Genomic DNA, 48205 nt, shown 5'->3' with positions numbered 1-48205 from the left:
TCATGATGAACCCTGTTCCATGGCTCCAGATGACAAACATGATCTCATATCAGGGACTTGTTCGCACCTTCCCTAACTGGCAACAAAAACAACATATGTTGGGAGGTGTCATGCTGCTCAGTCAGCACTCCTCCCTGCACCGGCGTTATTCCGTCGCCGAGTGGCAGCAACGTATATTGCCAGCATTTGAATTGAACCAGTTCTGCTATTATGAAGACTCATGCGGACGCCCGGTTGCATTTTGCAACTGGGCGTTTGTCTCTTTATCCATTCGTGACACCTTGCTGGCCGCCGAGCGGGAGCTGATCCGTGAGGATTGGCAATCCGGCGACCACATTTTTATTCCGGAGATGATAGCGCCATACGGACACGCCCGCGCCGTGGTGAGCGATCTGCGTCGCCGGATATTCTTGCCATGGAAAGGGCAGCGGGTCTGCACAGTGCGCGGTCATGTTCATGCTGAACTTGGCCATTGTGTGCGCAGGGTGCAGTGGTTTTCCATTTAATCATAATGAGTTAATACATGGGAAAGAGTGTATGGAGAAGTATTGAGTACTTCTTTACCGGTAATTACACGGCAGATGACGGAAACAATGAGATCGATGCCTATGGCTTTGGCGGTGTCATCCGCGCCTATGGTGGTGACGACACCATCAGGGTCGGTTCCATCGGTGCCACCGTCTATACCGGTACGGGCAACGACAGCGTCTATGGCGGTGCCGCCTACCTCAAGGTGGTTGACGACTCCGGCAACCTGACCGTCAAGGGAGCGGCGGGCTATGCCGACATCAGCAAGTCCCAGTCCGGCAACGTCCACTTTGCCGGCGCCAGCGGTGCGACCAACATCGATCATCAGGGGCGTGACGGTGACATCCGCTATCAGGGAGCGGCGCTGGCCAACTTCCTGACCCGCAAGGGGATCAGCGGCAACGTCAGCTTCGAAGGGGCCGGTGGCTACAACAAGCTCTGGCACCAGACCGACCGCGGCGATCTGAGCTACAGCGGCGCCGGGGCGGCCAACAAGCTGGACCGCACTTGGCACAGCCAGTATCAGGGCTCGCAGGGCAACATCCACTTCTCGGGGGCCGGTGCGGCCAACATCATCAGCTCCCAGGTGGAGTCCGGCAACGTCACCCTGAACGGCGCCGGTGCCTACAACAAGGTGTTTCGCAAGGGGCGCGAGGGGGATATCAGCTTCAACGGGGCCGGCGGCTGGAACGAGCTCTCCCGTTTGCGCAACGAGCAGGATGAGTACCTGCAGACCCGTGGCGACATCCGCTTCAACGGGGCTGGCGGCTACAACCGGCTGTTGTCGGACGTGGCCGAGGGCAACATCCACTTCAAGGGGGCGGGGGGTTACAACCATCTCTCCCGCAAGGGCTCGGACAGCGACAGCTCCCCCTTCGCCGGCGCCCGTGCCGACGAGATCGCATTGACCACCGCCACCATGGGCGGCAGCTGGATCAACCAGTCCCAGGCCGTCACGGCCATCAAGTCCAGCCTGCAGCCCAATACCTACCTGTTTGCCTTCTTTGACGGCATGTACACCAAGGTCAACCGGGTTGAGCTCTCCAATGATGGCGTGAACGGTGCCCTGCGCTATCACGCTACCTCCTGGTACAAGGAGGGCAACCACCTCGATGGCTTGGCCGGTCGTCAAATTGATGCGGGCAACGGCTTCGTCTCGACGCAAACCGACGGCGCCTATCGGCTGAGCGATCTGGTGTTCGAGCGGCGTCAGCGCATCAAGCTGGAGGCGGTGGAAGCGGATCTGACCGAAAACAGCTGGATCAACTACGGTGGCGGGGTGAACGTGGCGGCTGCCGACGTGACGCTCTCCAGCGCCAAGATGAGCGGCTACGCCATTTTTGAGGATGGCACCAAGGTCGACGTGAACGCGGTGAAATCCCGGGCGCAGGCCAACACCTATGTGTTTGCCAAACAGCTTGGTCCCTACACCAAGATAGTGGTGGTGGAGCTGGCCAATGATCGGGAGACCGGGGCGCTCAAGTACCTCGCCAAGGCGTGGTACAAGGAGGGCAACCACCTGGCGGGGCTGGCCGATAAGGTCATTTCGGAGCATACAGGCTTCACCGCCATGGGGACGGGGGGCTACTCCCTGAGCGAGGTGCGCTACCAGCTCGATACCGTCACGGCCGTGTCGGATCGACTGCCGGCCACCCGCGAGTTCTCCAGCCAGCCGTTGCTGCCCCGCCAGCAAAGTGGCGGCAAGAGCAAGGGTGACATCTTCTTTGACGGCGCCGGTGGCGGCAACGTCATCGAGTCCGATGTGACCGAAGGCAACATCCATTTCAACGGTGCCGGTGCGGCCAACGTGCTGATCAAGCGCGGCCAGCGCGGCGACCTGGTGTTCCGCGGGGCGGGCCTGGCCAACGTGCTGGTTCATCAGGGCGCCCAGGGTCGGATGGATGTCTATGCGGCCGGTGCGGCCAACGTGCTGGTGCGCAGCGGTGACGGCGAGTACTTGGCCCGTCTGCTGGCCTATGGCAACATCTCGGTGCAGCAGGGCCGTGGCGACAGCCAGGTGGTCATGCTGGGCGGTTACAACAGCCATACCCAGCTGGGCGACGGCCGCGGTCTGTGGCTGGCGGGGGGCGGCTTCAACCTGCTGACCCAGGTCGGCAACGGCCGGCTCGACGTCCTGTCGGTGGGCGGTGCCAACGTGTTGACCAAGTTCGGTGCGGGCCAACTGACGGCCGGTCTGCTGGGCGGCGCCAACGTGCTGACTCACGTCACCCAGGGTGATGAGGCTGCCGATACCCGCGCCGTGTTGCTGGGCGGTGCCAACGTGCTGACCAGGAAGGGCAACGGCAAGGTGCAGGCCATTCTGGGGGGCGGCGCCAACGTGTTGACCCAGATTGGTCAGGGGGATACCCAGGCGCTGCTGCTGGGAGCTGCCAACGTGCTGACCCGGGTCGGTGATGGCGATCTCTCTGCGGTGATGCTGGGGGGCGCCAACGTGCTGACCCATGTCGGCAACGGCGACACCCTGGGTGTGATGGGGGCTGCCGGCAACCTGTTTACCAAGGTGGGCGACGGCACGGCGATTGCCGCCATGATCGGCGCCGGCAACCTGTTTACCCAGATAGGCCAAGGCGATGCCTGGGCCCTGATGGGCGGGGTGGCCAACGTCTTCACCAAGGTCGGCGATGGCAATGCACTGGCGCTAATGGTGGCCAAGGCCAACGTCTTCACCCATATCGGTGACGGCCTGACCGTGGCGCTGATGCTGGCCCAGGGCAACCTGGCGACCAAGGTGGGCAATGGCATGACGCAGGCCGCCATGGTGGGCAATGCCAACGTCTTCACCCACGTCGGTGCTGGCGAGACCTTCGCCGCCATGCTGGGGCAGGCCAACCTGTTCACCAAGGTGGGGGATGGTCTGACAGCCGCGCTGATGATCGGCAAGGCCAACGTCTACAGCCACATCGGCAACGGCACCAGCCTGGGGTTGTTTGCCGGCGAGCTGAACGTGATGACCAAGGTGGGCAGCGGCACCACGCTGGCAGCCCTGTTCGGCAAGGCCAACATAGTGACCCATGTCGGCAGCGGTCTGACCGGCGTACTGGCGCTGGGCAAGGCCAACATCATCACCAAGGTGGGGGATGACTTCCTCGGCGCCATCGCCAAGGCCGATGCCAACGTGTTGACCCACGTGGGCAATGGCACCACCGCCGGCGTGCTGTGGGGCAAGGGCAACCTGCTGACCAAGATAGGTGACGGCACCACGGTGGGTCTGCTCATTTCCGAGGTGGGCAACGTGATGACCCACGTCGGGGCCGGCAGCACCATAGGTCTGGCCAAGGGGCGCGCCAACCTCATCACCAAGGTGGGTGACGGGCTGGTGGTGCAGGGCGCCTGGGGCGACGTCAATCTGCTGACCCAGGTCGGCAACGGCGATCGTTACAGCTTCGCCAAGGGCCGCGCCAACGTGCTGACCAAGGTGGGGGATGGGCGTGAAGTGGCCGTGCTGCAAGGGGAGGCCAACCTGGTCACCCAGGTCGGCAACGGCGACGGCTACACCGGCGCCTGGGGCAAGGCCAACGTCATCACCAAGGTAGGGGATGGCCGTCAGGTCGTGCTGGCCAAGGGCGATGCGAACATAGTGACCCAGGTCGGGGAGGGCGAAGGCTATCAGGCGCTGCTTGGCAAGGCCAATATCGTCACCCGGGTGGGGGACGGCATCCAGGTCACCCTCGCCAAGGGGGAGGTCAACCAGACCACTACGGTAGGGGACGGTCTGAGCGTGACGGCCGCCTACGGCAAGTTCAACAACAACGTCAAGGTGGGTGATGGCACCACCGTCAACCTGGTGTGGGGTGATTACAACCTCAACACCAAGGTGGGGAACGGCCTCAACGTTGCTGTCATGAAGGGCAAGGGCAATGCCAACGTCCAGATCGGTGACGGACTGGACATCACGGCGGCCTATGCCCGCCACAACGTGGCCATCAAGATCGGCAACGGCGATTTCTACAGCCTGGCCATCGCTAGCAGCAATACCAGCAGCAACAAGCTCGGCACCCTGTTTGACAACATCAAGCAGACCCTGCTCGGCAGCGCCGGCAACCAGGCCATCAACTATCTGGTGCAGGGGGACGAAGAGGGCCCGCTCAAGGCGCCGCAAGCGGCCAGCCTGGGCGAGGTGCAGGGGCTCAGCGGCTTTGGGCTGGACGAGATCAGCGAGGTGAAATCCTCCCTGGCCGGCAGTCTGACCGGCAAGGTGAGCCAGGCCGGCGAGCGCGACGAGCAGGCCATGGACAAGGCGCTGCAGCTCGATGAGCAAGGCCTGGCAAGGGGCGGTGAAAACCTCATCGTCAACGGCGATTTCGAGCGGGGCGCCCACGGCTGGCAGCATGCCGGTGACGGGATCGAGGCAGATTTTTCTGCTGCCACCTACGGGCTGGCTGCTGACGGGCACGGTGCCCGGGTCAGCGAACTGTCGACTGACCGCAATACCCAGATTTCCCAGGATCTTGCCGGCCTCAAGGCGGGCGAGACCGTCAACCTGACATTTGATTTTGCCCGCCGGGCCAATATTTCCCTGCAACACGGCATCGAGGTGTTGTGGAATGGCGAGCGGGTGTTTGCCAGCGAAGGGGATGCCAGCAGCTGGCAGAGCAAGGCGCTGACGCTGACGGCCCGCGAGGGTCGCAACACCCTGGCGTTCCGCGGTATCGGTGAGAGCAACGGCCTTGGCTACCTGCTCGACAACGTGGAGGCCACCGCCTCTGGCAAGGCCGAGATAGGCCAGGTCAGCGCCCAGCTGGTGCAAGACGACAACGCTGCCCGGGCGAGAGGCGATCAGGCGAGTGCCGATGCCGACAAACAGCGGCTCGAGCAGGAGAAGGCGCAGCAGCTGGCCGCCATCGCCGGGAGCCAGTCCCAGCTGGAGGCTACCGACCAGCAGAAGCTGGCGGAGAATGGCCAGCAGCAGCGTGCCGCCATCGAGGCGGAAGCCGGCGACATGACGGCGCAGCTCGATACGCTGGCGCGCCGCTTCGAGCAGGTCAGAGCGTCCGACGCGGCGAGCGAGCCATCCGGCCAGCATTGGCGCACCGGCTTTGCCGATCGTCTGCTGAGCACGGTCCAGGAAGATCTGGACGATGCCGGCAACACTGCTGGCACGGCGATCGAAGAGGCCAGATCTCGCCATGAGGCGCAGCATCAGCAGGTCGATAGCGCGCAGGCCAAGTCCAAGACGGGTCAGCAGCGCAGTGAACAGCTGCAAGGTGACGCCGAGGCGGCTGGCCAGCAGCGGGCCGCCCAGGCCGAACAGCGCCGTCTCGACGCGCTGGCTCGCCAGGGGGAGGCAGCATCGCGGCAGCAGCAGGGCGAAGCGAATGCCAGCCAGGCGCAGCTCGCCGGCGAGCAGGCGGCCAGCCAGGCCGGTTTGCAGGCCAACCAGGCCAAACAGAATGCGGCGAGCCTCAAGCAAAGCGGCGACAAGCCGAACCGCCAGGGTGCCCAGCCCGGCCAGCCCTCGGCCACCGCACAGCCCCTGCCGCAGGCCGGCGAGCTGGATGTGCCAGCCGTCGGCACCGTATCTGCTCCTGATGAGGTCCAACCCTCGGCCATCGACACTGCCACCGGGCTGAGCGAGCAGGAACAGTCCGCCCTCGACGGGGCGCTGGCGGCGGTCAACCGGCTGCAGATCAATGCCGGGATCCGTCAACCGGCGACACCACCGGTGGCCCCGACCCCAACGCCGAGCCAGGTGCAGCAGGAGGTGCAGGCGACAGCCACGGCGACCAAACCGGTGCAGCAGCATGAGGTACTGGCCACGGCGGCCGTGGATCTCACCGGTCTGCATGGCCCCCGCACGGGCAGCAAGGCCGTGCCTGAGTTCAGCAGTCACTTCGACGGCTCTTCCATCGGCATCGAGAACGAGCTGACTGGGTTGGTGGTGGCGCTGCCGAAGAACTCGGCACAGAAGTTTGGCTACGTGCACGATGCGGCAGGCAACCCGCTGTTCATGCTGACCAAGGACATGAACCAGGGGGGGTACACCAATCCCGCCGGGATCAGCGATGTCAAAGGGATCAACCAGTGGCAGACCCATACCATCGAGCTGGTGACCTATCCAAGCGAGATGCAGGATCAGCAGGCGGTGGAAGCTCGCAAGGAGGCCATGCTCTGGCTTGCCAGAGAGTTCACCCAGCACATCGGCCAGACCAATCACACCAGACTGTCCGATCTCGTGAGCGAGGATGGCCGTTTCACCCTGGTCATCTCCAATGCCAACCACGTGATCGCGGCCGGTAATGGCGCCGCCCGTGACGGTCAGGGGCAGACCATCGGCATGACGCCGAGCGGCCAGCAGGCGACCGTGGCGGTCAGCGCCAAGGCGTTTGGTAGCGGCTCTTCCCAGGAGATCCGGCTGCTGGAGTCCGCTCCCTGGTATCACCCCGAGCTGAAGGAGCTGTTGCTGTCCAACACGGCCAATGTGCAGTGGGAAGATGCGGCCACCGCACAGAATGTGTTTGCCTACCTCACTTCCATTTATGGCAAGACGGCCGATCTGGCCCGGGAATACGGCATTCACATCAATGACTGGGATCCGCTGGCCGAGGGGATCACGCCCAACGCCCAGGGGTTGACCGATCCCAAGGTCAAGAATGCCTGGGAAATCTTGCCAAGAACCAAGCCGGTGGCCATGTTGGCCCTGCTCAGTGCCCATGACCGCAAGCTGGTGTCCGAGCAGATCCTGGCGACCCTCAAGTCGGCCTATTCACCGGCGCTGGCACAGAACATCTATGACTACTTCAAATTTGGTGGCGAGGTAGCCGGGCATGGCATCAACAATGCGACCACGGGGGACAGCAAGCACCCCGAGCCGGCCATCCTGTTCGAGTTCCGCCAGGTACCGAACGAGCTGAGCCAGTTTGTGCCGAAGTCGGAATCGACCGCCAGGGTGGAGGTGAAGACCCTCGACCAGTTCGACCCGGTCAGTCGTCGTACCATAGTGGCGGCGGTCAACCATCTGGTCGAGCAGAGCGCGGACTTCGACAGCTGGTATCAGGCCTATCGGGAGCGCCAGGGGCTGCCACCGGTCAAGAATGCCAAGAAGGTGGCCTCTGCCAACCACAAGGCCGAGTGGGTGATGGCCAACCATGCCGAGGCATGGAGCCAGCTCACCGCCGAGCATCAAGCAGAGGTGACGAGCGGACTGCAGGCCCTAGGCGGCCACAAACCGGGAGACCAGAGCCCGGGCGTGGCGAATGCTGATACGGCCCCGCTGGACCACCCTGTGCGGGGACCGGCCGTCGCCGTTCCCGAGACCGCCGGTTTTGCCTTCCAGCTGCTCAAGAGCGGAGACAACGGCTTCATTGACTCCACCCGTCGCCAGCTGGGCAAGCTCTCCATCGATCTGCCAAGCGAGCGCCTCAAGGCGGTGCGTGAGGCCGTGGTGCGGGTGCAACAGCAACCATCGGAGGCGAATCTGGGGTTGCTGGAACAGAGCCTGACCCAGTGGCAGGCGCGTGACCCCAAAGAGTTTGCCCGGCGCGGCGAGCAAGTGAAGGCGCTGCGTTTCGAAGCGGCATCCTTGCTGAGCCATACGTTTGCCTCCCGAGCCAAGAGCGCTGGCGTGTATGGGCTGGCCTTGCCGCCGGAGCAGGCTGCCCGCTTTGAAGAGCAACTGGTATTCGATGGCATCGGCCGGATTATCGGTGCCGTGGGCGAGCTCAGTGCCACCGACATCGCCAAGGTGAGCGAGCTTGGTATCCGGTCACTGACCGAGACCAACTCCCGCGCCGAGCGACAGGCGCCGCGCACCGAGCATGACAGTCTGATCGCATTTGCGCACCAGCTGAACCAGTTCGACACGCCGCAAACCCGCCAGCTGGCCGCAGAGATCAAGTCCCTCTGGCTGTCTGGCGACGTGCGGGGGCCGCGTACCATCGCCCTGTTTGAAACCGCCAGCAAGACGCTGGGGGATTATCCGCAGTTGCAGGTGCTGGCCCAATCGCTGCTGGCAGATGCCCAGCGCAGCAAGGCGACCGGCCAGTACATCGACAACCTGTTTGGCCGTCGCTTCGATTCGGAGATCGCTCATGGGCTGGTGACGGCACCATCGCAGGCCGCGCTCGATACCTCGGCACAGCTGGGATCCAAGCTGGTGAAGGAGTTTGATGACTGGATCCAGACACTGCAACTGGATGAGGCCACCCGCACCCAGCGCATCGACAAGAAAATGGCGGCATTCGCCGAGGCCATCAAGAAAGACACCCGTCCCTGGTTCAGCCGGGTGCCCAGTCTGACCGAGTTCCTGGCCGAGCCTACCTTTGCCAACTTCAAGCAGATGATGACCCGGGTCGACAACGGTTTCGATGTCATCAAGGTCCCCTTCCTGGCGGTGAAGATGGCCACCCACCCCGAGCTTGGGATGGACACGGCCAACTGGAAGAGAGAGGGCGATCGCTTCTACGGCAGCGTCATCACCAAGGCGCGCTCGACCAGTACCGAGGTTGCTTCGGCCAAGGATGGTCTGCTGCAGGTCGACCTGCCTGGCCGTACCACCAGCGACTATGGCACCGGTCTGCACTACCAGCCCGGTGGTGACAAGTACGAGGATTTCCTGAACGGGCGCAGCGTGGCGGATGGCCGCATCCTGACACCGGGCAAGGAGACCACCTTTGAGCGCAATGCGCTGGACAAGGGGCTGTCCGTGGTGACAGGTGCTTCCGGCTCGACCAACATCATGGTCCACCTGAACAACTATCTGGCGGCCAAAGATCCTGCTTACTCCCCAAGCCAGGCTTACCTCAACACCCTTGCCTTCCTGGTATTCGATGGTGGTCACTCGGTGAACGAGAGTCTGACGGTCTATCGAGCGCTGCAGGAGAGCGGGGATGCGCGCAAGCAGGTGCTGGAGAGCTATACCGCCAACTACCGGGATCTGATCGATCTGGCTGGCGAAGACAGCAAGGTGTCAGTACAGGCTGCCCTCGATGGTGCCTTCGGCCGTACTCTCGAGTTCTATCAGCAGCATGCCTATACGGCGCAGCTCGATGAGCTGGTCGCCCTTGGCACGCCACGCAAGGGCGATACGCTTGCCGATGGTGAGCTGTCAGCAGGCTCCGGCAAACCCGTCTCCGTGGCGAACGATGGTTCGGCCCCGCTGGACAAACAGCCACTCAATCCGCTGACCCGCTTCCTCAACGACAACCTCTACGGCACCCGCGATGAGCGGCGCCAGGTGGGCGACATCACCCGCCAACTGCTCGACCATGCGGTGAGCAAGGGCGAGGCCGAGCCGGTGACCCTGCAAGGGGATGCCGGCCGTCTGTCCGGTTACCTGCACAAGGGGGCCGAGCGGCCAGGGACGCCGCAGGATGGCAAGCCCGAGGTGGTGCTGTTCCTGCATGGTTCGGGTTCTTCCGCCGAGGAGCAGGCCGATGCGGTTCGCAGCCACTATCAGAAGCAGGGCGTCGACATGCTGGCGGTCAACCTGCGTGGCTATGGGGCCAGCGATGGCGGACCCAGCGAGCAGGGGGTCTACCAGGATGCCCGCACCATGTTCCGCTATCTGGTGGAAGAGCGCGGGGTGGCGCCTGGCAAGATCCTGATCCATGGCTACTCCATGGGCGGGCCCATCGCCGCCGACCTGGTCCGTTATGCCGCCGAGCAGGGCAAGCCGGTGGGCGGGCTGCTGCTCGATCGCCCCATGCCCAGCATGAGCAAGGCGATCACGGCCCACGAGCTGCCCAACCCGGGCGGTCTGGTGGGGGCGCTTGCCAAGGCGGTCAACGGTCGTTTCTCGGTGGAGAAAAACCTCGACGGCCTGCCCAAGAGCACCCCCATCATGCTGCTGACCGACAACGAAGGGCTCGGCAGCGAAGGGGAAAAACTGCGGGCCAAGCTGGCCGTGGCCGGTTATCAGGTCAGCGGCGAGCAGACCTTCTATGGCCATCTGGCCAGCAACCGCCTGATGAGTCAGTACGCCGAGCAGATTGTTGGCGGCTTGTTGAGCCGCACGCCGGCGGCGCTGGATGGCGCGGATCAGCCGGTTCGCAACCAGCGGGTCGAGCAGTGGCAGCGACCTGAGGTGGTGCCGGGCAGTGAAGGGGGCGAGACCCGCTTCACCAGCCAGATCATCATTCAGACCGAAGATGATCCGGTGGCCGCCAAGGCCGCGGCCAGCCTGGCTGGCAAGCACCCAGACCGCAGTCTGGTGGTACAGCTGGATGCGGATGGCAACTATCGGGTGGTGTATGGCGACCCTGCGCAACTGGCGGGCAATATCCGCTGGCAGGTGGTGGGGCATGGCCGCGATGCGGACGGGCAGAACAACAGTCGTCTCAGCGGCTACAGCGCCGACGAGCTGGCCGGTCATCTGCGCCGCCTGGGCGATCGCCTGCAGCAAGAGGCTGGCGTGACCACCAAGCCGAGCCACATCAGTCTGGTGGGTTGCTCCCTGGTGAGCGAGGACCTGCAGACCGGCTTTGCCCGCCGCTTTATTCAGGCGCTGGATGGCGAGGGGATCCGTACCCAGGTATCGGCCCGCAGCAGTGAAGTGGCGGTCGATCAGGGCGGGCGCAAGCATACCCGCGATGAGGCGGATGTCTGGGCTCGCAAGGTGGCAGCCAACAAGGTGGTATTGACCCTGGATGACGCCGGCGAACCTGTGGCGCACAACGAGCGGGTGCGCGGCGGTGTGGCTGAAGGGGATATCGTGCTGGCCAAGGTGGGCGAGGGCGAAAGCCGTGCCCGGGGCGCCATTGCCGACAACGACGAGACCTTCGTCGCACCCGACAAACAGCGCCAGCCGGAAACGGCCTCGAGCCAGGCCGACAATGCGGTCAGCTACTCGGGCAACATCCAGGTCAACGTGGGGGATGGCGAGTTCACCGCCCTCAACTGGGGGACCACCAACCTGGGTGTCAAGGTGGGCACGGGCGGCATGAAGTCGCTGGCCTTCGGCGACAACAACGTCATGGTGCACATCGGGGATGGCGACAGCAAACACAGCGTCGACATCGCCGGCTACCGGGCGCTGGAAGGGGCCCAGCTGTTCGTGGGGCAACGCAATGTCAGCTTCAACCAGGGGCGCAGCAACGATCTCATCGTGATGCTGGAAAAATCCATCCCCACTCCGCCGCTGGTCAACCCGTTTGGCGGGGCGGCCCGTATTGCCGGTGCCCTCCAGCAGATCGCCGGTGACGGTGCCAAGCCGGATTGGGTGGCCAGCCAGTGGGATCAGTGGACCCTGGCCGGTGCCAACAAGTTCGTGGCCGACATGGCCGGGCTGGATCAGACCAGCAGCATCGAATACGGCTCGCTCACGCGTCTGGACAGCGACCATGAGCGCAGCAGCCGCGGGCTCAAGAGCGATCTGGAGGCAACCCTCAACAAGGAGTTCAACAAGCGGATCTCGGGCGGCGGCCAGGGGGAACAGGGACCGTTGAGCCGGGCGGACAAGCTGCGCCAGGCCAACGATAAGCTGGTCTTCAACTTCGCCGTGGCCGGTCAGGGGGCCGACATCCAGGTCACCACGGGCAACTGGAACTTCGTGTTCGGTGACAACATCCAGGCGATCTTGGACACCAACCTGGGCTCCTTGTTCGGGCTGATGACCCAGGAGTTCACTGCCAGCGGGCAGGCGAAAACCACCTTTACCTTCACCCCGACCGATCTGCCGCGCCAGCTGCAGAACCGGTTGCTGGGACGCCTGGCCGGGGTGGGGGCCGATACCACGCTGGCGGACATCTTCGGCGTGGATTACAACGCCCGTGGCCAGCTGGTGGCCCGCGATGGGGCGGCCATCGATGCGCCGGCCCTGTTGCAGGAGATGCTGGGCGTCATCGCCGAGTTTGGCGGCGATCAGCTCAAGAGCCTGACCGATCCGGCCAAGTGGCTCGATCAGCTCAAAGCCGGGCTGGATCTGGGGGAAGATGCCCTCAGCAGCTTTGCCCGCAGCCACGGTCTGCAGGATGAGGCACCCGAGGAGGTCAAGTCCGGTACCGTGACGGTGCAGCAGGGGAGCGACGCCAAGCCGGCGGCGCTGCCAGCCGCCACCGAGGAGCGTGCCTTCGGCTTCAATGCGCTGAGTCTGCCCAACCTGTTTGCCACCCTGTTCAACCGGGACAAGCAGGCGGAGGTGGTGGCGCTGGCCAGCAACCTCAAGCAGAACCTGACGGCCGATCTGCTCAACATGAAGGAGCAGACCTTCGACTTCCTGCGCAACAGTGGTCACCTGCAGGGGGATGGCGACATGCATGTCTCCCTTGGCAACTACAACTTCAACTGGGGAGGAGACGGCAAGGATCTGGGGGCCTACCTCGGCGACAACAACAACTTCTGGGGTGGCCGCGGGGACGATGTCTTCTACGCCACCGGGACCTCCAACATCTTCACCGGCGGTGCCGGTCAGGACACCGGGATCATGATGGGTCGGGAGAACATGATGTTCGGCGGGCAGGGTGACGATGTCGCCGTGCTGGCCGGCCGTGTCAACCGCGCCTTCATGGGGGAGGGCAACGATCAGGCCTTCATCTTCGGGGAAGAGGGCATAGTGGAAGGGGGGGCCGGCCAGGATTATCTGGTGACCTCCGGCAACTACAACCAGATAGACGCCGGCGCGGATCAGGACTTCACGGTGACCATCGGCCATCACAACCAGATCCGGCTCGGAGAGGGCGACGACTTTGCCATGGTGTTTGGCAATCACAACCGTCTGCTGGCCGAACATGGCAACAACCAGGTCAAGCTGATGGGCTATCACGCCACCATTCGGGGCGGTGACGGCCAGGATCGGTTGATCGCCGATCAGGTCGCCAAGTTCAGCCAGCTCGATGGCGGCGTCGGCGATGACCTGCTGGTGCTGGGGGGTTATCAGAACCAGTTCAGCGGTGGCACCGGCGTCGACAGCTTCGTGTTCAGTGGCGCCGTGATAGAGAATCTGGTGCAGGACATCGGCAAGGAGGACTTCATCGTCTTCAACGACGTCAGCTGGCGGGATCTCTGGTTCAAGCGCAGCGGCTACGATCTGCAACTGCTGGTCAACCGTCATACCGACGGTACCAGCGAGCAGGGCAAGTTCGAGCAGCTGGGCAGTGCCACCTTCAGCAACTACTTCGCCGACAACCGGGCCCAGCTGGTGATCGGGCTTGGCGAGCAGCAGGCTGACGGCGAGCGCAGCTACAGCGCGCTCTCCCATCAGGCGGTGGACAAGCTGATCCAGGCCATGAGCAGCTTCGCCCCAGAAGCGGGCGACATGGGCCTGCTCAACCGGCTCGACAGCCAGGCCAACAGCCTGGTGCAGTCGGCCTGGGGTGATGTGATCCAGGGCAAGGGCCGGGTCGCCTGAGCGATCTGACTCCCATCCCGTTAGGTAAAAACCTGCTCTTCGGAGCAGGTTTTTTTATGGGAAAACGGTGGGCGTGAGCGTCCTTGGCGGTGCGTGACGACGGGAAGGCGCGCCTGGGCTACCGGCTCCTTAGCGCAGCCTGCTCGCCGCTCATCACAGGCTCTGCCAATGGCTGAGGCCGCACTTGCCTTTTCAGGCATGGCCAGCTTCCGCTCCCCGGCTGGTTATGATATCCATTCGGTAACCTGGTCTGGGGCAGACGAGTCCTGGAGACTCGCTGCCGCCGAGGCTGACGTCCGCTGGCGCGACTCTGGGTTTCGCCTCGCCCTGTTCATCCCTCCCCTGCTGGTCAGGGGTCATAGACAAAAGAGGATTTTATGGAGTTGGTGTTACTGGCGGATGCGCCATCTGCCGCAGGCGTGGTTGCCTCATGGTATTTTGACGAATGGTGCCGCGACACTGGTCGCTGCACGCAAGACCAGGTACTGGCCAAGGTCACGGCGGCCACCCAGGTTGATCGAGCTCCGCTGATGGTACTGGCCCGCCAGGCCGGTGAATGGGTAGGGGCTGCCGAGCTGAAGATCCGCGAAATGGCGATGTTTCCCGAGTACGAGCATTGGTTGGGTGGGGTCTATGTGGTTGAACAAGCGCGCGGGCAGGGGGTCGCCTCCTTGCTGGTAACAGAGATCCTCAGCCGTGCCCGCAGGGCGGGGATCAGCAAGCTGTACTTGCAAACCGAGAACCTGACCGGTGGCGTTTATTGCCGTCATGGTTTCAAGGCTCTTGAGGAGGTCCATTATAAAGGCCTTCATGTGCTGGTGATGGTGGCGGATACCGGCGTCCCGTCCTCGTCAGAAAAGGTGGTCCAGTGATGCTTGATACTGCTGCTCTGCCTGTATAGCCAGTTCGCGCAATCAATAAAAAAGCCAGTCAGGGTCACTGACTGGCTTTTTTGTTGGCGCTTGTCGGGGATCAGTCGATGAGACTGGCCCACAGGTCGTACTCGTCCGCTTCATCGATGCGGACCTTGACCATGTCGCCGGGCTTGAGGCCGGTTTCACCGTTCAGGTAGACCAGGCCGTCGATCTCGGGGGCATCGGCGGCGGAGCGGCCGGTGGCACCCTCTTCGTCCACCTCGTCGATCAGCACCAGCATCTCCTTGCCGACCTTGCGGGCGAGCTTGCGGATGGAGACCTGCTGCTGCAGCTCCATGAAGCGCTGGAAGCGCTCTTCCTGCACCTCTTCCGGCACCGGATCCGGCAGCTCGTTGGCCTTGGCGCCTTCGACCGGGCTGTATTTGAAGCAGCCGACCCGATCCAGCTCCGCCTTGTCGATGAAGTCCAGCAGCATCTGGAACTCTTCTTCGGTCTCGCCGGGGAAGCCGACGATGAAGGTGGAACGCAGAGTGATCTCGGGGCAGATCTCGCGCCACTTCTGGATCCGCTCCAGGGTGCGCTCGACGGTGCCCGGGCGCTTCATCAGCTTGAGGATGCGCGGGCTGGCGTGTTGCAGCGGGATGTCGAGGTAGGGCAGTACCTTGCCGTCGCGCATCAGCGGGATGACGTCATCCACGTGGGGGTACGGGTAGACGTAGTGCAGGCGCACCCACATGCCGAGCTTGGCCAGCTCTTCGCACAGGGCCACCATGCTGGTCTTGACCGGCATGCCGTCGTAGAAACCGGTGCGGTGCTTGACGTCCACGCCGTAGGCGGAGGTGTCCTGGGAGATCACCAGGATCTCTTTTACGCCGGCCTCTTTCAGACGCTTGGCCTCGGCCAGCACTTCGCCGATGGGGCGGCTCACCAGATCCCCGCGCATGGAGGGGATGATGCAGAAGGTGCAGCGGTGGTTGCAGCCTTCGGAAATCTTCAGATAGGCATAGTGACGGGGGGTCAGCTTGACGCCCTGAGCCGGCACCAGGCTGGTGAAGGGGTTGTGGGTCGGCTTCTCGACGTACTTGTGCACGTGGCCCAGCACCTCTTCATAGGCGTGGGGACCGGTGATCTCGAGCACCTTGGGGTGGATCTCGCGGATCTGGTTCTCTTTGGCACCGAGGCAGCCGGTGACGATCACCTTGCCGTTCTCGGCCAGGGCCTCGCCGATGGCTTCCAGGGACTCCTGTACCGCGCTGTCGATGAAGCCGCAGGTGTTGACCACCACCACTTCCGCATCGTCATAGCTGGGCACCACGTCGTACCCTTCGGTACGCAGCTGGGTCAGGATGCGCTCGGAATCGACCAGATTTTTGGGGCAACCCAAGGAGACGAATCCTACTTTGGGGGCCTGTTTTGTGTTGGACATCGCTCAATCACTCTTAGGTGGCTCTAGTTTTAGGGCGCGGATTTTACCGGAATGGCTAACCAAAAACTATACAGCCGGCACGGCGGAATCGAACAATATCTCCGGCGAGGCAGGATTGTGCCAAGGCAGGCCCGTTTTGAGCCGATACGGGCCGATGGCGGCACCCTTGCCTCGTCAGCTCGCTGGCTGTTGAGTTTCAACTCAATTTTGCGAGAGCGGGAAGACGGGTGTCACTATACTCCCTGCAGGCAGACTGGAAGGAAGGACGGGATGGACAGCTCATTTGGCGAGAGAATGCAGAACGTGCACGCCACGCTCAGGCAGCGGTTTGACAAGTTGAGCCGGGTGGCCATCGCGATTTATGACCAGCACACGGACAGGCTCAAGACCTTCGCCCACAGCACCGAGGGAAGTTCCCCGCTGGTGCAGTACGAGGTCAAGCTGAGCGAGGTCCCCTCCCTGCGCTATCTGGCCGAGCATAAACAGCCCCGCGTGCTCGACACGCTGGACTCGCTGCTTGGCTCCCCCTCCGAGCACAGCCGCAAGCTGCTGGCGGCCGGTTACGAGTCCAGCTACACCGAGCCGCTGTTGTTCAACAGCAAGCTGTTCGGTTTTCTGTTTTGCGATGCCAGGGAGCCTGGTTACTTCGACCCCGCCATCCGTGGTGAACTGGCGGCATACGCCCAGATCCTGGCGGCCATCATAGCAGTGGAGTTTTTCTCGATTCAGACCCTGAGCGGCGCGCTTACCACGGCGCGGGAGTTCAGCCGCTACCGGGATGAAGAGACCGCCAATCACCTGCACCGGATGTCGGCCTATTCACGGCTCATCGCCCGCGCCGTGGTCACCCGTTATCCCTTGAGCGACGAGGAAGTGGAGTTCATCTATCTCTTCTCCGAGCTGCACGACATCGGCAAGATTGCGGTGCCCGACGCCATCTTGCTCAAACCCGGCAAGCTGACGCCAGAGGAGTATGGGGAGATGAAGATTCACCCGCTCAAGGGGCGGGAGATGATCGCCCTGATGATCAGCGAGTTTGGTCTCGACGGCATCCATCACACCGACATGCTCAAGAACATCATCGCCTATCACCACGAGCGCTTCGACGGGCGGGGTTACCCGGAAGGGCTGGCGGGGGAGGCGATCCCGCTGGAGGCCCGCATCGTCGCGGTAGCCGACGTGTTCGATGCACTCACCAGCGAGCGGCCCTACAAGCAGGCCTGGACGTTCGAAGCGGCCTTTGCCTACCTCGAAACCCACGCCGGCAGCCAGTTCGACCCCGCCTGCGTCGCGGCGGCGCTGTGCAACAAGGAGGCGTTTCGCGCCATCCATCAGCAATACCGAGAGCCCGCCGCCAGCTAGGCGGTGGGCCGTGTCATTACTTTCGCACTCCCGCTCTGCCCTGTTGCGGCGCTGCATGATATAGCGTGAGAGCGGCGGCGGGCTTTGCCCCGTCGAGGTCGCCAATCGGATAGAGCCCATCATGACGAGCGTCACTGATTGACCCGCCTCTTGTCCTTAGGCTTATCCGGCTTAGGCCATATCTGCTACTGTGACCATCAACTCATCACAAAGGGTGGAGTACAGCATGAAGATTCGATTCCTGGTGATAGCAACGGCCATGGTGCTGGCATCGGCCCCCAGCCTGGCTGACTGGGCCAAGGTGAAGGCGGCCGCGAGCGAGCTCGGCAGCGCGGTGAGCGACACCAGCAAGGAGGCGTGGCAGAGCGTCACCGATTTCTCCAAGGCGACCTGGGCATCGGTTTCCCAGTGGGGTTCGGAGGCGTTCAACACCGCCGGCGCCTGGACCGACAAGAGCGTGGCCACCGGCAAGGAGTGGCTGACGGTGGCCGACAAGAAGCTCGACCAGATGCTGGAGCCCAAGACGGCCGACGAGGCGCGGCTTGCCCTCGATACCATGGCCGACACCGCCCTGGTGCGGCTGTTCAACCAGCAACCCTCAGCCAAGCTGTTGTTTGACAAGGCTTATGGCTATGCGGTGTTCGACTCGCGCAAGTTCTCCCTGATGCTGCACACCAACCAGGGGGCCGGGGTGGCGGTCAACCGCACCAGCGGCAAGCACACCTACATGAAGATGTTCGGTGCCGGGCTCGCGGCCGGGCTCGGTGGCAAGTTCTACCAGCAGGTGATCCTGTTTGAAGACAAGGCCAGGTTCGATGCCTTCGTGAGCCAAGGCTGGGAGGCCACCTCCGAGATGGGGGCCGTGGCGGGCAAAGAGAGCGCCGAGCTCAGCGCCAAGTACAACGGCGGCATGGCCATCTACCAGATCGGCGAGAAAGGCTTGCTGCTCGATGCCAATATCTCTGGCTCCAAGTACTGGGTGGACAAGGATCTGACCCGCTAGTCACCCGCTTTCCGGCCTTTTCCGTCGGCCCGCATCTTGCTGGCTGACGGGAAGGTCTGTCACCTGACGAAGAATCTGCCCTCGCATCGCCTGTTACGGGCTGCTTACCCCCCCTCACCCCGCTTGTATTGTGGTTTCCTACTTGTTGGCACCCTAATTGCTTACACCCTGACAGCGTCAATGATTTGTCTGGGGATGGAATATGGAAATTAGTGCAAGCAGCCTGATGCAAGAGATGCAGGCACTCAAGGTCGAAGCCGGCGCCACGCCGCTGACCCAGCCGGGCCGCCAGGTCACATCCGACTTTGGCCAGTTGCTGCAACAGGCCCTTGGCAACGTCAACGAATTGCAGGGGGCCGCCAACGATCTGCGTACCCGTTTCGACATGGGCGACAACTCGGTCGACTTGTCCGAGGTGATGATCGCCGGGCAGAAATCCTCCATCGCCTTCGAGGCGACGGTGCAGGTACGCAACAAGATGGTTGATGCCTACAAGACCATCATGAACATGCCGGTATAAGCGCGCTCACCATGGCAACTGAACATCATGAACATGTCAGCAATAAGGACATAAATCGTGGCTAATGACCAAAACGGCGAACTGCTGATGAACGATGAGGGCAGTGCCGCCCTCGATGAGAATGAGCAGAAGAGTTCAGCACTCGGCTTTCTGTCCAACACGGATGTGCTGCGTCAGATCACCCTGATCCTGGGGTTGGCCATCTGTCTGGCGATCGCCGTTTTCATCCTGCTGTGGGGCAAGGAGCCGGACATGCGGCCCCTTGGCACCTACACCACCCAGGAGCTGGTCAAGACCCTCGACTACCTCGATCAGCAGAAGATCCCCTATCAGGTGGATGGTAAGAGCGTGCTGGTCAGTGCCGAGAACTACTCCAGCATCCGGCTGGCGCTGACCCGTGCCGGCCTGGCCAATGCCACCGACACCACCAGTGACGGGGAAGACATCCTGCTCAAGGACTCCAGCTTTGGCGTCAGCCAGCGCATGGAGAGCGAGCGTCTCAAGCTGAGCCGCGAGCGCCAGCTGGCCAGCGCCATCGAGCAGTTCCAGAACGTGGCCAAGGCCCAGGTGCTGCTGGCTATCCCCAAAGACAACGTGTTTGCCCGCAACGAACGCAAACCGAGCGCGACCGTGGTGCTGAGCCTCAAGGGCAATGCCCTCGGCCAGGGTGAAGTGGACTCCATCGTCGATATGGTCGCCTCTGCGGTGCACGGTCTGGAGCCGACCCGCGTCACCGTGACCGACCAGAACGGCCGCCTGCTCAACTCGGGCTCCCAGGATCCCGTCTCTGCCCAGACTCGCAAGGAGTTTGCGATGCAGCAGAAGCAGGAGCTGGAATACAAACAAAAAATTGACGCCATCCTGATCCCGGTGCTCGGCGCCGACAATTATACGGCGGAGGTCGATCTCTCCCTCGACTTCTCCCAGCAGGAGCAGACCCGCAAGACCTACAACCCGGACTTGCCGGCGGTGCGCTCCGAAATGACCATGGAAGAGAACAGCGCCAACGGCAGCAACGGCGGTGTGCCAGGCGCCCTCTCCAACCAGCCGCCTGCCGCCTCCAACATTCCGCAGCAGGCGACCGGCCCCAATGCCGAAACGACCGCCTCCTCTTCCGGCCGCTCCCGCAAGGAGGCGACCCGCAACTTCGAACTGGATACCACCGTCAGCCATATCCGGCGCCAGATGGGTGGCATTCGCCGCATGACCGTCTCGGTGGCGGTGGATTACAAGGCGTCTACCGCTGCCGATGGCAAGGTGACCCGCGAGCCCCGTACCCAGCCCGAACTCGATACCCTGCGTCGCCTGCTGAGCGGTGGCCTTGGCTTTGATGTGACCCGTGGTGATACTCTGGAGGTGGTCGCCATCCCGTTCAACCGGCCCGAGCTTGAGAGCGTGGCCGAAGCGCCGCTCTACGAGCAGCCCTGGTTCTGGCGTGCGGTGCGCATCGCCGCCTCCGTGCTGGTCATCATAGTGTTGATCGTCACCGTGGTGCGGCCCATGCTCAAGCGCCTGCTCTATCCGGATGCCAAGCCGGAAGGGGAACTGGACTTCGACAACCACACCGTCTTGGGTGGGGATGACGAGCTCAGTCTGCTGGCGGCTCAGGCTGAATCCGAGCCGGTGTTCGGTGTACGTGATGGCCATCTGAAACTGCCGGATCTGCACCGTGACGAGGACTTGCTCAAGGCGGTACGTGCGCTGGTGGCGAACGAACCGGATCTGGCCGCACAGGTCATTAAAGAATGGGTAGCGAACAAAGATGGCTGACGAAAACAAGACACAGGTCACCGGCAATGACATCACCGACAGTCAGCGCCAGATCCTGGATCAGATGAGCGGGATGGAGATGGCGGCGGTATTGATGCTGAGCCTCAACGAAGAGGATGCCGCCCAGATCTTCCGCCATCTCGAGCCCAAGCAGGTGCAGCGGCTCGGCATGTCGATGGCCTCCATGTCGGATTTCAGCCACGACCGGGTGGCGGCGGTCCACCGTCAATTCATCGACGACATCCAGAAGTACACCAACATCGGTATCGGCAGCGAAGACTTCGTGCGCAAGGCGCTGGTGGCGGCCCTTGGCGAAGACAAGGCCAGCAACCTGGTGGACCAGATCATCCTGGGTTCAGGTGCCCGCGGCCTCGACTCGCTCAAGTGGATGGATGCCCGCCAGGTGGCCAGCATCATCCAGAACGAACACCCGCAGATCCAGACCATCGTCCTCTCCTATCTGGAGCCGGAACAGTCGGCCGAGATCCTGAGCCAGTTCCCGGAGCAGGTGCGCCTCGACCTGGTGATGCGTATCGCCAACCTGGAAGAGGTGCAACCGGCGGCGCTGCAAGAGTTGAACGACATCATGGAGAAACAGTTCGCCGGTGCGGCGGGTGCCCAGGCAGCCAAGATGGGCGGCCTGAAGGCGGCAGCCAACATCATGAACTACCTCGACACCAACATCGAAGGCCAGCTGATGGACTCCATCCGCGAGTCGGACGAGGAGATGAGCCAGCAGATCCAGGATTTGATGTTCGTGTTCGAAAACCTCATCGATGTGGACGATCGCGGCATCCAGACCATGCTGCGGGAAGTGCCTGGCGATCTGCTGCAACGGGCGCTCAAGGGCTCCGACGATCAGATGCGCGAGAAGGTATTCAAGAACATGTCCAAGCGGGCCGCCGAAATGCTGGCGGACGATCTGGAGGCCATGGGGCCGATCCGGGTCTCCGAAGTGGAAGCTGCCCAGAAGGAGATCCTCTCCATCGCCCGCCGTCTGGCGGATGCCGGCGAGATCATGCTGGGTGCCGGTGGCGGCGAGGAGTTCCTCTGATGAGCGGTCACGTCGGCGTGAATAGCAGAGCGGGCAGCGTTATGGCGAGGAGTGCGGCAGACAGATGAACAACAACAAGCTGCGCGGTTATGTCAGACCCGACGGGGATGAGAGCCAGGTCCAGACCTGGGGCTGGCCCGAGATGGAGGTCGAGGCCGAGGTCGAGACCAATGCCCTCGGGCTGACGCCGGACTGGTATCGGCAGGAAGAAGAGGTCCCGGTCGAAGAGCCGGTGGAGGAGCCTGCCCCCAGCATCACTGCCGAGGAGCTCGAAGCGATTCGCCAGGCCGCCTGGGAAGAGGGAATGGCCGAGGGGCGTGACGCCGGTTACGCCAAGGGGCTCGAAGAGGGCAAGCTGGAAGGCCTGCAGCAGGGCCATGCCGCCGGGCTGGAGCAGGGCAAGGAGGAGGGGCTGGCCCTCGGCCGCGAACTGGTGGATCAGCAGATGAGCCACTGGCAGGGACTGATCGATCGCCTCGCCAACCCGCTCAAGGAGCTGGACGGTGCGGTAGAGCAGCAGCTCATCGCCCTGGTGATGCAGCTGGCCCGCGCCCTCATCCGTCACGAGGCGGAAACCTCGCCCCGGTTGTTGCTCGAAGCGCTCAAGCAGGGGCTGGCGCTGTTGCCGGCCGCCGAATTGGGGGTCACCCTGATGTTGCACCCGGACGATCTGGCCCGGGTCGAGCAGGCGTTTGGCGCCGAGGAGTGTGCCAAGCGCCACTGGCGGCTGCAAAGCGATCCCACCCTTTCCCCCGGCGATCTGCAACTGGCCACCGAACTCTCCAGCATCGATCTGACCCTCGCGGGGCGCATCGATCAGCTGCTGCGCAACTTCCTGCGCGACAATGCATCGCAGGATGCCCGCGGCTAAGGGCGTGCGGGCCGCCAGGGTGCGGCCCGTCTGCTTTCTCTACTCATTCAACGTCATATCTCAGGAGGCCGGATGAGCGGCTCGTTACTCAATCGGTTGCAAGGGTATCGGGTACGCGATATCGCCCCCAAACCGCCGGTGGCCGGCAAGCTGACCCGGGTGGTGGGGCTGACCCTCGAAGCCATCGGCTGCCGTGCCGCCATCGGAGCGCTCTGTCGCATCGATACCCAGGATGGTTCGCTGGAGGCCGAAGTGGTCGGTTTCTCCGGCGATCGGCTGTTTCTGATGCCAAGCGAGCAGCTCAAGGGGGTCATTCCGGGTGCCCGGGTGGTGCCCATCACCGAGGAGCACGGCATCCCGGTCGGCATGAACCTGCTGGGGCGGGTCATCGACGGCATCGGCCAGCCGCTGGACGGGCTCGGTCCCATTCTCTCTTCCCAGACGGTGCAGTTTGCCCAGCACCGCATCAACCCGCTCTCCCGCCGTCCCATCCATCAACCGATGGACGTGGGGGTGCGCGCCATCAACGCCGTACTGACGGTAGGGCAGGGCCAGCGGATGGGGCTGTTCGCCGGCTCCGGCGTCGGCAAATCCGTGCTGCTCGGCATGATGACCCGCGGCTCGGTGGCCGACGTGGTGGTGGTCGGGCTCATCGGCGAACGGGGCCGCGAGGTGAAGGAGTTCATCGAGGAGATCCTGGGGGAGGAGGGGCGTGCCCGTTCCGTGGTGGTGGCGGCGCCGGCCGATGCCTCGCCGCTGATGCGGCTCAAGGGGTGCGAGACGGCGCTGGCCATCGCCGAGTATTTTCGCGATCAGGGGCTCAACGTGCTGCTGCTGATGGACTCGCTCACCCGTTACGCCCAGGCCCAGCGCGAAATCGCCCTGGCGGTGGGCGAGCCGCCGGCCACCAAGGGCTATCCGCCCTCGGTGTTCGCCAAATTGCCGGCACTGGTGGAGCGGGCCGGCAACGGCAGCGACGGGCAGGGCTCGATCACGGCTTTTTTCACCGTATTGACGGAAGGGGACGATCTGCAGGATCCCATCGCCGATGCGGCGCGGGCCATCCTCGACGGCCACATCGTGTTGTCGCGGGAGCTGGCCGATGCGGGCCACTACCCGGCCATCGACATCGAAAAGTCCATCAGCCGGGTGATGCCCATGGTGACCTCGCCGGAACACATGGAGCTGGCGCGCACCCTCAAGCAGTTCTATTCCCTCTACCAGCAGAACCGCGATCTCATCACCATCGGTGCCTACAGCCAGGGCTCCGACCCCCGCATCGACCGCGCCATCATCCAGAAACCCTATCTGGATCAGTTCTTGCAGCAGGGCATGCGCGAGGTCATTCACTACGATGCGGGCCTGCAGGCCCTGCAGCTGGTGGCCATGCCGCTGATGCGTTGACGAGAAGATAAGAGGGAGGCGTGCCCATGAGTAAAGGCTTGGTAATGTTGTCGGAGCGGCTGGTGGAGGCCGAACAGCAGGCGGCGCTGGCGCTGGCCAAGGCCCAGCAGGACTTGAAGATCTTCATGGAGCAGCAGGACGCGCTCAACCAGTACCGCCAAATTTACCACCAGCAGTGGACCGACCGCGGCCTGCAGGGCATAGGTGCCCAGCAGAACAGCCAGTATCATGCCTTCATCAACAAGCTCGAGCAGGCGGCCACCCAGCAGTACGAAGGGGTGTTGCAGGTACGCCAGGCGCTGGAACTGCGCCGCGAGGAGTGGCTGGCCGCCCAGCAGCGGCGCAAGGCGGTGGAGTTGCTGCTGGCCAAGCAAGCGGGACGCGAGCAGCAGAAAGCCCAGCGCCAGGAGCAGAAGATGCTGGACGAGTACGCCATGCTGCGCCGTTTCCACCATTCTGGCCTGTAACTTGCTTTCTTCTTGCCATCCCGTGTGTGCCTCACTTCCCCCGGGGAGCTGAGGATAAACCCGAAGCCGAATGTCGCCAGGAATCTTCACCATGATGCAGACACTGTTAACCAATTCTCCCGCCGCGCCGACCGCTGCCGCTGCCGACAAGAGCGATGTGCTGACGGCGAGCCAGGATGGCGGTGAAGGGGCCCTGCAGAGCGACGGCAAGGTCGGCTTTTCCGAGGTGATGAACCGGGTGCAGCAGGCAGACAAGGTCAATGCCAAAGCCGACGGCAAGGTTGCCAACGCAGATGGCAAGGCCCCCAATGCTGATGGCAAGGCTCCGGCGCGGCCCGGCGCCGAGCAGGGAAGCGCGGGTGCATTGGAGAGCAACAAGCCGGTGCCGACCGCCAAGAGCGAGGTTGCCAAATCTTTGGCGAATGAGGCCGAAGAGGCCGGTAGCGCCGACGACAAACCACAGAAGGGGAGCGAGCCCGACCCCGCTCTCACCCCGAACGATTTCTTGCAGCGTCTGCAGGATGCCCTCAAACAGGACACCTCCCTGGTCGCCCCGCCGGCCATCAATCTGGTCGTCACGGCTCCCGTCGTCGAGACGGACGGCAAGATGTTGCCGCAGAAGGGCGCGGACGCCGAGTCGGCCGAGGCATCGGCCACCCTCACCCAGCCGCTCGCTGGCAGCGACAAACAGGGGGCGACGACCAGTGCCGCCGCGCTGGCCCGCCAGGCTGCCAGCTTGCTCACGGGCGAAACCAGTGTGCCGGTTGATGCGAAGGCTGCGCAGCCGGATGCCGTCATGACGGATGACGCAGCCTTGGCGGCTCAGCTGCAGGGAGCCGGGAAAGAGAGCGGTGGCAAGGAGAGCGGTGCCGGCGCCAATGCCGACCAACAGGCCGATAACAGTGGCAAACAGACCAAGGGGAGCAAAAACGAGCTCTCCGCCGCCGAGCGGGCGGCCTTGTTGAGCAAGGTGCCCGCCGCCGCGTTAAGCGAACAGGGTGAAAATGACACCAAGATCCAGCTGGAGGGCGCCGACAAGGGGGCCAAGCCTGTGGTGCCGCCCATGGCGGGCAAGGAAGAGCCGGTAAAAACCGCTCCGCTGCAGGCCACCCACCAGGCCGTGGCCACTCAGCCCGGCGCCGCCAGAGCGTTTGAAGAGGGGGTGACCCGCACCGATGGCGGCTCGAGCAACGTTGCTGCTGACAAGGCGCCAACGCAGACCGCCACTGAGGGGGACGGGCAGCCCAAGCCGGTGGCCGCCAAGGCCGAGGGCCAGCCTGCTCCTGTCGCCAGCAGCGGCGCACCGGCGCCTGCCACCGCCAGCGAACCCGTGCTGGTCGCGCCGCAACAGGTGCTGGCCAGCAGCGAGCCGCAGGGCCCGCAAGCGTCCCTGGCCAGCCTGTCAGCCGGGCTCAAGCAGATGGAAGCCACCGAGCGCAGCGACGCCCCCAGGGCCCGCAGCGAGGTGAAAGTCGACGTGAAGCAGAAGGTGGCAGAGCTGGCTCGCGGCGGCGCCCAGGAGAGCAGCGAGACGACCACCACCCCGGAGAGCAGCCGCAGCCAGCAGGTCCAGCAGAACAGCCAGCCCCAGGCGGTGGGTCATGACAACCGACCGGCGGCCACCGAAGCGGCTGCGCGGCGCGAGCCCGCCAATCTGCCCCATCTCAAGCTGGCCGATCCGGAGGCGCCGGCCCAGTTGCATCAGAAGGTCAATCTGATGCTGGCGGACAAGCTGCAGCAGGCGGAGATCCAGCTCGATCCCCTCGGCCTTGGCAAGATGAAGATCCAGATCCAGATGGGGGCAGACAGCCAGGCCAACGTCCATTTCGTGGTGCAGCATGGCCAGACCCGGGAAATGCTGGAGCAGGCCATGCCCCGGCTGCGTGATATGCTGGCCGGGCAGGGCATCCAGCTGGGCCAGACCCTGGTGCAACAACAGCCGCAGCAGCAGTCACAGGGCCAGTCGGCGTTTACCGGTCAGGGCCAGCAAGGCCAAAAAGGCAGCGGATCTTTTGCCGAAACAGGCCAAACTGAGGCAGAGGTCACGGGCGCCGGCATGCGTTTGTCGACGGAATCGACAAACGACAGCGGAATTGATTTCTATGCTTGATGCCAGCCCGAGTAAGTTTATGATATCGAACAAGTTTGAGACTAGGGTGGACAAGGGATGGCAGACGATAACGAACTGACGCTGAAAGATCCGGCGGCAGGCAAGAAAAAGAAGCTGATCATGATTATCGCCCTGGCCGTGATTGTGCTGGGTGGTGGCGGGGCCGGCGCCTGGTTCATGCTGTCCGGCGGCGACAAACCGGCGGCCGAGGCCGCAGGGGAGGGCAAGGATGCCAAGCCCAAGGAGGCTGCACCCCAGCCTTCGCTCTACGTGGGTATGCCGCGCCCCTTCGTGTTCAACGTCTCCGGTGGTCAGCGTGACCGGCTGGTGCAGATCAAGATCCAGCTGATGGTGCGCGGCACCGCCGACGAGACGCTGGCCAAGCAGAATATCCCCCTCATCGAAGGCACCCTGCTGCGGGTCTTCAGTGCGGCCACCAGCGAGCAGCTGATGACCTTCGAGGGCAAGGAGAAGCTGCGCAAGGATTCACTGGAAGAGTGCCGTCGGGTGCTCAATGACCTGGTCTCTTCCCCCGTTATCGAACAAGTGCTGTTTACCGGCTTTGTCATGCAATAAGGGTGAAGCGTGAGCGATCTGTTAAGTCAGGACGAAATTGATGCCCTCTTGCACGGGGTCGATGATGTCGAAGAGGAAGAGATAGGCGCGGCGGGGGATCCCGGCGTTGCCCAGTTCGACTTCTCCTCCCAGGACCGCATCGTCCGTGGTCGCATGCCGACCCTGGAGCTGGTGAACGAGCGTTTCGCCCGCCACATGCGGATCAGCCTGTTCAACATGATGCGCCGCACCGCCGAGGTCTCCATCAACGGCGTGCAGATGCTCAAGTTTGGCGAGTACGTGCACACCCTGTTTGTGCCGACCAGCCTGAACATGGTGCGTTTCCGTCCGCTCAAGGGGACGGCGCTCATCACCATGGAGGCGCGGCTGGTCTTCATCCTGGTGGAGAACTTCTTCGGTGGCGATGGCCGCTACCACGCCAAGATCGAGGGACGCGAGTTCACCCCCACCGAGCGGCGCATCATCCAGATGCTGCTCAAGCTGGTGTTCGAGGACTACAAGGACGCCTGGGCGCCGGTGATGGACGTGGGCTTCGAGTACCTCGACTCCGAGGTGAACCCGGCTATGGCCAACATCGTCAGCCCCACCGAGGTGATCGTGGTCAGCTCGTTCCATATCGAGCTGGATGGCGGTGGCGGCGATTTTCACGTGGCCATGCCTTACTCCATGCTGGAGCCTATCCGCGAGCTGCTGGACGCCGGCGTGCAGAGCGACAAGGGTGACACCGACGTGCGCTGGAGCAAGGCGCTGCGCGACGAGATCATGGACGTTAAGGTGGAGCTGCGGGCCAAGTTGCTGGAGACCGAGCTCACCCTGCGCGAGCTGATGGAGCTGCAACCCGGCGACATCATCCCGGTGGAGATGCCGGAGAACCTGCTGGTGTTCGTGGAGGACTTGCCCACCTTCCATGCCAAGATGGGGCGGACCAAGGACAATGTGGCGCTCAAGATCACCGACAAACTCAAGCGCCCGGAAGGGGTCAAGACCGAGATGCATCTGGTGACCCGGGGCGGTGTACGCATCGATGGTGAGGCAGAGCTGGAAGAGCTCGAGCGCAGCATCGAAGATCAACAACGATAAACGGCGATCTGCGCTGGCAGGCCGTCAAGAAAGCAGCATAAGGAATTCAAGATGAGCGGAACTGATGAAGAGGATCTGATGGCGGACGCCTGGGCAGCCGCGCTGGAAGAGCAGGTGACTGCTGAAGCCAAGCCCGCTCCCCTCGAAGAGCTCAAGGATGATGCCCCCATCAGTGCCGAGGAGCGGCGCAAGCTGGATACCATTCTGGATATTCCGGTGACCATCGCCATGGAAGTGGGCCGCAGCCAGATCAGCATCCGCAACCTGCTGCAGCTCAACCAGGGCTCGGTGGTGGAGCTGGATCGGGTGGCGGGCGAGCCGCTCGACGTACTGGTCAACGGTACCCTGATCGCCCACGGCGAGGTGGTGGTGGTGAACGACAAGTTCGGCATCCGGTTGACCGACGTCATCAGCCAGATCGAAAGGATCAAGAAGCTCAAATGACCAGACTCATAGTGTCACCGTTTGAGGGGGCCCGGATGCTGACCAAGAAGTTCGGCATCCCTTCTGTGTTGGCCGACGTCATCAGTCAGATTGAAAGGATCAAGAAACTCAAATGATCCGCGCGTTCCCGTTACTGCTGTTGTCCCTCCCTGCACTGGCCGAACCCGGTGCGGGCGCCAATCCGCCCAGCCTCACCTCCTGGCTGCTCTCCAGCCTGATGGTCATCGGCCTCATCCTGGTGCTCGGTTTCCTGCTCAAGAAGAGCAAGATTGCCACCGCCATGGGGGGCGGCCAGATGCGGGTCATCGCCAGCCTACCGGTGGGCTACAAGGAGAAGCTGCTGGTGGTCAAGGTGGGCGAACAGCAGCTGTTGCTCGGGGTGACGCCGCAGCAGGTCAACTTTCTCTATCGCCTGGAAGAGCCGCTGGACGAGAGCCAGCCCCAGGCGTTCTCCCAGCAGCTTGGCAAATTGATGGGCAAGCATGAAAAAAGCTAACGGCTCACGGCCGCACGGTGGGCTGCTGGTCGGCCTGTTATCCCTCCTGATCCTCTGCTCACCGCTGGCGCTGGCCCAGGACGGCATGTCGGCAGTCACCATCAAGACTATGGCGGACGGCAGCCAGGAATACAGCCTGACCCTGCAGGTGCTGGCGCTGATGACGGCGCTCTCCTTCCTGCCGGCCATGGTCATCATGATGACCTCGTTTACCCGCATCATCATAGTGCTCGGCATTCTGCGCCAGGCCATTGGCCTGCAGCAGAGCCCGTCCAACCAGGTGTTGATCGGCATCGCCCTGTTCATGTCGTTCTTCATCATGTCGCCGGTGCTGGATCGCATCAACAACGAGGCGCTGCAACCCTATCTGGCCGAGACCATCCAGGCCAAGGAGGCGCTGGAGAAGGCCGAGCTGCCCATCCACCAGTTCATGCTGGCCCAGACCCGGATCAAGGATCTCAACACCTTCATGGAGATAGCGAACGTGCAGGTGGACAAGCCCGCCGACGTGCCGCTGCGGGTGCTGATCCCGGCGTTTGTCACCAGCGAGCTCAAGACCGCGTTCCAGATAGGCTTCATGCTGTTTCTGCCGTTCCTGGTGATAGACCTGGTGGTGGCCAGTATCCTGATGGCGATGGGGATGATGATGTTGTCGCCGATGCTGGTCTCCCTGCCATTCAAACTGATGTTGTTTGTCATGGTGGATGGCTGGAACCTGATCCTGGGATCCCTGGCCAACAGCTTCGGGCTGGGCGCCGGTGGTTAAGGGCGAGCAACGCAAGGAGCGAACGGCATGAGTCCTGAAACCTTTATCGACGTGTTTCGCGAGGCGCTCTGGCTGGTCACCATCATGGTGTGTGCCGTGATCCTGCCGAGCCTCTGTGTCGGCTTGCTGGTGGCCATCTTCCAGGCGGCCACCTCCATCAACGAACAGACCTTGAGCTTTTTGCCCCGCCTCATCGTCACCCTGTTTGCACTGGGGGCGGGGGCGCACTGGGGCTTGCAGAGTCTGATGGACTTCTTCCTGCTGATGGTGAGCCAAATTCCGGAGGTGGTGGGATGAAGGGCTCGCTCGAGCAGAGCGGCCTGCTGCGCCCGTTGCCGGCCTCGATGGCCCGCAAGGTGCCGGGATGACCTACACAACCGCTCTCATCATGGAGTGGTTGTCTTCCATCGTCTGGCCGTTGGCGCGGGTGAGCGGGCTGCTGATGGTGATGGCGGTGTTTGGTAGCCGGCTGACGCCGGCTCGCGTGCGCATCAGCCTGGCGCTGGCGCTGACCCTGATGATTGCCCCTTTGCTCCCCCCTATGCCCAAGATCGAGCTGTTCTCGGTCGGCAGTTTTCTGGTGCTGGGCCAGCAGTTGCTCATCGGGGTCGCGCTCGGCCTCATGACCCAGTTTCTGATGGAGAGCTTCGTGATGGCTGGCCAGATCATCGCCATGCAGACCAGTCTGGGTTTCGCCACCCTGGTGGACCCCATGAACGGCCAGTCGGCACCGGTGGTGGGCCAGTTCTACCTGATGCTGGCGACCCTGGTATTTCTGGCGGTGGATGGTCACCTCATCATGTTGCGCATGGTGGTGCTGAGCTTTGATACCCTGCCGGTGTCGGACAGCGGCCTCAGCCTGCCCTCCATTCGCGATCTGATCGGTTTTCTCGGGGTCATGTATCAGGCCTCGCTGGTGATGGCGCTCTCCGCCATCGTCGCCCTGCTGCTCATCAACTTTGCCTTCGGCGTCATGACCCGTGCCGCACCCCAGCTCAACATCTTCAGCATCGGCTTTGCGGTCAGCATGATGTCGGGCCTGCTGATCCTCTGGTTGACCATAGGTGGCTTCCTCGGCCATTTCGACAGCATGTGGGAGCGGGTGCAGGAGACCAGCTGCACCCTCATCGGCACCCAGTGCCTGGGGGGCCAGTAAGATGCCGGCGGCAGGCTGTGGGCTCCCTTGCCCGAGATTGATTGCCTGGACCTGCCCTGTTGGCATGGTGCAACTGAACAACGGCGCTCAGGCGGCTTTGATGCCTGATTGCCTCGACCTGTGCGGGGGTCAGCATGGCTGATACCGATCAGGAACGTACCGAACAACCCACGGGCAAACGACTGCAACAAGCCCGGGAAAAAGGGCAGATTGCACGATCCAAGGAGCTGGGTACCGCCAGCGTCCTGCTGGCGGCCGTGTTTGGCCTGCTGATGGTCAAGGAGAGCCTGGCCGGTGCCATGGTCAAGGTACTCACCATGGGCTTCACCCTGGATCGGGATCAGGCGTTCGATCCCAATGCCATGATGACCATGCTGCCTGCCCTGCTGCGGGAGCTGCTGCACCCCCTCGGTCTGCTGTTCATGCTGGTGGCCATCGCCGCCTTCGTGGGCAACACTCTGATGGGGGGGATGAACTTCTCCTCCGAGGCCATGCTGCCAAAGTGGAGCAAGCTGAGCCCGCTCAACGGCATCAAGCGGATGTTCGGGGTGCAATCCCTGGTCGAGCTGGTCAAGTCCATCGCCAAGGTGGTGTTCATCTCCCTGTTCGCCTGGTGGATGCTCTCCAGCCAGTTCAACCACCTGCTCAATCTCTCCCTCGAGGGTTACCCAGGCGGCATCATAGACGCACTGGATCTGCTGCTGTGGATGCTGATCATCCTCTGCTGCGCCCTCATTCCCATCGTGGCCATCGACGTACCGTTCCAGCAGTGGAACCACATGCGCCAGCTCAAGATGACTAAGCAGGAGGTCAAGGACGAGTTCAAGGACAGCGAAGGCAAACCCGAGGTGAAGGGGCGGATCCGCCGCTTGCAGATGGAGATGGCGATGCGCCGCATGATGGGGGATGTGCCCAAGGCGGACGTGGTGATCACCAACCCGACGCACTACTCGGTGGCACTCAAGTACGATACGGCCAAGCCGGGCAGCGCGCCCAAGGTTGTGGCCAAGGGCACCGATGAAATCGCGATGAAGATCAGAGAGATAGCCAGGGAGTACGAGATCCCGGTGATGCCGTCCCCGGCGTTGACCCGCGCCATCTACCACGCCACCGAGATTGGTCACGAGATCCCGGAAGGGCTGTTTGCTGCCGTGGCCCAGGTGCTGGCCTATGTCTATCAGCTCCAGAAGTTCCGTCGTGGCCGTGGTCGCCGCCCCAATCCGCTGGCCAAGGATCTGCCCATTCCAACCGAATTCCGCAAATGACAAACTTCTGACACAGTAAAAATAAAATCATTGTATTTCAATATCTTGTATTATTGGCTTGATGTTTGCTTTAATCTGGCATCAGCGGTTTGAGATTGAGAAAAACGATGAAACTCCAGGCATCATTGGGCCGTATCAAAGAGTACAAGTGGCTGTTGACCAAGGGCGTGGGGACGCCACTGCTGGTGCTGGCCTCTCTTGGCATGGTGGTGCTGCCCATTCCGCCGCTGATGCTGGATATCCTGTTTTCTTTCAACATCGCGCTCTCCATCGTGGTGCTGCTGGTGGCTGTCTACACCCGCCGCCCGCTTGAATTTGCCGCCTTTCCAACCGTCTTGCTGCTCGCCACCTTGCTGCGGCTGGCACTCAACGTCGCCTCTACCCGGGTGGTGCTGCTGGAAGGCCACAACGGCAGTGCGGCGGCCGGCCACGTGATCGAAGCCTTCGGCAACGTGGTGATCGGTGGCAACTACACGGTCGGCATCATCGTCTTTACGATCCTGATGATCATCAACTTCGTGGTGATCACCAAGGGTGCAGGGCGGATCGCCGAGGTGAGCGCCCGCTTCACCCTGGATGCCATGCCCGGCAAACAGATGGCCATCGATGCGGACTTGAACGCCGGCCTCATCAATCAGGAAGAGGCCAAGAAGCGCCGCCAGGACGTGACCCAGGAAGCCGACTTCTACGGCTCCATGGACGGTGCCTCGAAATTCGTGAAAGGGGATGCGGTGGCGGGGATCATGATCCTCTTCATCAACATCCTGGGCGGCTTCATCATCGGCATGGTGCAGCACCAGCTCACCTTCAGCGAAGCGGCCCAGATCTATACCCTGCTCGCCATCGGTGACGGTCTGGTGGCCCAGATCCCGTCGCTGCTGCTCTCCATCGCTGCCGCCATCATAGTGACCCGGCAGAACACGGATCAGGACATGGGCACCGCGGTGCTGGGCCAGTTGTTCGACAATCCCAAAGCCCTGATCATCTCGGCCGGTATCTTGCTGATGATGGGGTTGGTACCCGGCATGCCGCACTTTGCCTTCCTGAGTCTGGGTGCCATCGCCGCCGCCGGTGCCTGGTGGCTGCTGCGCCGCGAGAAACAGCTGGCGGCCAAGGTGGCCAAGGGTGAGCTGATGCCGGCGAGCTCGGAGCAGACCCACGAGCAGAAAGACCTGAGCTGGGACGACGTGATGCCGGTGGACATCATCGGGCTGGAGGTGGGTTATCAACTCATCCCGTTGGTGGATCGCAACCAGGGCGGTGAGCTGCTCAACCGGATCAAGGGGGTGCGCAAGAAGCTCTCCCAGGAGCTGGGTTTTCTGGTGCCTGCGGTGCATATCCGCGACAACCTGGATCTTGCCCCGAACCAATATCGCATCACCTTGATGGGAGTCAGCACCGGCGAGGCCAATGTTTACCATGATAAGGAAATGGCCATCAATCCGGGCCAGGTGTTCGGCCAGATCCAGGGGGTTGCAACCCGGGATCCCGCTTTCGGACTGGAGGCGGTGTGGGTTGCCAAGGAGCAGGTCTCCCAGGCGCAGACCCTTGGCTACACAGTGGTGGATACCGCGACCGTGGTGGCCACTCACCTGAGCCAGATCCTCTCCAACCATGCCGCCCTGCTGCTGGGCCATGACGAAGTACAACAGTTGCTCGACATGATTGGGAAGCACCAGAACAAGCTGGTGGAAGGGCTGGTTCCTGAGGTCATCAGCATGGGTAACCTCGTGAAGGTATTGCAGAATTTACTCAATGAAGGCGTGCCAATCCGCGATATGCGCACTATCCTGCAAACCCTGGTGGAATATGCCCCGCGCAGCCAGGATCCGGAAGTGCTGACGGCGGCCTGCCGTATCGCCCTGCGCCGGCTGATCGTGCAAGAGATTGCCGGCCCGGATCCCGAACTGCCGGTGATCACCTTGGCGCCGGAATTGGAACGTATATTGCATCAATCCCTGCAGGCAGGGGGTGGTGATGGTGCGGGCATCGAGCCGGGTCTGGCGGAGCGGATGCAACGCTCGCTGGTGGAAGCCACTCAACGACAAGAACTGGAAGGCCAACCGGCCGTGCTTCTGACATCAGGGATACTGCGCAATACCCTGGCGAAATTTGTCAAGAATGCCATTCCTGGATTGCGCGTTCTGTCTTATCAGGAAGTGCCTGATGACAAGCAAATCCGCATCGTCAGTGCGGTAGGACAGAACTAGTTAGCGGAGATGACGGGTGAAGATTAAGCGGTTTTTTGCCAAGGACATGCGAACGGCTCTGGCCGAGGTCAAGGAGACTCTCGGGCCCGATGCCGTCATCATGTCCAACAAGAAGGTCACCGGTGGGGTGGAGATAGTCGCCGCTGTCGATTATCAATCCCAGGTTCCGGGACCCAAAGATGCGCCGGTTCGCCGTCAGTTGAACGATGAGAGCGTCAATATCTCGTCTGCCGGACGGCAGATGACCCGCCCTGCACCGAGTCCGGCCCAGGAGCAGAACGAACATTATGCCGACACCTTGGCCGCCCTGCTGGCACGCCAGCAGAAGCTGAACCCGGCCCAGAACGGTCAGGCGGGCCAGAGCGGCGCCCCGTCGGCTGCTGCCAGCGGCGCGCCCCGCACTCTGGCCGAACAGGGACAATGGGGAGCAGCTCCCGAGCCCGCCAAACCGAAAGCGAGAGCCACCGCGCCTGGCCGTGCTCCCCAATCCCCCCAGCGGGATCAGGAGATGGAGGGGATGCGCAAGGAGATGGCCAGCATCCGCAAGCTGCTGGAGCACCAGATCTCCGGCCTGATGTGGCAGGAGGTGGAGCGTCGCGAGCCGATGCGTGCCCTGCTCATCAAGGAGCTCAAGAAGATAGGGTTTGACGATGCCTTTGCCGATCAGCTGGCTGGCCTTATCCCCGAGGATATGTCGATCCATCAGGCCATGGCCCAGTTGGCCGAGGTGTTGACGGCCCAGCTCAAGATCAGCGAAGACGAAATTCTGCGGCAGGGCGGGGCGGTTGCCCTGCTCGGGCCGACCGGGGTGGGCAAGACCACCACCATTGCCAAGCTGGCGGCGCGGTTTGCCATGAAGTATGGCGCCGAGCAGGTGGCGCTCATCACCACCGACAACTACCGGATCGGTGCCCATGAGCAGTTGCAGACCTATGGTCGCATCATGGGCTGCCCGGTGCGGCAGGTGCGGGATGCCGAGGAGCTGGCCAATGCGCTCTATCAGTTCCGCCACCGCCGGCTGGTGCTCATCGATACCGCCGGGGTGGGGCAGCGGGATATTCGGCTGACCGAGCAGCTCGATACCCTGGTCAAGAATGCCAAGGTGCGCATCCGCAGTTACCTGGTGATGTCGGCCACCTCCCAGCGTCGGGTGATGCAGGAAGCGGTGGACCATTTCCGGCGTATTCCATTGAGCGGCTGCATACTTACCAAATTGGATGAGAGTCTGAATCTGGGCGAAGTGATTAACGTGTGTATCCAGAATGCATTGCCCATCAGCTATATCACTGATGGACAAAGGGTTCCGGAAGATATTCAGGTCGCCAATGCGGCACAGCTCGTCGGCGCTGCCATGGGCTCGCTGGAGCGGGAAACAGAAGAACCCTATTTCTGGGGCACAGGCTTTGGCGAGGCCGAAGATTCGGAGTTTTATGAGTAACATGTATATGGATCAGGCGAGTGGTCTGCGCAAAATGCGTCAAAACAATCGAGTAAAAGTGATCGCCGTGTCTGGTGGCAAGGGGGGCGTCGGCAAGACCAACGTGACCCTGAACGTGGCGGGAGCCATGGCCGCCCAGGGCAAACGGGTGATGGTACTGGACGCCGACCTTGGCCTGGCCAACGTGGACGTCATGCTGGGGCTGCGGGTGCATCGCAACCTGTCCCACGTGCTGGCCGGCGAGTGCACCATCGACGACATCATCGTCGAGGGTCCTTACGGCATGATGATAGTGCCGGCCACCTCGGGTACCCAGTCCATGGTCGAGCTCTCGCCGGTGCAACACGCCGAGCTTATCCGCGCTTTCAGCGAGATGAAGACCCAGGTCGACATCCTGCTGGTGGATACGGCTGCCGGCATCTCCGACATGGTGCTGAGCTTCACCCGTGCGGCCCAGGACATCATGGTGGTGGTGTGCGATGAACCGACCTCCATCACGGATGCCTACGCCCTCATCAAGATCCTTTCCAAGGAGCACGGCGTCTTCCGCTTCAAGGTGGTGGCCAACATGGTTCGATCCTTGCGTGAAGGGCAGGAACTCTATGCCAAGCTGACCCGGGTCACCGACCGTTTCCTGGATACCTCGCTGGAACTGGTTGCCTGCGTCCCCTACGACACCAATCTGCGAGCCGCCGTGCGCAAGCAGAAGCTGATTGTCGAAGCCTTCCCCAAGTCCCCGGCCGCGCTGGCGTTCAGAGCGCTGGCCAACAAGGCGGCAAGCTGGCCCATTCCTAACCAACCCGGCGGTCATCTCGAATTTTTCCTGGAAAATTTGCTGCAAAAGCCGGTCATAGCACAGGAAGGTTCCCGTGAATAAAGCCCAAGCGTACTTGCGTCATCAGGATTCCTATGTGCTGGTCGAGCGTCATGCTCCGCTGGTGAAACGGATCGCCCAGCATTTGTTGGCTCGCCTGCCAAGCAGTGTCTTGCTGGATGACCTGATCCAGGCAGGTATGATTGGATTGCTCGAAGCCTCCCGCAATTTTGACGGCAGCAAGGGGGCGAGCTTTGAAACCTACGCCGGGATCCGCATCCGCGGTTCCATGCTCGACGAGATCCGGCGGGGTGACTGGGTGCCGCGTTCGGTCCACCGCAACAGCCGTACCATCGCCGAAGCCATCGAAAATGTTGAACAAGCCCATGGCCGTGATGCCCGCGATAGCGAGGTAGCCGCCCAGATGGGGGTCAGCCTTGGTGAGTATCACGCCATGCTGCAGGATGTCTCCTGCGGCAAGATCATCGGCATCGAAGATCTTGGCGTCAGCGAGGATGTCATTGGCCACCCCGATGACGAGCCGGGCAGCAACGGGTTTGATGAACTGGCCGCCGAGCGTTTTCAAGGGGCGCTGGCCGAACACATTGGCCGCTTGCCGGAGCGGGAAGCGCTGGTGCTCTCCCTTTACTACGATGAAGAACTGAACTTGCGTGAAATAGGCGAGGTATTGAACGTCAGCGAGTCTCGCGTGAGCCAGATACACAGTCAGGCGATGCACAGATTACGCGCGCGTTTAAGAGATTGGCATGTATAAGTGTTTGTACTGGCTACACTGAAACAAAACTCTAAGGCATAATCCGCAAAACAAAACCTGCGATCTGCATCATGTAAGTGAGCCGCTCTGGCGGCTATTTAGGAGGGAATTTTGGACAAGAACATGAAAATCCTCATTGTTGACGATTTTTCAACGATGCGCCGGATTATCAAGAACTTGCTGCGTGACTTGGGATTCAACAATACCCACGAAGCAGACGATGGCAACACGGCCTTGCCAATGTTGAAAAATGGTGATTTTCAATTTGTCGTGACCGACTGGAACATGCCGGGCATGCAAGGTATAGACCTGCTCAAGGCTATTCGTGTCGATGACAAACTCAAACACCTGCCGGTGCTGATGGTGACTGCCGAAGCGAAACGCGAGCAGATCATTGAAGCTGCCCAGGCCGGCGTCAATGGCTATATCGTCAAGCCTTTCACTGCTGCAACGCTCAAAGAGAAACTCGACAAAATCTTTGAACGAATCGGCTAAGGAGCAGCAGGGATGAAGGCCAAAACGAGTGCAATGATTTCGCTCGATCAGGCAAGGATGCTTGTTGCCCATCTTGAGCAAGGTGAATTTGAACAGGCCGACACTCTCATCGCCGATGCGTGTGCTCCCAATGCGGCGGCCCTGTTTGACAAAGTGGGTCAGTTGACCCGACAACTGCATGATTCCCTACAAGATTTTCGGCTAGATCCACGGATCCCCGATCTGGCCACCCATGAAATCCCCGATGCGCGGGAGCGACTCAGTTATGTCATCGACATGACGGACAAAGCGGCCAATCGCACCATGGATGCCGTGGAAGCCAGTCTACCGATTGCCGATCGACTAAATGACAATATTCAGCTTGTTCTGCCCAACTGGAATGCCCTGATGAGCAGAGAGATGAGTGTTGGGCAGTTCAAGTCTTTGTGTCACCAACTGGATGATTTCATTAAGGCTTCTGAATCTGATGCCGATAAATTACGGCAACTGCTGACAGAAATCCTGATGGCGCAAGATTTTCAGGATTTGACCGGCCAGATGATCCGCAAGGTCATCAAGTTGGTTCAGGAAGTTGAAACTAAATTAATAGAAATGCTGACTATGTTTGGTGAGGCATCTGCTGAGCACTCTTCTCGCAGCCTTCCTGTAAGCGGGATTGAAGCTGAAGGCCCCATCATGAACCCTGAGACTCGTTCCGATGTGGTCAATGGTCAGGATGATGTGGACGATCTGCTGTCTAGCCTGGGATTTTAATGGAGTGACGCATGGCCTTCGAAGTTGATGAAGACATACTGCAAGACTTTTTGGTCGAAGCATCCGAAATATTGGAACAGTTGTCTGAACAACTGGTCGACTTGGAAAAGCGGCCCGATGACAAGAATCTGTTGAATGCCATATTTCGCGGCTTCCATACCGTCAAAGGCGGTGCCGGCTTTCTCTCGCTGACCGAATTAGTGGATGTTTGTCACGGTGCCGAGAACGTGTTCGATATCTTGCGCAATGGCAAGCGGACCGTTACCGCCGAGTTGATGGATGTCATTTTGCAGGCGCTGGATGCCATCAATGTGATGTTTGCCCAGGTGCAGAATCGCGAACCGCCAAGCCCGGCTTCCGCTGAAATCCTGCACGACCTGCATGAGCTCTGCAAGCCTGAAGGGGAAGAGCAGCTGTTGACCGCCTCTGCGGGTGGCAATGCGGCGTCCGAAGAGATGGCCCCTGCCGTTGAAGAGGTGGTCGAGGTGGCCGCAGTCATCCCGGAACCTGTCGCCGATCCCGTCCCCGCGTCTTCCGTGGTCAGTGGTGGGGGATCCATCGACGAGATCTCCGCCGATGAATTCGAGCGCCTGCTCGATGAACTGCATGGGGTGGGAGGCGCACCAACGGCTGCCGCCAGTCCTGTGGTGGCAAGCTCTGGTGATATTACCGACGATGAATTCGAGGCTCTGCTCGATCAGCTGCATGGTCAGGGCCAACATGGCGGTGCCCCCGAAAGCAACCCATTGAAATCAGTACAAAAAGAAGTCGATGAACTGATCGATGACGATGAATTCGAGCGTCTGCTGGATGAATTGCACGGTCGTGGCCAGGGGCCGCAAACCAGTATCATGCCGCCGCCAGCCGCGCCAGTGCAGGCCGCGGTAGCACCCGCTGCCGCCACGCCAGCTCCGACCGCCAAGCCAGCCCCGGCACCGGTCGCAGCCAAACCGGCTGCTGCACCGGCAAAACCGGCACCAGCCCCTGCGCCAGCCAAGCAACCGGCCCCTGCGCCTGCTGATAACGCAGTGCAAAGCGATACCACCGTTCGGGTGGATACCAAGACGCTGGACGTCATCATGAACATGGTGGGTGAGCTGGTATTGGTGCGCAACCGTCTGGTCAGTCTTGGTATTGCCAGCAACGATGAAGACATGTCAAAAGCGGTTGCCAACCTGGATGTGGTGACGGCAGATCTGCAGGGTGCGGTGATGAAAACCCGCATGCAGCCCATCAAGAAAGTGTTTGGTCGCTTCCCGCGCGTTGTTCGTGATCTGGCTCGTACCCTCAAGAAAGAAATTGAGCTGGTGATGGTCGGGGAAGAGACAGATCTGGACAAGAACCTGGTTGAAGCGCTGGCTGACCCGCTGGTTCACCTGGTGCGCAACTCCTGTGACCATGGCGTTGAAATGCCGGATGTCCGCGAGAAAGCTGGCAAGCCACGGCAGGGTACCATTACCCTGAGCGCTTCCCAGCAGGGCGATCATATCTTGCTGTGCATCGAAGATGATGGTGCCGGTATGGATCCCGAGAAGCTCAAGTCCATCGCCATCAGCCGTGGTGTGCTGGATGCCGATACGGCGGCTCGGATGAGCGACAACGATGCCTACAACCTGATCTTCGCCCCCGGTTTTTCTACCAAGTCCGAGATCTCGGATATCTCCGGCCGTGGTGTCGGGATGGACGTGGTGAAGACCAGTATCGTCAGCCTCAATGGCTCGGTGCATATCGATTCGACCTGGGGCAAGGGCACCCGTCTTGAAATCAAAGTACCGCTGACCCTGGCGATTCTGCCGACCCTGATGGTGGAAGTGGGTGAGCAGACCTTCGCGTTGCCGCTGGGCTGCGTGAACGAAATTTTCCACCTGGATCTCAAGAAGGCCAACATGGTGGATGGGCAGCTCACCATCATAGTGCGCGAAAAAGCCATCCCGCTCTTCTATCTGTACAACTGGCTGGTCAGGGGCAAACACAAGAAATCACGGCAGGATACGGGTCATGTGGTCATCGTGCAGATTGGCACGCAGCAGATCGGTTTTGTCGTGGATAACCTGATTGGCCAGGAAGAAGTGGTGATCAAGCCGCTGGACAGCCTGTTGCAAGGTACCCCAGGCATGGCGGGAGCCACCATCACCAGCGATGGCGGTATTGCACTCATTCTCGATGTGCCGAGTCTGCTCAAGGCGTATGCCCGTAGACATTGATAGCCCAGGCCCAAGGAGTTAGAAAAATAACAATGGCAGTCAAGGTATTAGTTGTCGACGATTCGAGCTTCTTCCGTCGTCGGGTCAGCGAGATCATTACTCAGGATCCCATGCTGACGGTGATCGATACGGCTCAAAATGGACGTGAGGCCGTGGACAAGGCGATCCAGCTGCGCCCGGATGTGATCACCATGGACATCGAGATGCCCGTGATGGATGGCATCAGTGCCGTACGCGAGATCATGGCCAAGTGTCCGACTCCGATCCTGATGTTCTCCTCTTTGACTCATGAAGGGGCCAAGGCGACGCTGGATGCGCTGGATGCCGGGGCGCTCGATTTCCTGCCCAAGAAATTTGAAGATATCGCTCGTGACAAGGATGAAGCCGTTCGCCTGTTGCAGCAGCGAGTCAAGGAGATTTCTCGCAAGCGTTTCCTGATGGCGGCACCTGCTCGTCCCAAAGCCCCTGAACCTGCCGCCCGTTCCCCGCTGGGCAGCTCAATCGCCCGGCCGGCAGAGCGTCAGGCCGAGCCGCCGCGCGCCATGCCTGTGGCTGCCTTCAAACGCAGTGGCAAGAGCTATCAGCTGGTGGCCATCGGTACCTCGACGGGTGGCCCGGTTGCGCTGCAGAACGTGTTGACCAAATTACCCGGTGATTTCCCTCATCCCATCTTGTTGATCCAGCATATGCCGGCAACCTTTACCGCCGCGTTTGCCGCTCGACTCAATGGTCTGTGCCAGATCGGAGTCAAGGAAGCGGAAGATGGCGATGTACTCAAACCTGGCCATGCCTACCTGGCTCCGGGCGGCAAGCAGATGCTGCTGGAGGGGCGTGGTGCGGGTGCCCGCATCCGGATTGTCGATGGCAATGACAAGGTGAATTACAAGCCATGTGTCGACATCACCTTTGCGTCTGCTGCCAAAACCTATGCCGACAAGGTGCTCGCCATCGTATTGACCGGGATGGGGGCGGATGGTCGGGATGGTGCGCGTCTGCTCAAGGAGCAGGGCTCTACCATCTGGGCACAGGACGAAGCCTCCTGCGTGGTATATGGCATGCCACAAGCGGTTGCCAAGGCCGGCATCGCCACGGAATCACTGCCGCTTGATCGGGTTGCACAACGAATCCTGGTTGAGCTGGGCCGCTAACGATGGGCATGTTCGGCCTGATCCTGGCACTGGGAGCCATCGCCATTGCCCAGTTATGGCATGGCGGCAACCTGCTCACCCTGCTTGATGGGCCTGCTTTCGTCATCGTTGTAGGAGGAACCTGGGGGGCTGTCATTTTGCAGACGCCACGCAAGTTTCTGCTGGAAGCGATAAGACAGACCCGTTGGATGCTGTTACCTCCCGCCTGGGATCTGGTCGCCCAAGCTGAACGACTGCAAGCCTGGGCCGTGTTTGCACGTCAGCAAGGGTTGCTGGCGCTGGAGAACCAGGCTGATCAGGAGAGCGACGAATTTACCCGGCAGGGACTCACCATGATCGTTGACGGGGTGTCGATAGATGATATTCGCATGCTGCTGGAAGCAGATATCGATATCGAGCAGGAGCGAAACGAACACTCCGCCAGAGTCTTTGAAGCCATGGGGGGTTACAGTCCGACCATAGGTATCATCGGTGCCGTGATTGGACTTATCCAGGCCATGTTTCATCTGGAAGAACCCGCCTCGCTGGGTGCCGGTATTGCCGTTGCGTTTGTCGCCACTATTTACGGGGTTGGCTTTGCCAATCTGCTATACCTGCCGATTGCCAACCGGTTGCGGGCTTTTCACTATCATTACGCCCTGTTTCAGGAGATGACGCTGGAAGGCTTGATGGCAATCGCCCACGGCGAAAATGGTCCTCAGGTTGAACGGCGGTTGAAGGCTTATCTGAAGGGAGAATAGCCATGCGCAAGCGCTACCGTTTGCATCTGCAAGGTCGGGAACATCTCGATCGCTGGCTGGTTTCCTACGCCGATTACATGACGCTGATCTTCGCCCTGTTTGTGGTGCTCTATTCGGTGGCACTGGTCAACAAGGACAAGTATCGCGCGGTCATCGATGGCATGACCCAGGCATTCAACGTCATGCAGCCACGTAGCGACGGTTTGCTGGAAGGGCAGGGAAAGTCGTTGTTGAACAACGAGGTATCTGCCGCCTCCTCGGTTCTGGAGAGCGCCACAGCCCGCTCACCCTCTTTGGCTCCCATCTCAGGTGTTCCCATCGCGCAAGATGGTATGACTCTTGCGAAGATCGATACGCAATTGCAGGAGAGCATGGGTTCTCTGGTCGATGCCGGGGTAGTCAAGTTGACGCTCAATGACAACTGGTTGACGGTCGAGCTGAGCTCAGGTCTGTTGTTTGGCAGTGGCAGCGCCTTCATGAGTACCAATGCCGATCCCGTGCTAAATACTCTTTCAAGTATTCTGAAGCAGGTCGATAACTATGTAAGAGTGCGCGGTTATACCGATAACCAGCAGATAAATAATGAAATTTTTCGTTCCAACTGGACGTTGTCTGCGGCAAGGGCGGAAGCCGTGCTCACCGCACTCATCGCCAAAGGGATAGCGCCGCAGCGGTTGGCCTATGAAGCTTACGGGGAGTTTTCTCCCTTCACGGACAACAGTACCGAGCAGGGACGTTTACAGAATCGCAAGGTGGTGGTCGCTATTTCCAAGTTCGCCTGGGTGCCACCCGTGCCGGTATCAACTCCCTCGGTGCAGCCTGTAACGGAGACACAAGTGCCGGCAGTGCAACAGGCGGTTGAGGCAGGAGAGGTCAAGGTGATCACGCTGCCAGGTGGTGGCATACGCATAACAACGAGGCAGGATTGATACAGTGATTGTTTGGACGGTTGCCAACCAAAAGGGTGGGGTCGGTAAAACCACCACAGTGGTCTCGCTGGCCGGTATTCTGGCCCAGCGCGGTCAGCGGGTGCTGTTGATTGACACCGACCCTCATGCCTCCCTGACCTCTTATCTCGATTTTGATTCCGACCGGCTGGATGGCACTCTTTATGAGCTGTTTCAGGCGGTCAAACCAACGGCAGAGCTCGTCAATAAACTGACGCTGCGCACCAAGTTTGACAACATTCATCTGTTGCCCGCGTCAATCACTCTGGCGACCCTGGATCGGGTGATGGGCAACCGTGAGGGGATGGGGCTGGTACTCAAGCGAGCACTGCTGCGCATTCAGGATCAGTACGATTATGTGCTGATCGACTGCCCGCCCGTCTTGGGGGTCATGATGGTCAATGCGCTGGCGGCGTGTGACCGGATCCTGGTACCGGTGCAGACCGAGTTTCTGGCGCTCAAAGGGCTGGAGCGGATGATGAAGACGTTTGAAATCATGCAGCGTTCCAAGCGGGAGAAGTTCCGTTATACCGTCATTCCCACCATGTTTGACAAGCGAACCCGTGCCTCGCTGATGACTCTGCAGTCCATCAAGGAGCAGCACGGCAATGCGGTATGGAATGCCGTCATACCCATAGATACCAAGTTCCGGGATGCCAGTTTGCTTCACATTCCCCCCTCCATCTATTCGCCGAGCAGCCGTGGCACCTATGCCTATGAGACCCTGCTCAACTATCTTGATGCGCAAGAGCGTCAGCGTGCTCATGAGGTGACATCATGAGAGATACCACCCAAGTTCGGGCCATGGATGATTACTTCCACTCCCTGTTGCTGGATGATGCGCTGTTGCTGGATTCGTCCGATGAGCCTGACTCTGCCCCCGTCATACAGTTGCAGCGTCAGCCCCAGCCGGTTGCCGATAAGGTGGCGCAACCCTATCTGGAAGCGGATCAACGGCTGGAGCAGTTGAGTGAATTGCTGGCTCAGGTCGGTCAGGTGCAGTTTGAAATCGACGCGCTGAGCCATGAAGAGGTCGTCAGCGAGCCGCTCCAGATTGAGGCAGAAGATGCCCTGCTGCCCGTCGAGCCAGTCTGGCCCGAAGTGATGCCCGAGCCTGCAGCTGCGGATCCTGCCACGCTGGTGGTGACGGAGACAGAAGTTGCGCTGGCGCCACAGGAGGAGGTTGCACCCTCCACCTGGGAGAATATCGATACCGGCAAGGAGTTTCAGGCGCTGTTCTTTGAGGTCGCCGGTGTCACCTTTGCGGTGCCGTTGACCGAGCTTGGCGGCATTCATCAATTGGGAGAGGTGAACACCCTGTTTGGTCAGCCAGGCTGGTACAAGGGGATCATGACTTCCCGCGAACAGAAGATGAACGTGGTGGACACGGCGCAGTGGGTCATGCCCGGCCAGCATCTGGAAGTGCCTGATTACAAGTATTTGATCATGCTGGGTGAATCTCCCTGGGGACTTGCCTGCCATCATCTGAAGGGAACGGAGTTATTGCATCGTGACCAGGTCAAATGGCGCCATCAGGAAGGTAAACGCCCCTGGCTGGCGGGCATGGTCAAGGAGAAGATGTGTGCCCTGCTGCACGTGAAGGAATTGCTCCTGTTGCTGGAGCGCGGGGTCAACATAGAAGGTCGCTGATAACTTCTGCACTCGGGCTGTTTTATTGCTAGTTTTACCAGTAGACGTTTTCATAAAAGGAATAAAAACATGACAGAAAAGCGCAATATTGCACAGAATCTGGCCGAAGATGAAGTGCTGCAATGGGTCACCTTCCAGCTGGAAAATGAAACCTACGGCATCAACGTGATGCAGGTGCAGGAGGTGCTGCGCTACACCGAGATCGCCCCTGTGCCCGGTGCACCCGAGTATGTACTGGGCATCATCAACCTGCGCGGCAACGTGGTGACCGTCATCGATACCCGTTCCCGTTTCGGCCTGCCCTCCGGCGATGTGAGTGAGAACTCGCGTATCGTCATCATCGAGGCGGAGAAGCAGGTGATCGGCATCATGGTCGACAGCGTGGCCGAGGTGGTTTATCTGCGCTCCTCCGAGATCGACGCGGCCCCGGCGGTGGGTACCGAAGAGAGTGCCAAGTTCATTCAGGGTGTCAGCAACCGCGATGGTCAGCTGTTGATCCTGGTCGATCTGAACAAGCTGCTCTCCGATGAAGAGTGGGAAGATATCGGTTCCCTCTGATAGGAAGATAATGTGTTGATGATTGAAATTGCCGCCTTGGGGTTGTCCTTGCTGGCGTTGGTGCTGGCCCTGTATGGGGTGATTGGCAGCCGACGTGGCCAGCGAGAGTCCGAGGCCAGGGTGGAGACGCTGCAAGGGCAGCTCGAGAGCCTGCGCAAGCAGATGATGGAGCTGCATACCGGGGCCATCGGCATGGGCCAGCGTCTGCAATCCGTCGAAGGGGCCATGCAGCAGATCAACGATCGCCAGCAGGAGCTGACCCTGCAGGATCCGGAACGCCGTCTGTACAGCCGCGCCGCCAAGATGGTGGAACTCGGTGCCGACCTCGATGAGGTCATGAACGAATGTGAATTGCCTAAGGCCGAGGCTGAATTGTTGATTTCATTGCGAAAAGGCCGCTCATGAATGTTCGGGAAGGCATCCGCCTTCCTGATTTTCTTCCCCCCTCTTCAAGGCGGGATCTCCCCCACAAATCCTGCTGATAATTGGCATCTTTGAAAAGACGCTTCCCGATACTGTGTTAATATGCAGGCCGCTTCTTTTCACTGATTACATCCTCATGCTGCTTCAAATTCACAATCTGAGCTGCGTGCGTGAAGATCGCACTCTGTTTGAACATCTCTCCTTTGCGGTGGCTCCCGGTGATCTGGTGCAAATTGAAGGCCCCAACGGGGTAGGGAAGACCAGCCTGCTGCGCTTGCTGACCGGCTTGTCGCAACCCTTTGCCGGTGAAGTGTGCTGGAATGGCGAAAATATCCGCAGTTGCCGCGATGAATATCACGCCAATCTGCTCTATCTCGGTCACCAGCCTGGCGTCAAGGCTGCCCTGACACCGCTCGAAAACCTCGCCTTTTACCAGAAACTGCACCATGCGGCCGATACCAGCGTGGATCTGTGGCGGGTGCTGGCCCAGGTCGGTCTGGCCGGGTTTGAAGACAACCCCACCGGTCAGCTCTCTGCCGGCCAGCAGCGCCGTGTCGCGCTGGCCCGCCTGTGGCTCAGCGACAAGCCGGCGCTCTGGATCCTGGATGAGCCGTTCACCGCCATCGACAAGCAGGGGGTGAAGGTGCTGGAACGGCTGTTCCTGACCCACGCCGAACGAGGGGGCATGGTGATCCTCACCACCCATCAGGACATGACCCTGATGCAGGGACGGTTGAAGACCCTCTCTCTCACGCCCTTGCTGCAGGAGTAGTTCTGATGTTGCGCGCCGTAATGCACCTGATCCACCGCGAGTTATTGATGGCCCTGCGCCAGCGCTCCGACATCCTCAACCCGCTCTGGTTTTTCCTCATCGTCATCACCCTGTTTCCGTTAGGGATCGGCCCCGAGCCCAAGCTGCTGGCCCGCATCGCTCCCGGCATCATCTGGGTGGCCGCCTTGCTGGCGGCCATGCTGTCGCTGGAACGGCTGTTTCGCGACGACTTCGGCGACGGTGCGCTGGAGCAGATGATGCTGATGCCCCATCCGCTGGGCTTGCTGGCGCTGGCCAAAGTGATCGCTCACTGGTTGCTGACTGGCCTGCCACTGCTGCTCATCTCTCCGCTGCTCGCCATTTTGCTGTCGCTGGACATGAACACTTATCTGGCGGTGGTCGCCACCCTGGCGCTGGGGACGCCCGTGCTGAGCCTGCTCGGGGCGGTCGGCGTCGCCCTGACGGTCGGTTTGCGCAAGGGGGGGGTACTGCTCAGCCTGCTGATCCTGCCGCTCTATATTCCGGTACTGATTTTTGCCACCTCCGCCATCGATGCGGCGGGGATGGGGCTGCCCTATTCGGGGCAGCTGGCGATTCTGGGGGCCATGCTGGCCGGTGCGCTGACCCTGACCCCGCTGGCGGTCTCGGCGGCGCTGCGAGTCAGCGTGAATTGACGAAAGCGTCTGAAAAAGTGGCCATGGAAGGGCCGTTATAAAAAATATAATTGAGATAGATCAAGAGGATGGCTGCTTATTGCTTTCGGGGGATGTGATGTTTTCCGGCAGTGGGTATGGTAGGCCTC

At 61.3% G+C, this 48205-nt stretch carries 37 protein-coding genes; 36 read left to right on the top strand and 1 reads right to left on the bottom strand.

What is annotated here, in order from left to right:
* The first annotated feature begins 95 nt into the window (after positions 1-95).
* From PG881_RS18510 to PG881_RS18500, 3 genes are all read left to right on the top strand, one after another.
* On the top strand, positions 96-506 hold the full coding sequence (locus PG881_RS18510; RefSeq protein WP_270801942.1) for a protein-lysine palmitoyltransferase: 411 nt from the start codon (positions 96-98) through the stop codon (positions 504-506).
* Positions 507-523: 17 nt separating this feature from the next.
* On the top strand, positions 524-13831 hold the full coding sequence (rtxA, locus tag PG881_RS18505; protein ID WP_270801939.1) for an MARTX multifunctional-autoprocessing repeats-in-toxin holotoxin RtxA: 13308 nt from the start codon (positions 524-526) through the stop codon (positions 13829-13831).
* Between the two features lie 377 nt (positions 13832-14208).
* Positions 14209-14703 carry a GNAT family N-acetyltransferase gene (locus PG881_RS18500; RefSeq protein ID WP_270801937.1) on the top strand — a complete coding sequence of 165 codons (495 nt, stop codon included), beginning with the start codon at positions 14209-14211 and terminating at the stop codon, positions 14701-14703.
* 100 nt (positions 14704-14803) lie between these two features.
* On the opposite strand, the gene rimO is transcribed toward PG881_RS18500, so the two are convergent.
* Complete coding sequence (gene rimO / locus PG881_RS18495) at positions 14804-16132, bottom strand: 30S ribosomal protein S12 methylthiotransferase RimO (RefSeq protein WP_011705268.1); 1329 nt, start codon at positions 16130-16132, stop codon at positions 14804-14806.
* A gap of 270 nt (positions 16133-16402) precedes the next feature.
* On the opposite strand from rimO, the gene PG881_RS18490 reads away from it, so the two are divergent.
* The 33 genes from PG881_RS18490 (at position 16403) to ccmB (ending at position 48077) form a co-directional block, all read left to right on the top strand.
* Positions 16403-17494, top strand: coding sequence for an HD-GYP domain-containing protein (locus PG881_RS18490; RefSeq protein ID WP_270801934.1), 1092 nt, complete (start codon positions 16403-16405; stop codon positions 17492-17494).
* A gap of 226 nt (positions 17495-17720) precedes the next feature.
* Positions 17721-18497 carry a beta cell expansion factor BefA gene (gene befA, locus PG881_RS18485; RefSeq protein ID WP_270801931.1) on the top strand — a complete coding sequence of 259 codons (777 nt, stop codon included), beginning with the start codon at positions 17721-17723 and terminating at the stop codon, positions 18495-18497.
* A gap of 202 nt (positions 18498-18699) precedes the next feature.
* A complete protein-coding gene (gene fliE / locus PG881_RS18480; protein ID WP_029301485.1) occupies positions 18700-19017 on the top strand; it encodes a flagellar hook-basal body complex protein FliE in 318 nt (105 codons plus the stop codon).
* Between the two features lie 57 nt (positions 19018-19074).
* Positions 19075-20787, top strand: a complete 1713-nt coding sequence (fliF, locus tag PG881_RS18475) for a flagellar basal-body MS-ring/collar protein FliF (RefSeq protein ID WP_016350050.1) — start codon at positions 19075-19077, stop codon at positions 20785-20787.
* Entirely contained in the window at positions 20780-21841 is a 1062-nt protein-coding gene (gene fliG, locus PG881_RS18470) for a flagellar motor switch protein FliG (protein ID WP_011705273.1), read from the top strand. The genes fliF and fliG overlap by 8 nt, the downstream gene beginning before the upstream one ends.
* Before the next feature lie 64 nt (positions 21842-21905).
* The gene (gene fliH / locus PG881_RS18465) at positions 21906-22712 is read left to right on the top strand and encodes a flagellar assembly protein FliH (RefSeq protein ID WP_016350051.1); all 807 of its coding nucleotides are present in this window, start codon (positions 21906-21908) and stop codon (positions 22710-22712) included.
* Between the two features lie 72 nt (positions 22713-22784).
* Positions 22785-24116, top strand: coding sequence for a flagellar protein export ATPase FliI (fliI, locus tag PG881_RS18460; protein WP_011705275.1), 1332 nt, complete (start codon positions 22785-22787; stop codon positions 24114-24116).
* 26 nt (positions 24117-24142) lie between these two features.
* The gene (gene fliJ, locus PG881_RS18455; RefSeq protein ID WP_011705276.1) at positions 24143-24583 is read left to right on the top strand and encodes a flagellar export protein FliJ; all 441 of its coding nucleotides are present in this window, start codon (positions 24143-24145) and stop codon (positions 24581-24583) included.
* A gap of 91 nt (positions 24584-24674) precedes the next feature.
* Positions 24675-26693: a flagellar hook-length control protein FliK gene (locus PG881_RS18450; RefSeq protein ID WP_270801928.1), complete on the top strand. Its 2019-nt coding sequence runs from the start codon at positions 24675-24677 to the stop codon at positions 26691-26693.
* A 57-nt stretch (positions 26694-26750) separates the two neighbouring features.
* Positions 26751-27269, top strand: coding sequence for a flagellar basal body-associated protein FliL (gene fliL, locus PG881_RS18445; RefSeq protein ID WP_011705278.1), 519 nt, complete (start codon positions 26751-26753; stop codon positions 27267-27269).
* A gap of 9 nt (positions 27270-27278) precedes the next feature.
* Positions 27279-28349, top strand: a complete 1071-nt coding sequence (gene fliM / locus PG881_RS18440; protein WP_011705279.1) for a flagellar motor switch protein FliM — start codon at positions 27279-27281, stop codon at positions 28347-28349.
* Between the two features lie 51 nt (positions 28350-28400).
* Positions 28401-28793 (top strand): flagellar motor switch protein FliN, encoded by a 393-nt coding sequence (gene fliN, locus PG881_RS18435; RefSeq protein ID WP_011705280.1) that lies wholly within the window; start codon positions 28401-28403, stop codon positions 28791-28793.
* 112 nt (positions 28794-28905) lie between these two features.
* On the top strand, positions 28906-29289 hold the full coding sequence (fliO, locus tag PG881_RS18430; protein WP_017778741.1) for a flagellar biosynthetic protein FliO: 384 nt from the start codon (positions 28906-28908) through the stop codon (positions 29287-29289).
* Complete coding sequence (gene fliP / locus PG881_RS18425) at positions 29276-30055, top strand: flagellar type III secretion system pore protein FliP (protein WP_016350054.1); 780 nt, start codon at positions 29276-29278, stop codon at positions 30053-30055. The genes fliO and fliP overlap by 14 nt, the downstream gene beginning before the upstream one ends.
* 27 nt (positions 30056-30082) lie before the next feature.
* Positions 30083-30352, top strand: a complete 270-nt coding sequence (gene fliQ, locus PG881_RS18420) for a flagellar biosynthesis protein FliQ (RefSeq protein ID WP_011705282.1) — start codon at positions 30083-30085, stop codon at positions 30350-30352.
* Between the two features lie 67 nt (positions 30353-30419).
* A complete protein-coding gene (fliR, locus tag PG881_RS18415; RefSeq protein ID WP_011705283.1) occupies positions 30420-31211 on the top strand; it encodes a flagellar biosynthetic protein FliR in 792 nt (263 codons plus the stop codon).
* A gap of 134 nt (positions 31212-31345) precedes the next feature.
* A complete protein-coding gene (gene flhB / locus PG881_RS18410) occupies positions 31346-32476 on the top strand; it encodes a flagellar biosynthesis protein FlhB (protein ID WP_270801926.1) in 1131 nt (376 codons plus the stop codon).
* Between the two features lie 107 nt (positions 32477-32583).
* Positions 32584-34686, top strand: coding sequence for a flagellar biosynthesis protein FlhA (gene flhA, locus PG881_RS18405; RefSeq protein WP_041217136.1), 2103 nt, complete (start codon positions 32584-32586; stop codon positions 34684-34686).
* A 16-nt stretch (positions 34687-34702) separates the two neighbouring features.
* Entirely contained in the window at positions 34703-36124 is a 1422-nt protein-coding gene (gene flhF, locus PG881_RS18400) for a flagellar biosynthesis protein FlhF (RefSeq protein ID WP_227289922.1), read from the top strand.
* 1 nt (position 36125) lies between these two features.
* A complete protein-coding gene (locus PG881_RS18395; RefSeq protein WP_010634619.1) occupies positions 36126-37001 on the top strand; it encodes a MinD/ParA family protein in 876 nt (291 codons plus the stop codon).
* Positions 36994-37713, top strand: coding sequence for an RNA polymerase sigma factor FliA (locus PG881_RS18390; RefSeq protein ID WP_017409955.1), 720 nt, complete (start codon positions 36994-36996; stop codon positions 37711-37713). The genes PG881_RS18395 and PG881_RS18390 overlap by 8 nt, the downstream gene beginning before the upstream one ends.
* 123 nt (positions 37714-37836) lie before the next feature.
* A complete protein-coding gene (gene cheY, locus PG881_RS18385; RefSeq protein ID WP_005298814.1) occupies positions 37837-38208 on the top strand; it encodes a chemotaxis response regulator CheY in 372 nt (123 codons plus the stop codon).
* A 12-nt stretch (positions 38209-38220) separates the two neighbouring features.
* A complete protein-coding gene (locus PG881_RS18380; protein ID WP_011705289.1) occupies positions 38221-38961 on the top strand; it encodes a protein phosphatase CheZ in 741 nt (246 codons plus the stop codon).
* 11 nt (positions 38962-38972) lie between these two features.
* On the top strand, positions 38973-41165 hold the full coding sequence (locus tag PG881_RS18375; RefSeq protein WP_270801923.1) for a chemotaxis protein CheA: 2193 nt from the start codon (positions 38973-38975) through the stop codon (positions 41163-41165).
* Positions 41166-41197: 32 nt separating this feature from the next.
* Positions 41198-42313, top strand: a complete 1116-nt coding sequence (locus PG881_RS18370) for a protein-glutamate methylesterase/protein-glutamine glutaminase (RefSeq protein WP_226033201.1) — start codon at positions 41198-41200, stop codon at positions 42311-42313.
* Between the two features lie 2 nt (positions 42314-42315).
* Complete coding sequence (locus tag PG881_RS18365; protein WP_024943899.1) at positions 42316-43053, top strand: flagellar motor protein; 738 nt, start codon at positions 42316-42318, stop codon at positions 43051-43053.
* 2 nt (positions 43054-43055) lie between these two features.
* A complete protein-coding gene (locus tag PG881_RS18360; RefSeq protein ID WP_270801919.1) occupies positions 43056-43982 on the top strand; it encodes an OmpA family protein in 927 nt (308 codons plus the stop codon).
* Positions 43983-43986: 4 nt separating this feature from the next.
* Positions 43987-44781, top strand: coding sequence for a ParA family protein (locus PG881_RS18355; protein WP_011705294.1), 795 nt, complete (start codon positions 43987-43989; stop codon positions 44779-44781).
* Positions 44778-45650 (top strand): chemotaxis protein CheW, encoded by an 873-nt coding sequence (locus PG881_RS18350; RefSeq protein WP_139390161.1) that lies wholly within the window; start codon positions 44778-44780, stop codon positions 45648-45650. The genes PG881_RS18355 and PG881_RS18350 overlap by 4 nt, the downstream gene beginning before the upstream one ends.
* Before the next feature lie 69 nt (positions 45651-45719).
* The gene (locus PG881_RS18345) at positions 45720-46208 is read left to right on the top strand and encodes a chemotaxis protein CheW (RefSeq protein ID WP_005298836.1); all 489 of its coding nucleotides are present in this window, start codon (positions 45720-45722) and stop codon (positions 46206-46208) included.
* An 18-nt stretch (positions 46209-46226) separates the two neighbouring features.
* Positions 46227-46613, top strand: coding sequence for a DUF2802 domain-containing protein (locus PG881_RS18340; RefSeq protein ID WP_011705296.1), 387 nt, complete (start codon positions 46227-46229; stop codon positions 46611-46613).
* Between the two features lie 154 nt (positions 46614-46767).
* A complete protein-coding gene (gene ccmA / locus PG881_RS18335; protein ID WP_011705297.1) occupies positions 46768-47403 on the top strand; it encodes a cytochrome c biogenesis heme-transporting ATPase CcmA in 636 nt (211 codons plus the stop codon).
* A gap of 5 nt (positions 47404-47408) precedes the next feature.
* Positions 47409-48077, top strand: a complete 669-nt coding sequence (ccmB, locus tag PG881_RS18330) for a heme exporter protein CcmB (protein ID WP_011705298.1) — start codon at positions 47409-47411, stop codon at positions 48075-48077.
* Positions 48078-48205 lie beyond the last annotated feature (128 nt).

Origin of the sequence: Aeromonas sp. QDB54 (genome assembly GCF_027707385.1) — a bacterium.
GTDB lineage: Bacteria > Pseudomonadota > Gammaproteobacteria > Enterobacterales > Aeromonadaceae > Aeromonas > Aeromonas hydrophila.
Note: the sequence above shows the minus strand (reverse complement) of the source record. Positions and strands in the feature narration are given on the sequence as shown.

Excerpts from the sequence above, each read along its gene's own strand:
- PG881_RS18510 (WP_270801942.1), top strand. The coding sequence starts at position 96 with ATGTTGGGAGGTGTCATGCTGCTCAGTCAGCACTCCTCCCTGCACCGG.
- rtxA (WP_270801939.1), top strand. The coding sequence starts at position 524 with ATGGGAAAGAGTGTATGGAGAAGTATTGAGTACTTCTTTACCGGTAAT.
- PG881_RS18500 (WP_270801937.1), top strand. The coding sequence starts at position 14,209 with ATGGAGTTGGTGTTACTGGCGGATGCGCCATCTGCCGCAGGCGTGGTT.
- rimO (WP_011705268.1), bottom strand. The coding sequence starts at position 16,132 with ATGTCCAACACAAAACAGGCCCCCAAAGTAGGATTCGTCTCCTTGGGT.
- PG881_RS18490 (WP_270801934.1), top strand. The coding sequence starts at position 16,403 with ATGGACAGCTCATTTGGCGAGAGAATGCAGAACGTGCACGCCACGCTC.
- befA (WP_270801931.1), top strand. The coding sequence starts at position 17,721 with ATGAAGATTCGATTCCTGGTGATAGCAACGGCCATGGTGCTGGCATCG.
- fliE (WP_029301485.1), top strand. The coding sequence starts at position 18,700 with ATGGAAATTAGTGCAAGCAGCCTGATGCAAGAGATGCAGGCACTCAAG.
- fliG (WP_011705273.1), top strand. The coding sequence starts at position 20,780 with ATGGCTGACGAAAACAAGACACAGGTCACCGGCAATGACATCACCGAC.
- fliH (WP_016350051.1), top strand. The coding sequence starts at position 21,906 with ATGAACAACAACAAGCTGCGCGGTTATGTCAGACCCGACGGGGATGAG.
- fliI (WP_011705275.1), top strand. The coding sequence starts at position 22,785 with ATGAGCGGCTCGTTACTCAATCGGTTGCAAGGGTATCGGGTACGCGAT.
- fliJ (WP_011705276.1), top strand. The coding sequence starts at position 24,143 with ATGAGTAAAGGCTTGGTAATGTTGTCGGAGCGGCTGGTGGAGGCCGAA.
- PG881_RS18450 (WP_270801928.1), top strand. The coding sequence starts at position 24,675 with ATGATGCAGACACTGTTAACCAATTCTCCCGCCGCGCCGACCGCTGCC.
- fliL (WP_011705278.1), top strand. The coding sequence starts at position 26,751 with ATGGCAGACGATAACGAACTGACGCTGAAAGATCCGGCGGCAGGCAAG.
- fliN (WP_011705280.1), top strand. The coding sequence starts at position 28,401 with ATGAGCGGAACTGATGAAGAGGATCTGATGGCGGACGCCTGGGCAGCC.
- fliO (WP_017778741.1), top strand. The coding sequence starts at position 28,906 with ATGATCCGCGCGTTCCCGTTACTGCTGTTGTCCCTCCCTGCACTGGCC.
- fliP (WP_016350054.1), top strand. The coding sequence starts at position 29,276 with ATGAAAAAAGCTAACGGCTCACGGCCGCACGGTGGGCTGCTGGTCGGC.
- fliQ (WP_011705282.1), top strand. The coding sequence starts at position 30,083 with ATGAGTCCTGAAACCTTTATCGACGTGTTTCGCGAGGCGCTCTGGCTG.
- fliR (WP_011705283.1), top strand. The coding sequence starts at position 30,420 with ATGACCTACACAACCGCTCTCATCATGGAGTGGTTGTCTTCCATCGTC.
- flhB (WP_270801926.1), top strand. The coding sequence starts at position 31,346 with ATGGCTGATACCGATCAGGAACGTACCGAACAACCCACGGGCAAACGA.
- flhA (WP_041217136.1), top strand. The coding sequence starts at position 32,584 with ATGAAACTCCAGGCATCATTGGGCCGTATCAAAGAGTACAAGTGGCTG.
- PG881_RS18395 (WP_010634619.1), top strand. The coding sequence starts at position 36,126 with ATGTATATGGATCAGGCGAGTGGTCTGCGCAAAATGCGTCAAAACAAT.
- cheY (WP_005298814.1), top strand. The coding sequence starts at position 37,837 with ATGAAAATCCTCATTGTTGACGATTTTTCAACGATGCGCCGGATTATC.
- PG881_RS18380 (WP_011705289.1), top strand. The coding sequence starts at position 38,221 with ATGAAGGCCAAAACGAGTGCAATGATTTCGCTCGATCAGGCAAGGATG.
- PG881_RS18375 (WP_270801923.1), top strand. The coding sequence starts at position 38,973 with ATGGCCTTCGAAGTTGATGAAGACATACTGCAAGACTTTTTGGTCGAA.
- PG881_RS18370 (WP_226033201.1), top strand. The coding sequence starts at position 41,198 with ATGGCAGTCAAGGTATTAGTTGTCGACGATTCGAGCTTCTTCCGTCGT.
- PG881_RS18365 (WP_024943899.1), top strand. The coding sequence starts at position 42,316 with ATGGGCATGTTCGGCCTGATCCTGGCACTGGGAGCCATCGCCATTGCC.
- PG881_RS18360 (WP_270801919.1), top strand. The coding sequence starts at position 43,056 with ATGCGCAAGCGCTACCGTTTGCATCTGCAAGGTCGGGAACATCTCGAT.
- PG881_RS18350 (WP_139390161.1), top strand. The coding sequence starts at position 44,778 with ATGAGAGATACCACCCAAGTTCGGGCCATGGATGATTACTTCCACTCC.
- PG881_RS18345 (WP_005298836.1), top strand. The coding sequence starts at position 45,720 with ATGACAGAAAAGCGCAATATTGCACAGAATCTGGCCGAAGATGAAGTG.
- PG881_RS18340 (WP_011705296.1), top strand. The coding sequence starts at position 46,227 with ATGATTGAAATTGCCGCCTTGGGGTTGTCCTTGCTGGCGTTGGTGCTG.
- ccmA (WP_011705297.1), top strand. The coding sequence starts at position 46,768 with ATGCTGCTTCAAATTCACAATCTGAGCTGCGTGCGTGAAGATCGCACT.
- ccmB (WP_011705298.1), top strand. The coding sequence starts at position 47,409 with ATGTTGCGCGCCGTAATGCACCTGATCCACCGCGAGTTATTGATGGCC.